The organism is Marinovum sp. PR37, assembly GCF_028807375.1.
Classification (GTDB): Bacteria; Pseudomonadota; Alphaproteobacteria; order Rhodobacterales; family Rhodobacteraceae; genus Marinovum; species Marinovum algicola.
The window spans coordinates 112,595-167,219 of record NZ_JARAML010000003.1 but is presented as its reverse complement, the minus strand read 5'-3'; the positions used below and the strand labels follow the sequence as shown (position 1 = coordinate 167,219).

At 65.7% G+C, this 54,625-nt stretch carries 56 protein-coding genes (1 of these 56 only partly in view); 29 read left to right on the top strand and 27 right to left on the bottom strand.

The genetic code is table 11. The annotated features are described in order from the left end of the window. Both PVW49_RS03925 and PVW49_RS03920 read left to right on the top strand, forming a co-directional pair. On the top strand, window positions 1-354 hold the 3' portion of the coding sequence (locus tag PVW49_RS03925; RefSeq protein ID WP_274589941.1) for a carbon-nitrogen hydrolase family protein. Its footprint begins 477 nt before the window's first position; only the last 354 of its 831 coding nucleotides appear in the window; its start codon lies off the left edge, out of view; it ends in the stop codon at window positions 352-354. After that, window positions 354-800: a MarR family winged helix-turn-helix transcriptional regulator gene (locus PVW49_RS03920; protein ID WP_048533505.1), complete on the top strand. Its 447-nt coding sequence runs from the start codon at window positions 354-356 to the stop codon at window positions 798-800. Before PVW49_RS03925 ends, PVW49_RS03920 begins: the two co-directional genes overlap by 1 nt. A gap of 87 nt (window positions 801-887) precedes the next feature. On the opposite strand, the gene ubiG is transcribed toward PVW49_RS03920, so the two are convergent. Further along, window positions 888-1,634, bottom strand: a complete 747-nt coding sequence (ubiG, locus tag PVW49_RS03915; RefSeq protein WP_274561855.1) for a bifunctional 2-polyprenyl-6-hydroxyphenol methylase/3-demethylubiquinol 3-O-methyltransferase UbiG — start codon at window positions 1,632-1,634, stop codon at window positions 888-890. 49 nt (window positions 1,635-1,683) lie between these two features. Between ubiG and pip the strand changes: the two genes are divergently transcribed. From pip to PVW49_RS03890, 5 genes are all read left to right on the top strand, one after another. After that, on the top strand, window positions 1,684-2,655 hold the full coding sequence (gene pip, locus PVW49_RS03910; RefSeq protein WP_048533503.1) for a prolyl aminopeptidase: 972 nt from the start codon (window positions 1,684-1,686) through the stop codon (window positions 2,653-2,655). 77 nt (window positions 2,656-2,732) lie between these two features. Further along, window positions 2,733-3,722 (top strand): ABC transporter permease, encoded by a 990-nt coding sequence (locus tag PVW49_RS03905; protein WP_139211315.1) that lies wholly within the window; start codon window positions 2,733-2,735, stop codon window positions 3,720-3,722. Then, window positions 3,719-4,921 (top strand): ABC transporter permease, encoded by a 1,203-nt coding sequence (locus PVW49_RS03900; protein WP_170850533.1) that lies wholly within the window; start codon window positions 3,719-3,721, stop codon window positions 4,919-4,921. The genes PVW49_RS03905 and PVW49_RS03900 overlap by 4 nt, the downstream gene beginning before the upstream one ends. Then, window positions 4,918-6,561 (top strand): ABC transporter ATP-binding protein, encoded by a 1,644-nt coding sequence (locus PVW49_RS03895; protein ID WP_274589940.1) that lies wholly within the window; start codon window positions 4,918-4,920, stop codon window positions 6,559-6,561. Before PVW49_RS03900 ends, PVW49_RS03895 begins: the two co-directional genes overlap by 4 nt. A 54-nt stretch (window positions 6,562-6,615) precedes the next feature. After that, window positions 6,616-8,169 carry an ABC transporter substrate-binding protein gene (locus PVW49_RS03890; protein ID WP_048533500.1) on the top strand — a complete coding sequence of 518 codons (1,554 nt, stop codon included), beginning with the start codon at window positions 6,616-6,618 and terminating at the stop codon, window positions 8,167-8,169. Window positions 8,170-8,332: 163 nt separating this feature from the next. On the opposite strand, the gene hslU is transcribed toward PVW49_RS03890, so the two are convergent. From hslU to regB, 11 genes are all read right to left on the bottom strand, one after another. Beyond that, window positions 8,333-9,640: an ATP-dependent protease ATPase subunit HslU gene (gene hslU, locus PVW49_RS03885; RefSeq protein ID WP_048533499.1), complete on the bottom strand. Its 1,308-nt coding sequence runs from the start codon at window positions 9,638-9,640 to the stop codon at window positions 8,333-8,335. Beyond that, on the bottom strand, window positions 9,637-9,951 hold the full coding sequence (locus PVW49_RS03880; protein ID WP_274589939.1) for a hypothetical protein: 315 nt from the start codon (window positions 9,949-9,951) through the stop codon (window positions 9,637-9,639). Before PVW49_RS03880 ends, hslU begins: the two co-directional genes overlap by 4 nt. Further along, window positions 9,948-10,502: an ATP-dependent protease subunit HslV gene (hslV, locus tag PVW49_RS03875; protein WP_048533497.1), complete on the bottom strand. Its 555-nt coding sequence runs from the start codon at window positions 10,500-10,502 to the stop codon at window positions 9,948-9,950. The genes PVW49_RS03880 and hslV overlap by 4 nt, the downstream gene beginning before the upstream one ends. A 141-nt stretch (window positions 10,503-10,643) precedes the next feature. Then, entirely contained in the window at window positions 10,644-10,967 is a 324-nt protein-coding gene (trxA, locus tag PVW49_RS03870) for a thioredoxin (protein WP_048533496.1), read from the bottom strand. Window positions 10,968-11,033: 66 nt separating this feature from the next. Then, entirely contained in the window at window positions 11,034-14,381 is a 3,348-nt protein-coding gene (addA, locus tag PVW49_RS03865; RefSeq protein ID WP_074836473.1) for a double-strand break repair helicase AddA, read from the bottom strand. Continuing rightward, window positions 14,378-17,299 (bottom strand): double-strand break repair protein AddB, encoded by a 2,922-nt coding sequence (gene addB / locus PVW49_RS03860; protein WP_274589938.1) that lies wholly within the window; start codon window positions 17,297-17,299, stop codon window positions 14,378-14,380. Before addB ends, addA begins: the two co-directional genes overlap by 4 nt. Next, window positions 17,292-17,975 carry a nucleotidyltransferase family protein gene (locus tag PVW49_RS03855; RefSeq protein ID WP_274561829.1) on the bottom strand — a complete coding sequence of 228 codons (684 nt, stop codon included), beginning with the start codon at window positions 17,973-17,975 and terminating at the stop codon, window positions 17,292-17,294. The genes addB and PVW49_RS03855 overlap by 8 nt, the downstream gene beginning before the upstream one ends. Next, entirely contained in the window at window positions 17,972-18,931 is a 960-nt protein-coding gene (locus tag PVW49_RS03850) for an aminoglycoside phosphotransferase family protein (RefSeq protein WP_274561828.1), read from the bottom strand. Before PVW49_RS03850 ends, PVW49_RS03855 begins: the two co-directional genes overlap by 4 nt. Next, window positions 18,928-19,404, bottom strand: coding sequence for a tRNA (adenosine(37)-N6)-threonylcarbamoyltransferase complex ATPase subunit type 1 TsaE (gene tsaE / locus PVW49_RS03845; RefSeq protein WP_048533491.1), 477 nt, complete (start codon window positions 19,402-19,404; stop codon window positions 18,928-18,930). Before tsaE ends, PVW49_RS03850 begins: the two co-directional genes overlap by 4 nt. Window positions 19,405-19,464: 60 nt before the next feature. Continuing rightward, window positions 19,465-21,015 carry a PAS-domain containing protein gene (locus tag PVW49_RS03840; protein WP_274561825.1) on the bottom strand — a complete coding sequence of 517 codons (1,551 nt, stop codon included), beginning with the start codon at window positions 21,013-21,015 and terminating at the stop codon, window positions 19,465-19,467. Between the two features lie 72 nt (window positions 21,016-21,087). Then, complete coding sequence (gene regB / locus PVW49_RS03835) at window positions 21,088-22,485, bottom strand: sensor histidine kinase RegB (RefSeq protein WP_048533490.1); 1,398 nt, start codon at window positions 22,483-22,485, stop codon at window positions 21,088-21,090. A 90-nt stretch (window positions 22,486-22,575) separates the two neighbouring features. Here regB and PVW49_RS03830 point away from each other — a divergent pair, with 90 nt between their 5' ends. Together PVW49_RS03830 and PVW49_RS03825 are read left to right on the top strand one after the other, a co-directional pair. Then, on the top strand, window positions 22,576-23,202 hold the full coding sequence (locus PVW49_RS03830) for an SCO family protein (protein WP_274589937.1): 627 nt from the start codon (window positions 22,576-22,578) through the stop codon (window positions 23,200-23,202). A 159-nt stretch (window positions 23,203-23,361) separates the two neighbouring features. Next, window positions 23,362-23,907: an ActR/PrrA/RegA family redox response regulator transcription factor gene (locus tag PVW49_RS03825; RefSeq protein ID WP_139211333.1), complete on the top strand. Its 546-nt coding sequence runs from the start codon at window positions 23,362-23,364 to the stop codon at window positions 23,905-23,907. Window positions 23,908-23,993: 86 nt separating this feature from the next. Here the strand turns inward: PVW49_RS03825 and PVW49_RS03820 are convergent, their stop codons facing one another. Beyond that, window positions 23,994-24,590 (bottom strand): HD domain-containing protein, encoded by a 597-nt coding sequence (locus tag PVW49_RS03820; protein ID WP_048533487.1) that lies wholly within the window; start codon window positions 24,588-24,590, stop codon window positions 23,994-23,996. 187 nt (window positions 24,591-24,777) lie between these two features. Here PVW49_RS03820 and PVW49_RS03815 point away from each other — a divergent pair, with 187 nt between their 5' ends. From PVW49_RS03815 to PVW49_RS03805, 3 genes are all read left to right on the top strand, one after another. Beyond that, window positions 24,778-25,080 (top strand): hypothetical protein, encoded by a 303-nt coding sequence (locus PVW49_RS03815; RefSeq protein WP_274589936.1) that lies wholly within the window; start codon window positions 24,778-24,780, stop codon window positions 25,078-25,080. A gap of 73 nt (window positions 25,081-25,153) precedes the next feature. Next, window positions 25,154-26,542 (top strand): adenosylhomocysteinase, encoded by a 1,389-nt coding sequence (gene ahcY, locus PVW49_RS03810; RefSeq protein ID WP_274589935.1) that lies wholly within the window; start codon window positions 25,154-25,156, stop codon window positions 26,540-26,542. Between the two features lie 200 nt (window positions 26,543-26,742). Beyond that, entirely contained in the window at window positions 26,743-27,084 is a 342-nt protein-coding gene (locus tag PVW49_RS03805) for a DUF2853 family protein (RefSeq protein WP_048533484.1), read from the top strand. A 396-nt stretch (window positions 27,085-27,480) separates the two neighbouring features. Here PVW49_RS03805 and PVW49_RS03800 read toward each other — a convergent pair whose 3' ends face one another. The 5 genes from PVW49_RS03800 to tsaD form a co-directional block, all read right to left on the bottom strand. Further along, the gene (locus PVW49_RS03800) at window positions 27,481-27,876 is read right to left on the bottom strand and encodes a DUF1761 domain-containing protein (RefSeq protein ID WP_274561809.1); all 396 of its coding nucleotides are present in this window, start codon (window positions 27,874-27,876) and stop codon (window positions 27,481-27,483) included. A gap of 107 nt (window positions 27,877-27,983) precedes the next feature. Beyond that, the gene (locus tag PVW49_RS03795) at window positions 27,984-28,397 is read right to left on the bottom strand and encodes an EVE domain-containing protein (RefSeq protein WP_274589996.1); all 414 of its coding nucleotides are present in this window, start codon (window positions 28,395-28,397) and stop codon (window positions 27,984-27,986) included. Next, window positions 28,397-28,666: a YciI family protein gene (locus PVW49_RS03790; protein WP_048533481.1), complete on the bottom strand. Its 270-nt coding sequence runs from the start codon at window positions 28,664-28,666 to the stop codon at window positions 28,397-28,399. The genes PVW49_RS03795 and PVW49_RS03790 overlap by 1 nt, the downstream gene beginning before the upstream one ends. A gap of 1 nt (window position 28,667) precedes the next feature. Then, on the bottom strand, window positions 28,668-29,633 hold the full coding sequence (locus PVW49_RS03785) for an NAD(P)H-dependent glycerol-3-phosphate dehydrogenase (RefSeq protein ID WP_274589934.1): 966 nt from the start codon (window positions 29,631-29,633) through the stop codon (window positions 28,668-28,670). After that, complete coding sequence (gene tsaD / locus PVW49_RS03780; protein ID WP_274589933.1) at window positions 29,630-30,724, bottom strand: tRNA (adenosine(37)-N6)-threonylcarbamoyltransferase complex transferase subunit TsaD; 1,095 nt, start codon at window positions 30,722-30,724, stop codon at window positions 29,630-29,632. Before tsaD ends, PVW49_RS03785 begins: the two co-directional genes overlap by 4 nt. Before the next feature lie 53 nt (window positions 30,725-30,777). Here tsaD and PVW49_RS03775 point away from each other — a divergent pair, with 53 nt between their 5' ends. The 3 genes from PVW49_RS03775 to PVW49_RS03765 are packed head-to-tail and all read left to right on the top strand — an operon-like array spanning window position 30,778 to window position 34,679. Then, on the top strand, window positions 30,778-31,518 hold the full coding sequence (locus tag PVW49_RS03775; protein ID WP_274589932.1) for a uroporphyrinogen-III synthase: 741 nt from the start codon (window positions 30,778-30,780) through the stop codon (window positions 31,516-31,518). Window positions 31,519-31,567: 49 nt separating this feature from the next. Beyond that, window positions 31,568-33,076 carry a hypothetical protein gene (locus PVW49_RS03770; RefSeq protein WP_274589931.1) on the top strand — a complete coding sequence of 503 codons (1,509 nt, stop codon included), beginning with the start codon at window positions 31,568-31,570 and terminating at the stop codon, window positions 33,074-33,076. A 10-nt stretch (window positions 33,077-33,086) separates the two neighbouring features. Then, window positions 33,087-34,679, top strand: a complete 1,593-nt coding sequence (locus tag PVW49_RS03765) for a heme biosynthesis protein HemY (RefSeq protein ID WP_274589930.1) — start codon at window positions 33,087-33,089, stop codon at window positions 34,677-34,679. Between the two features lie 19 nt (window positions 34,680-34,698). Here PVW49_RS03765 and PVW49_RS03760 read toward each other — a convergent pair whose 3' ends face one another. From PVW49_RS03760 to PVW49_RS03750, 3 genes are read right to left on the bottom strand one after another with little or no spacing between them, the layout of a single operon-like run. Further along, complete coding sequence (locus PVW49_RS03760) at window positions 34,699-35,757, bottom strand: YeeE/YedE family protein (RefSeq protein ID WP_274589929.1); 1,059 nt, start codon at window positions 35,755-35,757, stop codon at window positions 34,699-34,701. A 50-nt stretch (window positions 35,758-35,807) separates the two neighbouring features. Continuing rightward, on the bottom strand, window positions 35,808-36,197 hold the full coding sequence (locus tag PVW49_RS03755) for an ArsR/SmtB family transcription factor (protein WP_371398825.1): 390 nt from the start codon (window positions 36,195-36,197) through the stop codon (window positions 35,808-35,810). Continuing rightward, window positions 36,194-36,562, bottom strand: a complete 369-nt coding sequence (locus PVW49_RS03750) for a hypothetical protein (RefSeq protein WP_170850633.1) — start codon at window positions 36,560-36,562, stop codon at window positions 36,194-36,196. Before PVW49_RS03750 ends, PVW49_RS03755 begins: the two co-directional genes overlap by 4 nt. Window positions 36,563-36,642: 80 nt before the next feature. Here PVW49_RS03750 and PVW49_RS03745 point away from each other — a divergent pair, with 80 nt between their 5' ends. From PVW49_RS03745 to PVW49_RS03690, 12 genes are all read left to right on the top strand, one after another. Then, window positions 36,643-37,383 (top strand): cytochrome c biogenesis CcdA family protein, encoded by a 741-nt coding sequence (locus PVW49_RS03745; RefSeq protein ID WP_074840567.1) that lies wholly within the window; start codon window positions 36,643-36,645, stop codon window positions 37,381-37,383. 26 nt (window positions 37,384-37,409) lie between these two features. Next, window positions 37,410-37,988: a thioredoxin family protein gene (locus PVW49_RS03740; RefSeq protein ID WP_048534060.1), complete on the top strand. Its 579-nt coding sequence runs from the start codon at window positions 37,410-37,412 to the stop codon at window positions 37,986-37,988. Between the two features lie 118 nt (window positions 37,989-38,106). Continuing rightward, on the top strand, window positions 38,107-38,586 hold the full coding sequence (gene soxX, locus PVW49_RS03735; protein ID WP_274561791.1) for a sulfur oxidation c-type cytochrome SoxX: 480 nt from the start codon (window positions 38,107-38,109) through the stop codon (window positions 38,584-38,586). A 31-nt stretch (window positions 38,587-38,617) separates the two neighbouring features. Further along, on the top strand, window positions 38,618-39,034 hold the full coding sequence (gene soxY / locus PVW49_RS03730) for a thiosulfate oxidation carrier protein SoxY (RefSeq protein ID WP_048533472.1): 417 nt from the start codon (window positions 38,618-38,620) through the stop codon (window positions 39,032-39,034). A 15-nt stretch (window positions 39,035-39,049) separates the two neighbouring features. Beyond that, on the top strand, window positions 39,050-39,379 hold the full coding sequence (soxZ, locus tag PVW49_RS03725) for a thiosulfate oxidation carrier complex protein SoxZ (RefSeq protein ID WP_048533471.1): 330 nt from the start codon (window positions 39,050-39,052) through the stop codon (window positions 39,377-39,379). Between the two features lie 83 nt (window positions 39,380-39,462). Continuing rightward, window positions 39,463-40,308 carry a sulfur oxidation c-type cytochrome SoxA gene (gene soxA / locus PVW49_RS03720; RefSeq protein WP_274561790.1) on the top strand — a complete coding sequence of 282 codons (846 nt, stop codon included), beginning with the start codon at window positions 39,463-39,465 and terminating at the stop codon, window positions 40,306-40,308. Between the two features lie 113 nt (window positions 40,309-40,421). Beyond that, a complete protein-coding gene (gene soxB / locus PVW49_RS03715) occupies window positions 40,422-42,119 on the top strand; it encodes a thiosulfohydrolase SoxB (RefSeq protein WP_274589928.1) in 1,698 nt (565 codons plus the stop codon). A gap of 125 nt (window positions 42,120-42,244) precedes the next feature. Next, window positions 42,245-43,513 (top strand): sulfite dehydrogenase, encoded by a 1,269-nt coding sequence (gene soxC, locus PVW49_RS03710; protein WP_274589927.1) that lies wholly within the window; start codon window positions 42,245-42,247, stop codon window positions 43,511-43,513. Beyond that, a complete protein-coding gene (locus PVW49_RS03705; protein WP_371398824.1) occupies window positions 43,497-44,780 on the top strand; it encodes a c-type cytochrome in 1,284 nt (427 codons plus the stop codon). Before soxC ends, PVW49_RS03705 begins: the two co-directional genes overlap by 17 nt. Window positions 44,781-44,784: 4 nt before the next feature. Further along, window positions 44,785-45,129, top strand: coding sequence for a c-type cytochrome (locus PVW49_RS03700; RefSeq protein WP_274589926.1), 345 nt, complete (start codon window positions 44,785-44,787; stop codon window positions 45,127-45,129). 30 nt (window positions 45,130-45,159) lie between these two features. Further along, window positions 45,160-46,425, top strand: coding sequence for an NAD(P)/FAD-dependent oxidoreductase (locus PVW49_RS03695; protein ID WP_274589925.1), 1,266 nt, complete (start codon window positions 45,160-45,162; stop codon window positions 46,423-46,425). Between the two features lie 60 nt (window positions 46,426-46,485). Further along, window positions 46,486-46,917 carry a DUF302 domain-containing protein gene (locus PVW49_RS03690; RefSeq protein WP_139211524.1) on the top strand — a complete coding sequence of 144 codons (432 nt, stop codon included), beginning with the start codon at window positions 46,486-46,488 and terminating at the stop codon, window positions 46,915-46,917. 6 nt (window positions 46,918-46,923) lie between these two features. Here the strand turns inward: PVW49_RS03690 and PVW49_RS03685 are convergent, their stop codons facing one another. The 4 genes from PVW49_RS03685 to PVW49_RS03670 form a co-directional block, all read right to left on the bottom strand. After that, complete coding sequence (locus PVW49_RS03685) at window positions 46,924-47,865, bottom strand: MBL fold metallo-hydrolase (RefSeq protein WP_274589924.1); 942 nt, start codon at window positions 47,863-47,865, stop codon at window positions 46,924-46,926. Continuing rightward, on the bottom strand, window positions 47,865-48,767 hold the full coding sequence (locus tag PVW49_RS03680; RefSeq protein WP_274589923.1) for an MBL fold metallo-hydrolase: 903 nt from the start codon (window positions 48,765-48,767) through the stop codon (window positions 47,865-47,867). The genes PVW49_RS03685 and PVW49_RS03680 overlap by 1 nt, the downstream gene beginning before the upstream one ends. A 129-nt stretch (window positions 48,768-48,896) precedes the next feature. Further along, window positions 48,897-49,811 (bottom strand): oxygen-dependent tRNA uridine(34) hydroxylase TrhO, encoded by a 915-nt coding sequence (gene trhO / locus PVW49_RS03675; RefSeq protein ID WP_274589922.1) that lies wholly within the window; start codon window positions 49,809-49,811, stop codon window positions 48,897-48,899. Window positions 49,812-49,870: 59 nt separating this feature from the next. Then, the gene (locus tag PVW49_RS03670; protein ID WP_274589921.1) at window positions 49,871-51,088 is read right to left on the bottom strand and encodes an Hsp70 family protein; all 1,218 of its coding nucleotides are present in this window, start codon (window positions 51,086-51,088) and stop codon (window positions 49,871-49,873) included. A 113-nt stretch (window positions 51,089-51,201) separates the two neighbouring features. On the opposite strand from PVW49_RS03670, the gene pncA reads away from it, so the two are divergent. Further along, the gene (pncA, locus tag PVW49_RS03665) at window positions 51,202-51,795 is read left to right on the top strand and encodes a bifunctional nicotinamidase/pyrazinamidase (RefSeq protein ID WP_274565704.1); all 594 of its coding nucleotides are present in this window, start codon (window positions 51,202-51,204) and stop codon (window positions 51,793-51,795) included. Between the two features lie 16 nt (window positions 51,796-51,811). Further along, entirely contained in the window at window positions 51,812-53,104 is a 1,293-nt protein-coding gene (pncB, locus tag PVW49_RS03660; RefSeq protein ID WP_048533460.1) for a nicotinate phosphoribosyltransferase, read from the top strand. 6 nt (window positions 53,105-53,110) lie between these two features. On the opposite strand, the gene arfB is transcribed toward pncB, so the two are convergent. Together arfB and PVW49_RS03650 are read right to left on the bottom strand one after the other, a co-directional pair. Then, the gene (gene arfB / locus PVW49_RS03655) at window positions 53,111-53,530 is read right to left on the bottom strand and encodes an alternative ribosome rescue aminoacyl-tRNA hydrolase ArfB (protein WP_048533459.1); all 420 of its coding nucleotides are present in this window, start codon (window positions 53,528-53,530) and stop codon (window positions 53,111-53,113) included. 363 nt (window positions 53,531-53,893) lie between these two features. After that, window positions 53,894-54,544, bottom strand: a complete 651-nt coding sequence (locus PVW49_RS03650) for a queuosine precursor transporter (RefSeq protein WP_274589920.1) — start codon at window positions 54,542-54,544, stop codon at window positions 53,894-53,896. Window positions 54,545-54,625: the final 81 nt, after the last annotated feature.

Below are 54,625 nucleotides of genomic sequence, written 5' to 3'. Positions count from 1 at the left end.
TTCCCGCAGCTTTACCGCGCGCTGGCCCATGCCGGGGCCGAGGTGCTGCTGGTGCCATCGGCCTTTTCGCCGGTCACTGGCGCCGCCCATTGGCAACCGTTGCTGCGCGCCCGGGCGATCGAGAGCGGGGCCTGGGTGCTGGCAGCGGCGCAATGCGGCACGCATGATGCGGTGCGTGGCAAGCAGCGCACAACATATGGGCATTCCATGGCAGTGGCGCCCTGGGGTGAGATCCTGGCCGAGGCCGGCGAGGCGCCGGAGGTGCTTTGGGTTGACCTGAGCCGGGAAGCGGTGGACAAAGCCCGCGAGCGGGTGCCCTCGCTCACCCATGACCGTGACTTCACAGGACCCTGATGGCCGATCAGACTGCCAATGGCCTCGCGGTGGCGCTGTTCTCGGAGCTGTTCACCGCCGATCAGATGTTGCGCAACCGGCTCAGCCGGATGCTGCCCAAAGGCATGGAATTGTCGCATTTTTCGGTGCTCAACCACCTGGCGCGCTTCAAGCAGGAGCGGACGCCGGCGCAGCTTGCCCGGTCGTTTCACGTGACCCGGGGGGCGATGACCAACACGCTGAGCAAGCTCGAGGCGGCCGGGTTCATCCATATCCGGCCCGATTGGGACGACGCCCGGTCGAAGCTGGTGACGATCTCACCGGCCGGGGTGCAGGCGCGGGATGCGGCGCTGGATGCGATCACGCCGCTGATCACCGATCTGGTGGGCGAACTGGGGCAGGAGCGGGTCCGGGCGGCGCTGCCGATCCTGCGCGACCTGCGGCTGAAGCTGGAAGACGAAGGCTGAACGGGCGCCCTTGGGCCGGTGGCGGAGCGAGGGGCCAGCCCCTCGCGCTCCCCGCGGTATTTGAAGCAAGAGGACAGGGCGGGGGTATCAGGCCGGTTTCAGGCTGGTGGTGACATAGTTCACGCTCAGGTCGCGCGACGAGATCGACCAGCCCCAGGTGACCGGGTTGAAGACGAAGCCCTTGCGGTCGACCGGGTTCATGCCGGATTGCTTGAGCAGTTCGAACAGCTCTTCGGGGGTGATGAATTTCGACCATTCATGGGTGCCCCTGGGCAGCCAGCGCATCACCCATTCGGCGCCGAGGATGGCCATGGCAAAGCTCTTGGGGTTGCGGTTGATGGTCGAACAGATCTGCATGCCGCCGGGTTTCAGCAGGCGCTGGCAGGCGGTGAGATAGGCCGGCGGATCGGCGACATGTTCCACCACCTCCATGTTGAGCACCACGTCGAATTGTTCGCCCTGCTCCACCATCGCCTCGGCGGTGACATGCCGGTAGTCGATCTCGAGCCCCTGCTGTTCGGCGTGCAGCCGCGCCACCGGGATATTGCCGGCGGCGGCATCGGCGCCGACCACGGTGGCCCCGAGCCGCGCCATCGGTTCGCAGAGCAGCCCGCCGCCGCAGCCGATGTCGAGCAGGCGCAGCCCCTCGAAGGGGCGCGGCGCGCTCAGGTCGCGCGAGAACTCGCCGGCGATCTGGCTGGTGATATAGTCCAGCCGGCAGGGGTTGAGCATGTGCAGCGGCTTGAACTTGCCGGCGGGATCCCACCATTCGGCGGCCATCGCCTCGAATTTCGAGATTTCCGACGGATCGACTGTGGTCTGGGCGGTTTGCATGGCATGCTCCCTATGGTCTTTCGGTCCCTCGGTCTCATATAGGATGATTATGGACAAGTTCTCAGGCCAAAAGCGCGCAGTGCAATATCTCTATCCGCAGATCGATCCCTTCGATCAGCGCATGCTCGACGTCGGAGATGGCCACAAGGTCTATGTCGAGCAGTCCGGCCGGCCCGACGGCCTCCCGGTGGTGGTGCTGCATGGCGGCCCGGGCGGCGGATGCAGCCCGGCGATGCGGCGCTATTTCGACCCCCGGGTCTATCGTGTCGTGCTTTTCGATCAGCGCGGCTGTGGCCGGTCGCGGCCGCATGCCAGCGTCGAACACAACACCACCTGGCATCTGGTGGCGGATATCGAACGCATCCGCGAGGTGCTTGGCATCGGCCGGTGGACGGTCTTCGGCGGCAGCTGGGGCGCCACCCTGGCGCTGATCTATGCCGAGACCCACCCGGAGGCGGTGCGGGCGCTGGTGCTGCGCGGCGTCTTCATGATGACCCAGGCCGAGCTCCGCTGGTTCTATGGCGGCGGCGCCGGGCAGTTCTGGCCCGAAACCTGGCAGCGATTTGCCGACCTGATCCCCGAGGACGAGCAGGACGACATGATCGCCGCCTATCACAAGCGGTTGTTTTCCGGCAATCTTCCCGAGGAAACCCGTTATGCCAAGGCCTGGTCGGCCTGGGAGAACGCGCTGGCCTCGGTCTATTCCTCGGGCCATGGCGGCGAGACGCCGGGGGAGTATGCCCGCGCCTTTGCCCGGCTCGAGAATCACTATTTCATCAATGGCGGTTTCCTGGATTACGACGGCCAGATCCTCGACCAGGTGGACCGCATCGCGCAGATCCCCGGGGTCATCGTGCAGGGCCGTTATGACATGATCTGCCCGCCGCGCCGCGCCTGGGAGCTGTCGCGCCGCTGGCCCAATTCCGAGCTGCGGATGATCCGCAATGCCGGCCATGCGCTGTCGGAGCCGGGCATCTCGGCGGAACTGGTGCGGGCGATGGACCATCTGGCCGAGCGCTGATTTATCAAACCGGTTTACATTTGAGAGGGGATCGCTAGGCTTTCCCAACCACTCACCATACCGGGATGACCTGCCACGTGCCTGGCGTCTTGAAAATCGTACTTCAGCGGCTCGCTCTGGGCCTTGTCACGCTCTTTGTGGTTTCCATCGTCATTTTCGTCGCCGTCAACGCGCTTCCGGGGGATTTCGCCCAGGTGATTCTGGGTCAGGGCGCCACGCCCGAGGCGGTGGCGGCGATCCGGCGCGACCTGGCGCTGGACGAACCCCTGGTGACGCGTTACGTCGGCTGGCTGGGGGCCATCCTGACCGGCGATCTGGGCACCTCCTTCGCGCAGCTCAACTTCCAGTCCTCGCTCGGCGGTGGCGAGATGAAGACCGTGGCTTCGCAGATCGCGCCACGCTTTGCCAATACGATCTTTCTGGCCGGGGTGACGGCGGCGATCGCGGTGCCGGTGGCGGTGGCGCTGGGGGTGCTGGCGGCGCTCTATCGCGGCTCGGTGTTCGACCGGTTCACCAATATCTTCACGCTCTCTTCGGTCTCCAGCCCCGAATTCTTTCTGGCCTACATGCTGATCCTGTTCCTGGCGGTGCTCAATCCGATGCTGCCGTCGCTGTCGAACATCTATGACGGCATGGCGTTTTCCGAACGGCTCCGGGCGACCATGCTGCCGGCGCTGACGCTGACGCTGATCGTGCTGGCGCAGATGATGCGGATGACGCGGGCGGCGATCATCAACCTGCTGGCCTCGCCCTATATCGAGATGGCGCGGCTCAAGGGCATCAGCCCGATGCGGGTCATCGTGCGCCACGCGCTGCCCAATGCGCTGGCGCCGATCATCAACGTCATCGCGCTGAACCTGGCCTATCTGATCACCGGGGTGGTCGTGGTCGAGGTGGTCTTTGTCTATCCCGGCATCGGCCAGCTGTTCGTCGATGCGGTGAAAATCCGCGATATCCCGGTGGTGCAGGCCTGCTGCCTGATCTTTGCCGCCGCCTATATCCTGCTGAACCTGACGGCGGATATCCTGTCGATTCTGTCCAACCCGCGTCTGAGGCATCCGAAATGACCGCTCTGCTTTACGTTTCGGGCGCGCTGCTGGCCTGTCTGGCTCTGGGCTGGCTGGGCCGCCGGATCGCACAGACAACCACCGGCAATGCGCCACGCTATCGCGACATGCCGTTGGCGGTGGCCTTCGGGTATGCGTTTTCGGCGCTGCTTCTGGGGCTTGGCGTCTGGTTCTACTTTCAGCCCACGGCGACCGAGGCGGGCATTCCGCGCGCCAGCGTGATGTTCTTTCGCTGGGCGGTGCAGGGCTTTGTGATCTTCGCGCTGGCGGCCTTTGTCTTTCGCCTGGCGGGCCGGCATGTCGGCCCGGCGGGCAGCCGCAAGATGTTCCGCAACATGCCGCTGACCGCCGCCTTCGGCATCCTGATGATCCTGATCTATGCCGTGGTGGCGATCTTTGCCGGCCAGATCGCGCCGCATGGCCAGGCCGAGGTGTTCAACGCCGTCAACGTTCTGCCCGGCGGCAACCCGGCCACCGGCGGCAACCCGGAGTTTCCGCTGGGCACCGACCAGATCGGCCGCGATCTGCTGTCGCGACTGATCTATGGCGCGCAGAACACCGTCGGCATCGCTTTCATCACCACCTTGCTGGCCTTTTTCATCGGCGGCAGCCTCGGCTTTCTGGCGGCGACGCTGCAAGGCTGGCTCGACCAGTTGCTGAGCCGCGGCGTCGATGTGTTGATGGCGATCCCCTCGCTGATCTTTGCGCTGCTGCTGATGACCATCGCCAGCGCCTGGGCGGGATCGGAGAAATGGCTGCTGACGGTCTATATGGTGATCATCATCGCGGTGATCGATTCGACGCGGGTGTTTCGTCTGGCGCGCGCGGTGGGTCTGAACATCGTGGTCATGGATTACATCGAGGCCGCCAAGCTGCGCGGCGAGGGGCTGCGCTATCTGATCTTTGACGAGATCCTGCCCAACGCCCTCGCGCCGCTGCTGGCCGAGTTCGGCCTGCGCTTCTGCTTTGTCTTCCTGACCATCGCCTCGCTGTCGTTCCTTGGCGTCGGCATCCAGCCGCCGCTGGCGGATTGGGGCACCATGGTGCGCGATCTGGCGCAGTTCATCAATTTCGCCGCCTTTTCGCCGCTGACCGCGACGCTGCCGCTGCTGGCCGCCGGGGCGATTGCCCTGCTGACCGTGGCGGTGAATTTCGTGGTCGACTGGATGCTGCACAAGTCCTCGGGGTTGAAGGAATGAGCCGCCTGCTGACGATCAACGACCTCGTGCTCGAGGGCCGCAGCGACGAAAGCTGGAGCCGGATCGTCAATGGCGTGAGCCTGACGCTCGACAAGGGCGAGGTGCTGGGATTGATCGGCGAAAGCGGGGCCGGCAAATCCACCGTCGGTCTGGCCGCCATGGGCTTTACCCGCGACGGGGTGCGGATTGCCGGCGGCTCGGTCGAGTTCGACGGCATCGACCTGGTCAATGCCTCGGCCAATACCAAGCGCAACCTGCTGGGCAAACGCATCGCCTATGTGGCGCAATCCGCCGCCGCCAGCTTCAACCCGGCGCATCGGCTGATCGACCAGCACACCGAAGGACCGGTGGTGCATGGCGTCATGGGCCGGGGCGAGAGCGCCGAGGACGGTATCGAGCTTTACCGCCGGCTGCGCCTGCCCAACCCCGAGGAAATCGGCTTTCGCTATCCGCATCAGGTCTCGGGCGGGCAGTTGCAGCGGGCAATGACGGCGATGGCGATGTCCTGCCGGCCGGATCTCATCATCTTTGACGAGCCGACCACCGCGCTCGACGTGACCACCCAGATCGAGGTGCTGGCGGCGATCCGCAAGATCGTCGAGGATTTCGACACCGCTGCGATCTACATCACCCACGATCTGGCGGTGGTGGCGCAGATGGCCGATCGGATCAAGGTGCTGCTCAAGGGGGACGAGGTGGAAGAGGCCACGACCCGCGAGATGCTCGACCATCCGCAGGAGGATTACACCAAGAGCCTCTGGGCGGTGCGCGAGTTCCAGCATGCGGAAAAGCCGCTGGCGCCCAAGGGGGCAGTGCCGGTGATCTCGGTCAGGAATGTCACCGCCGGCTATGGCAAGATCGACGTTCTGCAAGACGTCAGCTTCGACATTCACGAGGCCCGCACCGTCGCTGTGGTGGGCGAGAGCGGATCGGGCAAATCCACGACCGCGCGCTGCATCACCGGGTTGCTGCCGCCCCGTCAGGGGCAGATCCTGCTCGATGGCGAGGCGCTGCCGCCGGACTATCGCAAACGCTCCAAGATGCAGCTTCGCCAAGTACAGATGATCTATCAGATGGCCGATACCGCGCTCAATCCGCGCAAGACCATCGCCCAGATCATCGGCCGGCCGGTGCAATTCTACCTCGGCCTGCGCGGCAAGGAGAAGCGTCGCCGGGTGAACGAGCTGCTCGAGCATATCGAGCTCGACCCGGCGCAATTCGCCGGCCGGCTGCCGAGCGAGCTGTCCGGCGGCCAGAAACAGCGCGTCGGCATTGCCCGCGCCCTTGCGGCGGAGCCCAAGTTCATTATCTGTGACGAGGTGACATCGGCGCTCGATCAGCTGGTGGCCGAGGGCATCCTGCGGTTGCTGGCGCGGCTTCAGGACGAATTGCAGCTCAGCTACATGTTCATCACCCATGACCTCGCCACCGTGCGATCGATCGCCGACGAGGTGGTGGTGATGAAGGATGGCGTGGTGGTGGAACAGGGGCCCAAGACCGAGATGTTCACCCCGCCGCATCATGCCTACACCGATCTTCTGCTGTCTTCGGTGCCCGAGATGGATCCGGACTGGCTCGACAAACTGCTGGCAGAACGTGGAGTTGATAACATCGGCGATGCCGCTGTTGATAAGATGTAGGGCGAATCGCGCACGAGGGGCGGGATTTCAAATAACAAAAACAGGGAGACGACTATGACAAGATTGACACGACGCGGGCTTCTGCGCACCGGTGCCGCTGCCGGTGTTCTGGCCGCCTCGGGCCTGCCGCTGAAGGCCCAGATGAAGCGTGGCGGACGGCTGCGCGCGGGCCTTGCCGGGGCCAATACCTCGGACAACTGGGATGCACGCACCCATACCGACGCCTTCATGCAGAACGCCTCGCAGGGGGCGGTGTTCGATGCGCTGACCGAAGTGGCCGCCGATGGCACGCTTGTGGGCGAACTGGCCGAAAGCTGGGAGGCCAGCCCCGACGCCAAGACCTGGACCTTCAACCTGCGCCAGGGCGTGACCTTCCACAACGGCAAGGCCTTTGGCGCCGACGACGTGATCGAATCGCTGCAAATGCACGTCGCCGAGGATTCGAAATCCGCCGCCAAGCCGATTGTCTCTGCGATCACCGAAATGAAGAAACTGGGCGAGCATCAGGTGCAGCTTGTGCTGGCGGCGGGCAATGCCGATCTGCCGTATCTGCTGTCGGATTATCACCTGATGATGTACCCGGCCGGCCAGATCGACGAGGCGATCTCCAAGGGTATCGGCACCGGCCTTTATCAGGTGGTCAGCTTCGATCCCGGCGTGCGGTTCGTCGGCAAGCGGGTCGACAGCCACTACAAGGGCGATGCCGCCGGCTTCTTCGACGAGATCGAGTTCATCGCGATCAACGATCCCACGGCGCGGATGAACGCGCTGCTGACCGGCCAGGTCGAGACGATCAACCGCGTCGACGTCAAGACCGAGGCGCTGCTCAATGCCAACCCGCTGGTCAGTATCCAGGAGGTGACCGGCAATCGGCATTTCACCTTCCCGATGCTCACCAATGTCGCGCCGTTCGATGACGTCAACGTGCGCCGCGCGCTCAAGCACGGCATCAACCGCCAGGAGATGGTCGACAAGATCCTGCTCGGCCACGGCAGCATCGCCTATGACACGCCGATCGGCCCCGCCAACCAGTATTACGCCGCCGATATGGAGCCGATCCCCTATGATCCCGACAAGGCCGCCTTTTATCTGAAAGAGGCCGGGATGGATCAGCTCAACATCGATCTGTCGGCCTCTTCGGCGGCCTTTGCGGGCGCGGTGGATGCCTCGCAGCTCTATCAATCCTCGGCGAAACCGGCGGGCATCAACATCAACGTCGTGCAGGAACCGGCGGATGGCTACTGGTCGAACGTCTGGCTGAAGAAACCCTTCAGCGCCGCCTTCTGGTCGGGTCGCGCCACCGAGGACTGGATGTTCTCTTCCGCTTACGAGGACGGAGTGCCGTGGAACGACAGCCAATGGGGCACCGAGGACAGCGAGCGATTCCAGGAACTACTGGTGACGGCGCGCGCCGAACTCGACAGCGACAAGCGCCGCGAGATGTACACCGAGATGCAGATGATCCTGCGCGACGACGGCGGGGTGATCATCCCGATGTTCGCCAACTGGGTGCAGGCGGTGTCGAACAAGCTGTCGGTGCCGGGCACGGTGGGCAACCTCTGGGGCATGGACAACGCAAGGATGGCCGAGCGCTGGGCAATGGCCTGAGAGGTGTGAAGCGCCCGCCCGCGGGTTTCGCGGGCGGGGTCTCGGCCCCTCCGGCCGGTCATTATCGCCGCCGCGCATCTTCGGGCCGCGGCCCAGGAGATGCGCGGCTCATCTTGAGGTCGCGCACCCGCGCTCCGGGCCTGACCGGGGCCTCACGCCCTGATCACAGCACGTAGCGGCTCACATCGGTCGAACGGGTCAGCTCGCCGAGGTTCTTCTCGACAAAGTCCGCATCCACCGTCACCGACTGCCCGGCGCGGTCGGGCGCATGGAAGCTCAGCTCTTCGAACACCCGCTCCATCACCGTGTAGAGGCGCCGCGCGCCGATGTTCTCGACGCTGTCGTTGACCTCGAAGGCGATCTTCGCGAGCTGCGCGATGCCCTCTTCGGTGAAATCCACCGCCACCTCTTCGGTGCCCATCAGCGCCGTATACTGCCGCGTCAGCGCATTGTCGGTCTCGGTCAGGATACGGACGAAATCGTCTTCGGTCAGCGCCCGCAGGTTGACCCGGATCGGCAGACGGCCCTGCAATTCCGGCAGCAGATCCGATGGCTTGGCGATGTGGAAGGCGCCGGAGGCGATAAAGAGGATGTGGTCGGTCTTGACCGCACCATGTTTGGTGCTGACGGTGGTGCCCTCGATCAGCGGCAGCAGATCGCGCTGCACGCCCTCGCGGCTGACATCGCCGCCGCGCGCGTCCTTGCGGGCGCAGACCTTGTCGATCTCGTCGAGAAAGACGATGCCGTTCTGTTCCACCGCTTCCAGCGCCGCCTTGTTGACCGTCTCGTCGTCAAGCAGTTTGTCGGCCTCTTCGGAAATCAGCACGTCATAGCTCTCGCGTACGCTCATCCGCTTGCGCACGGTCCGGCCGCCAAAGGCCTTGCCGAAGATATCGCCGAGGTTCATCATCCCCATCTGGCTGCCGGGCTGGCCGGGGATGTCCATCATGCCCATCGGGTTGGAATGGTCGGTCAGCTCCAGCTCGATCATCGTGTCGTCGAGCAGCCCGTCCTTGAGCTTCTTGCGGAACATGTCGCGGGTGCCTTCGCGGGCGTCCTCGCCGGCGATTGCGGCGATCACCCGGTCCTCGGCGGCCTGATGCGCCTTGGCCTTGACGTCTTCGCGCATCCAGTCGCGGGTCTGGATGATGGCGGCATCGACGAGATCGCGGATGATCTGCTCGACGTCGCGGCCGACGTACCCCACTTCGGTGAATTTGGTGGCTTCGACCTTGATGAAGGGCGCCTTGGCCAGCTTGGCGAGGCGGCGGGAGATCTCGGTCTTGCCGACGCCGGTGGGGCCGATCATCAGGATGTTCTTGGGATAGACTTCGTCGCGCAGGTCATCGGCCAGCTGCTTGCGCCGCCAGCGGTTGCGCAGCGCCACGGCCACGGCGCGTTTGGCATCGGCCTGACCGATGATGAACCGGTCGAGTTCCGAGACGATTTCGCGGGGAGTGAGGTCTGTCATGTTGTTGGGTCGTCGAGGATCCAGGCCTCGACCTCCTGATTGTTTTCTTCGATCAATCCGCCGCGCGCGCCAATCTCGATCAGCAAGGTGCGGCAGTCTTCTGCTTCCATTCCGGTTTCAAGGCAAAGCCGCGAAATCGTGCGCCATCCTGTCGGGGCGACCTTTCGGTCCTTCAGCATGGCTTCCAGCCGCGTCCGCCGGGGTTTGGCCCAGGTCTTGCCGTGTTTCCAGTCCCGGTATTCCTGAAGAAGGATGGGGCCGATTACACCGCCGACAAGACCGCCAAGAATTGCGGCAAGAAGCTCGGTCATGCCGAAATCGTCTCCACCGTCAGGTTGCCATTGGTATAGACGCAGATGTCGGCGGCGATTGCCATCGCCTTGCGCGCCACCTCTTCCGCCGAAAGGTCGGTCTCGATCAGCCCGCGTGCCGCCGCCAGGGCGTAGTTGCCGCCCGATCCGATGGCGGTAACGTCATGCTCGGGCTCGAGCACATCGCCGGCGCCGGTGATCACGAACATCTGGGCACCGTCCGAGACGATCAGCATCGCTTCGAGCTTTTGCAGGTATTTGTCGGTGCGCCAGTCCTTGGCCAGCTCGACACAGCCGCGCGCCAACTGGCCCGGCGTGCTCTCCAGCTTGGCCTCGAGCCGTTCGAGCAGCGTGAAGGCATCGGCGGTCGAGCCGGCAAAGCCGCAGACCACATCCGAGCCGCCGGGGCTGATGCGGCGCACCTTGCGGGCGGTGCCCTTGATCACGGTCTGGCCAAGGCTGACCTGTCCGTCGCCGGCAATCACCACCTGGCCGCCCTTCTTGACGCCAATGATCGTCGTGCCGTGCCAGCCGGGGAATTCTTCGCTCATGGGGCCTCCTGGGGGGCTTGCTTCGGGTTTCGGCCTATATGGAACCCGGGGACAGCCCATGCAAGGGGCCGGGCCGGTCGCGCCCCATGCAAAAGGGCCGCCGGATGGGCGACCCTTTCACGTGCGAACCTGGGGCTGATCTCAGCCGATGTTCTCTTCGATCCAGCCTTGCAGCGCGGCCTTGGGCGCGGCGCCGGTCTTGTTGGACACCGGCTCGCCGCCCTTGAAGATGAACAGGGCGGGAATGCCGCGAATGCCCAGCTTGGCAGCGGTGTCGGGGTTGCTGTCGACGTCGACCTTGGCGATCTTCACCTTGCCGTCGTACTGCGCCGAAAGCTCCTCGAGCGCCGGGCCGATCTGTTTACAGGGGCCGCACCACTCGGCCCAGAAATCCACCACGACGGGGATGTCGGAATTGCGGACTTCGGCGTCGAATGTCTCGTCGGTTACGGCAACGGTGGCCATGGGCTTTCTCCTGATGAGTCGTATGGGTCGCTTGGAGGGCGAAAGTAAGTACGCCCCCCGGTGGCGTCAAGGCGATGTAGTGCGCGCCAGCGCGGCCGTCACAAGATCGTGTGGCAGGGTCATCAGCGCGGCCGACCGGGTCCAGAGAATGGCGGTTTCGATTTCGTGCTTTGGATAGAGATGCTTAAGCATTTCGGCATAAGCGCCCATCTGCCGCAGCAGCGCCTCCGGCGTGGCGTCGGGGCGGTCGGGCACGGTGGCGTTGGTCTTGAAATCCACCGCCAGAACGCGGGTCTCGTCCAGGATCAGCCGGTCGATCACCCCATGCATCCGGCCGAGCCCGGGCACATCGGCGCTCACCGCCACCTCGGACAGGGTGCCGGGGGCAAAGAGCGCGGCCAGACCGGGGTTCGCCAGAACCGCGCAGGCCTCGTCATGCGCCAGGGCGCGCAGCGCGTCCCCGGGCCGCCGGTCGCGGGCGGCCTCGGGCAGGTCGGACAGCCGTTCGAGCGCCAGATGCACCAGCGTGCCGTGGCGCTTTGCCGCCTCTTCGTCCTGGCCCAGCATGCCCGCCAGCGCATGGGCGCCGCCGAGATCGGAGGGCGCGCGGGTTTCTGCTGGCGCAGGCAGCGCCGCGGCCGGGCAGGTGGCCCAGGCCGGCAGGACAACGGCGGCAGGGTCTTCCGGCGGCTCGGGCACTGCGGCGACGCGCGGCCAGTCGCCACTTTCATACCGCAGCCCTGCGCCAAAGGCGAAGGTCTGCGGTGCGGCATTGGCGGCGCTCATCGCCGTTTCGACGCCGGCGTACCAGCTCTCGCCATCCTTGCCGAGATCGCCCGCCGCCGCCACGATCAGCCAGGTTTCCGCCCGGGTCATCGCCACATACAACAGCCGGTCGCGTTCCTGCCTTTGCCGCTCCTTGGCCGCTTCCAGCGCGTTCGACATGGCGCGGGGGCAGTCGGTGGCGGCGCTTTTCCACACCGCCGTTTCGCCCATCGGCAGCAGGGCGTCGCGCAGCTGCACGGTCCGCTTGGCGGTGTCCGGCAGGATCACGATTGGCGCTTCCAGCCCCTTGGAGCCATGCACCGTCATCACCCGGATGCGGTCGCCGGCGGCGTCCATCTGGCGCTTGATCTCGAGATCGTCGGTCTCCATCCAGATCAGGAAGCCGGTGAGGCTGGGGATCTCGGTCTTCTCGTAGGCCAGCGCCTGGCTGAGCAGAGCGTTGATGCCATCCTCGGCCTCGGTGCCGAGCCGCGCCAGCAGCTTCTGCCGGCCGTCATGCCGCGTCAGGATGCGCTCGATCAGATCATACGGCCGCATGAAATCGGCGGCGTTCTGAAGATCGGTGAGCATTGCCCAGAGTTCGGGGAAGTCCGCCTGCCGCGCCGCCAGCTCGCGCCAGAGGTATTTCTGTTCGCGGCCCTGGGCCAGCTGGTAAAGCTGCCCCTCGTCCCAGCCGCCCAACGGCGATTTCAGCACCGTGGCGAGGCTCAGATCGTCCTCCGGCAGTGCCAGCCAGTTCAGGAGCGCCGCCAGATCGCGCACGGCCAGCTCGGCCCCGACCTTGAGCCGGTCGGCCCCGGCAATCGGCAGCGCCTCTTCCTTGCAGGCGCGGATGATCTCGGCAAAGAGATCCGAGCGGCGTTGAACCAGGATCAGGAAATCGCCCGGGGTCACGGTGCGCCCGGCCCAGCCATGCGGCTCCTTTTTCCACGGGATCGGGGTGTTTTCGGCAAGCATCCGTTTGATCTCGCCGGCAATCCTTCGGGCGAGGGTGACATTGTGGTGGGTGTCGGCGGGCAGGTCGACGGGATCGTCCCAGTCGCCCTGTTCGGCATCGCTGGATTTTTCGACCAGCGGCCAGAGATCGACCCGCCCGCCCATGTCGGATTTGAACGCGCGGTGGGTTTCCTCGCGCGAAAAGCCCGAGCGGGCGCGGGCTTCGAACAGGGTATCGACCAGCCGCAGGATCGCCTCGGCCGAGCGGAAGGAAAATTGCAGCGTGGTGTCCTGCAACGGTTGATCGGCGGCGCGCAGGCGGGTGGCGAATTCGGCCTTCATCCGGTCGAACTCGGCTGGATCGGCGCCCTGGAAGGAATAGATCGATTGCTTCTTGTCGCCGACCACAAATATCGTGCGCGGCGTCTCGGCCCGGGCGCCTTCGCCGCTGGTGAACTCGCGTGCCAGCTCTTCGATCACCCGCCATTGCACCGGGCTGGTGTCCTGAGCCTCGTCGACGAGGATGTGATCGATGCCGCCATCAAGCCGGTAGAGCACCCATTGCGCCACCTTGCGATCGGTCAGAAGCGCCAGCGTCTTGTGGATCAGGTCGTCGAAGTCGAGCCAGCCGCGGGCCAGCTTGGCGGCTTCGTAGCGCGGCAGGAATTCGGCGGCAAAGGCTTGCAGGGCCTGGGTTTTCCCGACCGCCGCCAGGGCGCAACGGGCATCGCGCGCCGCCTCGACCCGGCGCATCAGGTCTTCGAGCCGGTCCATGACGTCGGCCAGCGCGCCCTCGCGCGGCCCCTTGGTGGGAAAGCCGCCGATCTTGGCGCTGTAGGGCCCGGCCTTGGCGCTGGCACCATTGAGTAGCACGCCCTCCAGCACCGCCAGCGCGCCCAGGTCGGGCGCGGTGATCGTCCGCAGTTTCGCCGCCGCCTTCTGATCGTTGGCGCCGCTGCCGGCCAGAACATCCGCGATCTGATGCAGCATCTCGAGCTCGCCGCCCAGAAAGACCTGATCCAGCAGCCAGTCCTCGCCAGCCGTCTCCGGCAGGCCGAAAAGCGCATGCAACTCGGTCCGCGGCAGGCGCCGGAACAGCAATTGCCGGTGGCGCACCACCTCGGTGGTGATCTCGGCGAAATCGGCGGCGGTGAGATGCGCGGCCAGCGCCTCGACCGTTCCGGCGGCCGCGCCGTCGGCCATCTCGTCGACGATCTCGGCCTGGAGCAGCGCGGCGGCGCGGTCCTCCATCTCCTTGAATTGCGGCGAAACCCCGGCCTCGAGCGGAAACCGTCGCAGGATGGCGGCGCAGAACGAGTGGATGGTCTGGATCTTGAGCCCGCCCGGCGTTTCGATGGCGCGGGCAAACAGCGTGCGGGCGCGGCGCAGCGCATCCTCGGAAATATGCCCCTCGATCCCCAGATCGTGCAGCGCGTGATGCAGCGCCGCGTCGTCCTTCATCGCCCAGTCACCCAGGCGCTGGAACAGCCGGTTCTGCATCTCGCTGGCGGCGGCCTTGGTGTAGGTCAGGCAGAGGATGTGTTCGGGCAGCACGCCCTGCAACAACAGCCGCGCCACCCGGTCGGTGAGCACCCGGGTCTTGCCCGAGCCGGCATTGGCGGCCAGCCAGGTGGAACGGTCGGGGTGCGCCGCCTCGATCTGGCGCTGGGTGGCCTCGTCGCGTTGGGTCATGGCACGGGCCTCGCATCGGGCAGGTCGGTCAGCTCCCATTCGCCAAAGCGCGCAAGCTGGTCGTAATCGCCGACGTCACCGGCCTTTTGCATGGCGCGGCGCGCGGTAAAGCCCTGGATCTCGTCCATGTAGCGCGCGATCAGCGTCTCGAACTGTGCCCAGACGGCGGCGGGCGGCGCCTCGGCCAGCGGCGCCTCGCGGTTTTCCGGGCTGGAGCCGAGGCCGAGATAGACCGCGCGCGCGACCTGTGCCGGCGCCAGCCCCTCGAAGCCGCCGGCCTCGGCCACCGCCGCCTCGAGCAGCAGTTGCTTGTCGAAATGTTTCTGTTCGGCCGGGCCGGGGGGCTTGCCGGTCTTGTAATCATAGAGCAGCAGCCGCCCGTCCTCGCGCGCCCGATCGATGCGGTCGGCCTCGCAGGTCAGACGGAAGCCCAGGCGCGGAATGTCGCGGCCGCCCTTGACTTCGAAGCGGATCGGCAGCGCCTCGGCCTGCCTTTCGGTCTCGTCCGCGATGAAGCCATCGGCCACCCGCGCCATTCGCGCCTGCCACATCGCCCGCGCCGAAGGCCAGGGCACCTGCGCGCCCAGAATCTGGGCGGTGGTCGCCAAAAGCTCGGCCCGGCTGAGCCTGTCCGGGTGTTTCACGCTGGCGTCGACGAAATCTTCCAGCACCTTGTGCGCGATGATACCGCGCAACAGCGCGTCGGGCGCCTTGGCCAGACTGTCGAGCGGGCGCAGGCGCAGCACATGTTTAGCATAGATCGCATAGGGATCGCGGATCAGCCGCTTGATCTCGGTCACCGAGAGCTGTTTCGGTCGCGCCTCGGCGGGCGGCTTCGGCGAGGGGCGCGTCGCCGGGGCGGCGGGGGTGACCTTTTCGACGGCATGGGCCAGCGCCAGCCACGACTGGCCGCGCGCCTGCATGCCGGCATGGGCCTCGCGCCCGGTATTGCCCAGCCCGCGCAGCAGGTTGGTCAGCCGGTTGAGCCAGCGCGAGGGCACGGTTTCGGCATCGTCAGAGCGTACCGCGCGGGTTAGCCAGACCTCGCGTGCGCCGACCGCCTGTTGGAAATCATGCGCTGAAAGGCCGATCCGCCGCTCGGGCAGCAAGAGCCCCGCCTTGTCGCGCAGCACCCGGTTGAGCCAGGGGTCGGGCGTTGGCGGCTCCGGCCAGGAGCCTTCGTTCAGCCCGCCGAGGATCAGCAGATCCGCGCCCATGACGCGGGCCTCGAGCGTGCCCCAGATACGGATATGCGGATGGCCGAGGTCGCGGTCGCGCTGTTCCTCGCGCCCGAGCACCGCGCCGAAGAGATCGACGTAATCGCGCGCCGAGAGCGTGCCGCCATGCGGCGCGGCCTCTTCCAGCTTGCGCACCAGTGCCAGGGTCTCGATGCCGGCGACCTGCACCCAGAGATTGCCGGCGCCGTCGCGCGTGTTCCCCGCCGCCAGCGCTTCGGCCAGCGTACGGTGTCGCGCCAGCCACTCGGTGAGCGGCAGCGGCCCCCGCCCGTCCTGCCCGCAGAGCCGCACCAGCCAGGCGCCCCAGTCCGGCGCCTTGCGGTCCTCGGCAAAGCGCGTGAGCATCGCCGCATCGGGGAAGGGCGGGCCATGGCGGCGCAGGTGCAGCTCAAGATCGCGGGTCAGCCGCAGGTGATCGTTGCGGCCCTCGCCGGAATGGCAGAGCGGGTGTTTCAAGAGCGTCAGCAGCGCCGGCGCATCCAGCGGCGCGGCGAATAGCGCCGCCACATGCCGCAGGAACCGGCCCGGCGCGGTCAGTTGCAGCGGGATGCCGGCGCTGTCGTCGGGGATGATGCCCCAGCGGTCGAGCGTGGCGGAGACCTGCCGGGTAAGCTGACGGTCGGGGGTGATCAGCGCGGCGCTCTGGCCGGTTTCGGCGGCCTGACGCAGACGCAGCGCGATGGTCAGCGCCTCCTCCCGCCGGCTTTGCGCCTCGATCAGGGTGACATCCGCGCAGGCACGGTCCAGCTCGCTGAGCTTCGGGCCTTCGGCAAGCCAGGCGTCGGTAACCGGGGCCGGGCGAAGTGCCAGGGAAATCAGCCGGTTGCGTGGCGGGCAAGGGGCGGCGACCCGGTGCCAGTGGTGCACATCCTCGGGGCCACGCTCCAGCGCGCGCATCAGCTTGGCAAAGCGGTATTGCGGGTGGTCTTCGGAGACCAGCGCCTGGTCCAGCGCCGCCCAATTGGCCGGTTTCATGTCGAAATCGAAGCCCGGCAACACCAGCGCGCCCTGCGGCAGATGCGCCACCGCCCGCATCAGCGCCGAGGCCGCCCCGCGCGAGCCGGTCGAGCCAGCGAGGATCACCGGATGCTCCGGCGGATCGCTCTGCCAATGCTGCGCCAGCGCCTCGGAGATCATCCGCAGCCGCGCGGTGCCATCCGGCGCGTCGGTCTCGGGATCGAAGAATTGCTGCACGATCGCCAGGAAATCGCGGGCGCGCTGCCAGTGGCCGGATTGGTCGGTGACGTCGAGCGCTTCGATATCGGCGGGGGTCACGCCTTCGCCCTGCATCTCGTCCATCAGCCCGGCCAGCGAGTCCGCCAGATCAAAGAGCGCGGCGCGCGGGGCCATGTCGGGCTGAGCCTCGAGCAGGCCGGAGACCAGCTGCACCAGCTCCAGCCGGCGTTGCAGCGGCGCGACCGGTTCGGGGATCTCGGCAGTCCAGGGCGGCTCGACCTCGGAAAGCACGCGAATTCGGGGCAGGATGCGGGGCGGGCCGGCATCAAAGATCGCGCGGATGCGGCGGCGCATGCGTTCGGTGTTGACGATCAGCTCGACCCGCGCCAGCGCCTCTGGCGGCTGACCCTGGCACCGCGCCAGAAGCCCATCCACCAGCGCTTGGGGAAAATCCACTCCGGGGGGCAGGCCAAAGACGCGGGGGGCGGCGAGGCGCTCAAACATAGGCCAGCATGTCCTCTGCGATTTCAATGGCATCGGGGTGGCCGACGTCGCACCAGTCGCCCTGGTAGGCAAGGCCGTACATCCGCCCCGCCGCGAGCATCGGCCGCCAGAGATCCCACATCGAGAATACCCGCGCCTCGATCTGCGCCAGCCCCTCGGTCTTGATGATCTGGACCCCGGAATAGACCGCACCGGGGCCGCGGCTGAGCCGGCCGTCGTCGCCGATCAGGAAATCGCCCTTGCCCTTGTGGCCATGCACCTGTGCCCGGGGCACGCAGAGCAGGAGCGCGTCCATCCGTTCTGCATTCCACGCAGCGCAAAGCGCATGCAGCGGATTGGGGCCACGCCAGACCGCATCGGTGTTGAGGGTAAAGACCGGCCCCGCGCCGAGCAGCGGCAACGCCTGTTTCAGCCCGCCGCCGGTTTCCAGTACCTGCGGCGCCTCATGTGAAATCGCCACCCCCGAGCCGTTCAGATGAGCCGCCAGCATGTCGCCGCGATAATGCGCATTGGCGACCACCCGGGGCAGGCCCAGCGGTGTCACCAGCTCGAGCGCATGGTCAATCAGCGTGCGCCCCGCCACCTTGACCAGCGGTTTTGGCCGGTCGTCGGTCAGCGGTCGCATCCGCGTGCCCAGACCGGCGGCAAAGAGCAGGGCGGCGTCGGGCTGGCTCATGCCGGCACCACGGGGCTGGGCAGCGGGGCGAGGGCCTCGCGGATCGGCGCCAGGGCGGGATGCGCCAGGTCGGCCTGAAGATGGCGCCAGACGCGGGGTTGCAGGGCCAGGTATTGCGGTTTGTGGCGGGCCGCCGCGAGGCGGGAAAAGATGCCCAGTATCCGCAGGTTGCGCTGGGCGCCCAGCAGAGCATAGGCGGCGCGGAACGTGGCGCTGTCGGCTCCGGTACGGGCGATGAAAAAGGCGATGATCTCCTCCTCGGTTCCGGGCGAGACGTCGCGGCGGACGTCTTGCAGCATAGATACCAGATCATAGGCCGGATGGGTGGCGAATGCGTCCTGAAAATCCAGCAGCCCGACCTGGCGGTCGCCTTTCCGGTCGGACAGAAAGACCATGTTCTCGGCGTGGAAATCGCGCAGGGCGAGCACCGCCGGCTGCGCGGCCACCGGGCGCAGCGCCTCGGCAAAGGCCGCCTGCACCGCCGGCAGCTGGCCGGACTGTCCGGGCGCATAGAAGTCGAAGGCCGGGGCGATCATGGCCGCCAGGGCTTCGGCCGTCATCGGGGTCAGGCCGCCCGGCAGCGGTTTGCCGTGCAGCCGGGCCAGAAGCGCGGCCGCGGACCGGTAGAGCGGCAGCTCGCGTGCGGGGTCGTCGGCCATGACCCGGGTGAACAGCGCGTCGCCGAAATCCTCGAGCAGCAGGAAGCCGGCCTCTTGATCCTCGGCCCAGAGCGCGGGGGCGGAAAAGCCGTAGTGATAGAGATGCTCGCGGATCGCGAGAAAGGGCTGCACCGGTCCGCAGGTGGCGGGATCGGCGTCCATCAGGATGAGGCTGCCGGTGTCGCCGGATATCCGTTCGTAGCGCCGGGCCGAGGCGTCGCCGGCCAGCGCGCGGCGCGTCCAGCCCGCCCGCCCGGCTCGCGCGAGGAAGTGCAACAGCGCCTCTTCACGGCTCATGCGGCGAGCGCTCCGGGCAGGTCATCCCAGCGTGGCGCGCTCCAGCTCAGGGTCAGGATGCGGGAATTTTCGGCCTGGCCGGGCTCGAATTTCAGGTGCAGCGCATTGGCCGGGATTAGCGAGCCCAGCCGGTCGGGCCACTCCACCAGGCAGATCGCCGCCTCGAAGGCCTCGGTCAGACCCAGTTCCTCGACCTCTGAGACATCGCCCAGCCGGTAGAGATCGCTGTGCCAGATCTCGCAGCCCTGGGTCTCGTAGGTCTGAACCAGGGTAAAGGTCGGCGAGGGCACGTCTTCGGGCAGCGGCAGGCGGCTCTGGATCAGGCAGCGCGAGAAATGCGTCTTGCCGGCGCCGATGCCGCCTTCGAGCAGGAGCACGTCGCCCGCCATCAGCCGCGCCCCCAGCCGGGCGGCAAAGCGGCAGGTGGCCTCCGGCGAGGTCAGGCACAGGGTCAGCATCTGCGTGGCGTTCATGGCCGGACATTACCGTGCACATCGCCCCGTGCAACCCATGAAACCTCAGATTGTGGCCGATCATCGGCCGACCGGCAACCGGTCGCTCGTTTCCGGCGCGTCGGGCGACAGGCTGGGACGGGTAAAGGAGACCAGCGTCGCCCCGCCGGACAGCGGTTCGGCGCAGAAGACCAGCCGGCCCTGTTGCTGGTGCAGCACCTCGGCCCTGCGCGGCACCCTTTCGCCGAAGGAGGTGACAAAGCCCTGCAACCCCTCCCACGCCGGGCAGGGCGCGCATTCCGATTGCCAGATGCGCAGCACGTCGGGCACCGTGGTTTCGGCAAAGCTGCTGTCGGGATCAAAACGCCACATCTGGCGAAAGGCTTCGTTGGAAAAGGTCAGGATGCCAAGCTGAGAGAACACCGCCAGCGCCTTTTCCTGACGGTCGAGCACCGCGTGGCTGGTTTCCAGCTCGGCCCGGAACCGCCGGGTGAGCGAGATCTCGGCGCTGATATCCTCGAACAGAAAGGCGATGGCGCCGTCGGGATGCGGTTTGCCGGTGATCCGGTAGGTCAGCCCCGAGGGCAGGTTCCAGGTCTTGGAATAGCGGCCGTCGCGGGCGGCGGCGATCAGCGCGCCGATCTTGTCGCGCCAGCTGGCATAATTCTTCGGCTCCGGCATGATCTGGTGTTCGCGCAGATAGTCAAAGAACGCCGCCAGGCTGGGCTTGGCGGTAAGAAAGTCCACCGGCATCGACGTCAGATCGAGCAGCGCCGGATTGAACAGCGCCAGCCGCTGGTTGCGGTCGAAAATCGCCAGCCCGGTCGAAAGATGGGCAAAGGTTTTGCTCAGGGTCTGGACGAAATTGCGCTGCGCCTGCTCGGCATGCACCACGGCGTCGATATTGCTGGCATAAGACAGCAACCCGCCGGGCGTCTTGCGGCTGGTGACCGCAAACCAGTTGGTGGCCGCGCCTTCGCCCGGTTGCAGCGGCACGCGCAGCGGGGCCTCGGGCGGGCCATCCTCGGGAAGGGCAAACAGCGGCTCGTCGCCGGGTTGCGTGGCGCCGGCCTGCGCGGCGAGGCGGCTGTAGGCGTGGTTGTGCCAGCTCACCCGGCCAGCGTCATCGACCAGCCAGATCGGCGTCGGCGCCTCGGCCACCGCATTGCGCAGAAAGCGCAATTCGTTGGCCCGATCAAAGGAAATCTGCCGGTCGAACTCCTCGGGCGCATTGTCGAGCAGGGAGACGTGCACCCGGTCGCCGACCCGGGAAAACACCAGCCGCCCGCCATCGTCCTGTGCCAGCGCGGCATAGGTGCGGCGGCGCTCGGCCATGGCGGCAAAGACATCGCCGGGCCGGTCGGGCAGATCGCCAAAGCGGGCGCGAAACACCGCGCGCAGATCCTGCCAATGGTCGCCGGCGTCCGATCCGGCCTGCTGGGCCAGCACCGAGGCCGGTCCGGTGGCATCCACAAGCTCGGTGTCGCAAAACACGAAGCAGGTCCGGTCGTCGGCCGGGGTGTTCAGGGAAACAGGACCGGCGCGGCGCAGGGCCACCGCGGTCAGCAGTGTCCCGAGCAGGCTGCCGAAGAGCAGCACGGTGATTTCGGGGATGGTCAGGTCGACAGGCATCGAATCTCTCCCTCGCCTCACCATCGGACGCCAAGGTTAACAATGTCTTAAGCGGTCTTGCTGCCCCGCCGGTCAGATCTCGATCGGCCGGTTCTCTCCCAACGGCTCCGATCCTGCGCCCAACTGGGCGTCAAGCTTGCTGCGGGGCCAGATCACCTCGACCACGGCGCCGCATTTTTCGCCCGCCGCGCCGCGCGGCTCATAGGGATCGGAGGCATTGGCAAAGCTCAGTTCGGCGCCGGAGCGTTCCAGCAGGGTCTTGGCGATGAACAGCCCCAGACCCATGCCTTCGTACCCCGGCCGGCGCTTCCTGTCGGCCTCGCCGCGCCGCCGCCGGACAAAAGGATCGCCGATCCGGCCCAGCAGTTGCGGCGGATAGCCGGCGCCGTCATCGACGATGCGCACCGAGATCAGGTCATCGGTCCACATGGTGTCGATCCAGACCGTCCCGCGCGAGAAATCGACGGCGTTCTGCACGAGATTGCGCAACCCGTGGATGATCTCGGGTTTGCGGCTGACAGTGGGCACGGTGAATTCGCCGCCGGGGCCCGGCGCATGTTCATAGTGAATCGTCTTGCCGCGTTCCTCATGCGGCTCGGCGGCCTCGCGGATCAGTTCCGACAGCGGCGCGCGACGAAGCTGCATGTCCTCCTTGCCGGCGCGGCCCATCGACCGCAGGATATCGCGGCAGCGGTCGGCCTGGGCGCGGATCAGCAGCGCGTCTTCCTTCAGGTCGGGACGGTCGTCCAGCTCTTCGGCGATCTCGGCGCTGGCCAGCTTGATCGTCGCCAGCGGCGTGCCCAGCTCATGTGCGGCGGCGGCCACCACGCCGGCCAGATCGGTCAGCTTCTGTTCGCGCGCCAGCGCCATCTGGGTGGCGGTCACGGCGTCGGACATGGTGTGCAGCTCGCTGGTGACCCGGCGGGAATAGACCGAGAGAAAGATCAGCGCGATCACCATGGCTAGCCATTTGCCAAAGACGAAGATGTTGGGCGTGCGCAGCAGAAAGCCCTCTTCGGTGCGCAGCGGCAGGTGATAGACGGCCAGCAACGAGACCATGAGGATGGCGGTGGCGGCGATGAAGATCGTCGGCCGGGTGTTCAGAACCGCCGCCGAGATCAGCACCGGACCGAGCATCAGGATGGCAAAGGGATTGTGCAGCCCGCCGGTGAGAAACAACAGGAACGCCAGCTGCAACAGGTCAAACAGGCCCATCAACATGTTCTCGGTCGAGCTCAGGCGCTTGTTTTCCGGAAAGATCGCGATCGCCACGAGGTTGCCCACCACCGACAGGCCGATGGCGAAATAACACAGCCCGATCTCGAGCGAGAGGTTGAACCAGCGCTGGGCGACGATCAGGGCGGTGAGCTGACCGAAGATGGCGGCCCAGCGCAGCATGATCATGGTGCGCAGGCGGACCCAGTTGCCTCTGCGGTGCTCGGTCAGAAAGTCCGATCCCAAATCCGTCATCTGCTACGTTTTGCCCCTTGATCCCCAACCCGAGATTGATACGTCTCCCGCGAGTTTCGATCAATCATCATCATGTTACAGGAGAAGCCGATGGGCCGCATCGCCGCCTTGTTTGCCGGAGTAGCCGTGATCGCATTTGGCGGCGTCGTGGGGTACAAGTATTTTCAGGGCGACGCGTCGGGCGATCCGTTCGCCCAGTGCCGCAGCACGGCCGTGGCCGGCGGCACCGATGCCATCGGCGGGCCCTTCACCCTGATCGACAGCGCCGGCGCGTCGGTGACCGATGCCGATGTGATCACCGAACCCTCGATCCTCTATTTCGGCTATACCTTCTGCCCCGATGTCTGCCCGCTGGATTTCGCCCGCAATGCGCAGGCGGTCGATCTGCTGGCCGCGCAGGGCCACAGCGCCACGCCGGTCTTCATCACCGTCGATCCCGAGCGCGACACCCCCGAGGTTGTGGGCGATTTCGCCTATAACAACCATGAAAAGGCCATCGGCCTGACCGGGACGCAAGAACAGGTGCAGGTGGCCAGCCGGGCCTATCGCACCTATTACAAGGCACAGGACAAGAGCGACGAATATTACCTTGTCGATCATTCGACCTTTTCCTACCTGGTGCTGCCCGAGCATGGCTTTGTCGAATACTTCCGCCGCGACATCTCGCCGGAAGACATGGCGGCGCGCACGGCCTGTTTCATCGAGGCGGCCGGGTGAGCGGGAAACCGGCTGTGACCACGGTGCAGAACTTTCGTGCATTAACTTGCCAGCTGCTACCTTTTGCGCCGGTTTGCAGGTTTGACACGACCGGGGACACTCTCAATAATCGCGTGAAACGGTGAGCAACCGATCGGGAGGAGCGACGATTTGGCCGAAATGACGGGGCACGAACTGGGCGAAGACAAATCGCTTTTGCTGGTCGACGATGACGAACCCTTTCTGCGGCGGCTGGCCAAGGCGATGGAAAAGCGGGGGTTCGATGTCGAGACCGCCGGATCGGTCGCCGCCGGCCGCGCCATTGCCACTGCCCGGCCGCCCGCCTTTGCCGTTGTCGACCTGCGGCTCGACGATGGCAACGGGCTCGATGTCGTCGAGGTGCTGCGCGAACGTCGGCCCGACAGCCGGGTCGTGGTGCTGACCGGCTATGGTGCGATTGCCACCGCCGTGGCGGCGGTCAAGATCGGCGCCACCGATTATCTCTCGAAACCCGCGGATGCCACCGATATCACCAATGCGCTGCTGGCCAAGGGGGACGACCTGCCGCCGCCGCCGGAAAACCCGATGTCGGCCGACCGGGTGCGCTGGGAGCATATCCAGCGGGTCTACGAGCTTTGCGACCGCAACGTGTCCGAGACCGCGCGGCGGCTCAACATGCATCGCCGGACCTTGCAGCGGATCCTGGCGAAACGCTCGCCAAAATAGCCGCAGGCGCGCCCGAGACCGGCGCCGGAGTGAGGGGGCAGCCCCTCACACTTCCCGCGGTGTTTTCGAACGGAAGAAGCCGGGGATCAGCAGAGTTGCAGCAGCGCCGCGTGCCGGGCGGTGAAATCGTCACGCACCTCGCGCGGGGGGCGCAGGGTGATCGACAGGCCCTCGATCAGGGTCTTGTCGGGGCGGCCAAAGAAACCGTTGGCCTCTTTTTCGGTGAACCCGGCGATCTGGGTGGCTTCCATCCAGGCGCTGACGCGGTCGGCGCGCTTGATCTGTTTCTTGACGCTGACCGGCAGGGCAGCGGGCAGGCCGAAACGGATGTGGATGGCGGCGGTGAGCCGGCTGTCGAGCTCGCCGTAGCTGGCGCCGACGGCGGCCTTGACCGGCGAGATCATGTCCCCGATCACATATTCCGGCGCATCATGCAGCAGCGCGGCAAGCTGCCAGCGGATCGGCGCGCGCGGGTTCATCCGGCGGAACAGCGCCTCGACCAACAGTGAATGTTCGGCCACGGTATAGGCGAAATCGCCCATGGTCTGGCCGTTCCAGCGGGCGACAAAAGCCAAGCCATGGGCGATATCCTCGATTTCGATGTCCATCGGCGTCGGATCGAGCAGGTCGAGCCGGCGGCCAGAGAGCATTCTTTGCCATGCGCGCGGGGGTTTGGGGGGCATCTGGTGTCTCCGTTCGGGCATCGGTCCTAGCCCGGTTGCGGCTGCGCTGCAAATCCAAACCCACGGCCGAGCACGAGATCGTCACCCGGTGTTAATGGAACCAAAGGGCCGGAGTGCGCATTTGTATACCAGAGAACCCCGGGCCTGCGTGCCGGCTTGCATGAGGCCCCGACCAAGGAGAAGCCCCATGTTCAAACGTCTTTTTACCGCCTCGCTGGTTTTTGGCGCCGTCGCCCTCGGCCCGCCTGCCCTGGCGCAATCGACCTGTATGCCGCGCGACAATCTGGTCGATTCGCTGAACAGCAAATTCTCGGAAACGCTCGCCGGTGGCGGCTTGCAGACCGAGCAGCGTCTGATCGAAGTCTGGCGCTCGGCCGATTCCGGCACTTTTACCATCATAATGACCCGCCCCGATGGCATCTCTTGCGTGCTGGCCGCCGGTCAGAACTGGCACGACAGCGCAGCCGTCCCGGCCGGCGTTTCTGGCTGACACCCCTCACCTTGCCCAGAGAGGGCACCGGTGCTATTTGCCGTCCGACGCTATTACCGCAAGGACCGCAGATATGACCAGTGACTTCAAGGTACGAGATATTTCGCTCGCCGACTACGGCCGCAAAGAGCTGGATATCGCCGAGACCGAAATGCCCGGGCTAATGGCCCTGCGCGAAGAATATGGCGCGGCCAAGCCGCTGAAAGGCGCCCGCATCGTCGGCTCGCTGCACATGACGATCCAGACCGCCGTGCTGATCGAGACGCTGGTGGACCTGGGCGCCGATGTGCGCTGGGCCTCTTGCAACATCTTCTCGACCCAGGACCATGCCGCCGCGGCCATCGCCAAGGCCGGCGTGCCGGTCTTTGCCGTCAAGGGCCAGTCGCTCGAAGAGCACTGGGATTACCTCGACAAGTCCTTCGCCTTCCCCGAAGGCGCCAATATGATCCTCGACGATGGTGGTGACGCCACGCTCTATGTGCTCTTGGGCGCGCGGGCCGAGGCGGGCGAGGATATCCTCGCGGTGCCGGGCTCGGAAGAGGAAGAGGTGATCAAGGCGCAGATCCAAAAGCGCATGAAGGAAAGCCCCGGCTGGTTCACCAAGACCCGCGACGCGATCAAGGGCGTTTCGGAAGAGACCACCACTGGCGTGCACCGGCTGTATGATCTGCACAAGAAGGGCCAGCTGCCCTTCCCGGCGATCAACGTCAACGACAGCGTGACCAAGTCGAAGTTCGACAACAAGTACGGCTGCAAGGAAAGCCTCGTCGACGGAATCCGCCGCGCCACCGACACCATGATGGCCGGCAAGGTTGCCGTGGTCTGCGGCTATGGCGACGTGGGCAAAGGCTCGGCCGCGAGCTTGCGCGGTGCAGGGGCGCGCGTCAAGGTGACCGAGGTCGATCCGATCTGCGCGTTGCAGGCGGCGATGGATGGCTTTGAAGTGACGCTTCTGGAAGATGAGATTGCCACGGCGGATATCTTCATCACCACAACCGGCAACAAGGACGTGATCCGCATCGAGCACATGCGCGAGATGAAGAACATGGCCATCGTCGGCAACATCGGCCACTTCGACAATGAAATCCAGGTGGCGAGCCTGAAGAACCACAAGTGGACCAACATCAAGGAACAGGTCGACATGATCGAGATGCCCTCGGGCAACAAGATCATCCTGCTCTCGGAAGGGCGTCTCCTGAACCTCGGCAATGCCACCGGTCACCCGTCGTTTGTGATGTCGGCGTCCTTTACCAACCAGGTGCTGGCGCAGATCGAGCTCTGGACCAAGGGCGAGCAATACGACAACCAGGTCTACATCCTGCCCAAGCATCTGGACGAGAAGGTGGCCAAGCTGCACCTCGCCAAGATCGGCGCCAAGCTGACCGAGCTGGCGCCCGAGCAGGCGGCCTATATCGGCGTGACGCCGGAAGGCCCGTTCAAGCCGGAGCACTACCGCTATTGAGCCACAGCGCGCTCCCTCGGACCCCGGGGGAGCGCGCCCTTCTGCCGCCATCGGGCGGCCCGCTGCGGCATCTGTGCCACGCGCTCCCCGAAGGGGGAAATCCCCACCCATATTAACCGTTGCCAGACCGCTTTGAGTGTCTGATGCTGCGCGGGGCCAAGCCAGAGCCCGGATGTACGGGACAAAAAGGGGAGACACTCATGGGAAAACGCGACGATCTTATTGCGCAATATGCGGATGATCTTCGGACGAAATGCGGGACCGAGCCGGATATGGATCTGTTGCGCAAAGTGACCATCGGATGCGGCCCGGCGATCTACAACGCCGATGCATCGACGGTCGCGGGCACGCAGCCCGAGGAGTTGCAGACCGTCAAAGACAATTTCCTGGTCAAGAAGCTGGGCCTTGGCGACGGGCCGGAGCTGATGGATGCAATCACTTCGGTGATCGAGACCTATGGCCGCTCCGAGCGCAACAAATACCGCGCGGTGGTCTATTATCTCCTGACTAAGCACTTTGGCAAGGAATCGGTCTACGGTTGAGCCAAACCGATTTGACGAATATTCGGAGAGGCGTTTCGCAAGGAAGCGCCTTTTTCATTTCCGGTTGTCGAAAAAAACCGGCAATGCCGGGGCTTGGTGGCGAAAGGGCAAGGCCGCGCCGGATGCCCTTGTTTTGTTGACCCGTCTGGCGGATGGACGGAGAACATTTACTCCATTTTTACCAAGCGGGATGAAGCTATCCGCGATTTAGGGAAAACCCTAACTTCTTAAGATTTGGATCGGGGGCGGCGTTAAGCTATTAAAGTTTCATCCCGACCAGAAAGGTTGGAGCCGAAATTCAGATCACGAAGGATGTGTGGGAGCGTCCGGGGTGAGAGGAGAGGGCTCTGACTTGATCGAAGTCAGGGCCCTTTTGCCGTCTGCCGCCCGGTCGTTTCAAAGCAGCACCAGCACCAGCCCCATCAGCGCGCAGGCCGAAGTTGCATAGCCGCCGTCGATCAGCGACAATTTGAACGGCCGGCCGCCATAGAGATTGTTGATGACGATCCAGGGGCTGATAAAGAACAAGCCGATGCCCAGGCCGGACAAAAAGCCCTTGCCCAGGGTATCGACGCCGGAGAGCGCGAAGGTGTGGCGCATCATTCCGGCGACCAGCAGCAGCATGACAAAGGTGATCGCGAAGATCGCCGGCGATTGCCCGCCCTCGGGCTTGCCATCCGCCCCGCGCTTGATGCCGGCGGCGGCCATCCAAGGCTCGGCCATCACCATGTACCAGACCGCGCCAAGGCCGAAACCGACGGCGGCGGCGATGAGGACGCTGAGAAAATCCATGTGAGTCGCTCCCTGCAAGCACGCCCGAGAATTCAGGCGAAATTAACCTTACCGCAGGATCACCGGTTTCCTTACAATTTCAATTGTTTTGTTGCCCTTAACCGCGATCAGAGCCCGCCGAGGCCACAGATATGCCGCCATTCCGCTTCGCCGACAGGCTGCACCGACAGGCGGGAGTTCTTGACCAGCACCATGTCCGACAGCGCCGGATCGGATTTGATCGTGTCGAGTGTCACCGGCTGCGGCAGCGGCTCCACCGCGCGGATATCGACGCAGTCCCAGCGGTCGTCGTCTGTCGTGCTGTCGGGATGCGCCGCAGCGCAGACCTCGACGATGCCGACGATCTCGCGGGCCTTTTGCGAGTGGTAGAAAAAGCCGCGGTCGCCCACGGCCATCTCGCGCATGAAATTGCGGGCCTGGTAGTTGCGCACGCCGTCCCATTCCTCGCCCGCCGCGCCCTTGGCGAGTTGATCCGCCCAGGACCATGTGGAGGGCTCGGATTTGAACAGCCAATAGCGCATCAGCCGACGACTTTCTTCCATTCGATCAGCTCGACCTTGTCGAACAGCGCGGCCTTGGCATACGGGTCATTCGCCGCCCAGCTCTCTGCCGCTTCCATGTTCTCGACATCGAGGATCACCAGCGAGCCGATCATGCCGTCGTTTTCGATCAGCGGCCCGGCCTGAAACACCACCCCGGTCTCTTCGATATAGGCGAGATGGGCGTCGCGGTTGTCCTTGCGGGTTTGCAGGGCACCGGCTTTGTCGCGGGCGATCAGGGCTATCAGCATGTCACTCTTCCTTCAGGGGTCGGGCGAGAAGCTGGTCCATCGCTGCGCCGACGTCAAGCTCGCCGGCGATGATTGCGGTGACGGCACGGGTGATCGGCATTTCGACCCCGTGGCGCTCGGCAACCCCGAGCATGGCGCGGGCGGTGGCGGCGCCTTCGACGGTGGTGCCGGCGGCAAACTCCTCGTTGCGGCCCAATGCCTGGCCGAAGCGGTAGTTGCGCGACTGGGTCGAGGTGCAGGTCAGCGTCAGGTCGCCAAAGCCCGAGAGGCCTGCCAGGGTTTCCGACCGGGCGCCAAGCGCCTGGGCGATGCGGGTCATCTCGGCAAAACCGCGGGTCATCAGCGCGGCACGGGCCGACTCGCCCAGCCCGGCGCCGATCACCACGCCGCTGGCGATGGCGATCACGTTCTTCAGCCCGCCGCCCAGTTCGGCGCCGGTGACATCGGTGGTGCGATAGAGCCGCAGGTTGCGGGTCGAGAGCTGTTCCTGCAATCTCCGGCCGCATTCCTTGTCGCCGCAGGCCAGCGTCAGCGCGGTGGGCAACCCCCGGGCAATATCGGCGGCAAAGCTCGGTCCGGTCAGGATCGCCGCCTGTGCCTGCGGCAGGATGCGGCTGATCAGGCTGACCGGGCCTTCGCCGGTGCGCAGGGAAAACCCCTTGCAGCAGGCCACCAGAGTCTTTTGCGCCAGCGTCCCGGCATTGTCGGTGAGCAACGTCTCGAGCTGTTGCATCGGCACCGAGAGCAGCAGGGTGTCGGGCGCGGTGGCCTCGGCAAAATCGCCGGTGGCCGTCAGGCGCTCGGGAAAGCCCGCGCCGGGCAGGCGCCGAGCGTTTTCGCGCGCGGATTGCATCTCGGCCATGGCGGCGGCATCGCGCCCCCAGAGCACCACGTCCCGGCCGGCGGCGGCCAGCGAGATGGCCAGCGAGGTGCCGAAAGCGCCGGCTCCGATCACGCCGATACTCATGCCTTGGCTCCTTTCTTGCCGCTGCCCAGCATCGGCGCGGCGCTTTTGTCCAGCGGCCAGCGGGGGCGGGCCGCGAGGGTCATGTCGTCAACCTTACCCAGCGTCATGCGTTCCAGCCCGGCATAGGCGATCATCGCCGCATTGTCGGTGCAAAGCGCCAGCGGCGGCGCGGTAAAGCCCGCGCCCGCCTCGGCGCAGACCGCTTGCAGCGCCGCGCGGATCGGCTGGTTCGCGGCGACGCCACCGGCGACGGCCAGCATCGGCTGCGCCGGCGACTCGGCGAGATAGGCCGCAAGCGCGCGGCGGGTCTTTTCCGCCAGCACATCCACCACGGCGGCCTGAAACCCGGCACACATGTCGGCCCGGTCCTGTCGGGTCAGCCCGCCCTTGTCGGCGATCACCCCGTCGCGGGTGCGCAGCAAGGCGGTCTTCAGCCCCGAAAACGACATGTCGCAACCCGGCCGGTCGAGCAGCGGGCGCGGAAAGGCAAAGCGCCGGGCCGCGCCCTGTTCCGCCTCGGCCTCGACCGAGGGGCCCCCGGGCTGGGCCAGCCCGAGAAGCCGCGCGGTCTTGTCGAAGGCTTCGCCGGGGGCGTCGTCGATGGTGCCGCCGAGGCGGGTGAACTCCTCGGGGCCGCGGGCGATCAGGAACTGGCAATGGCCGCCGGACACCAGCAGCATCAGGTAGGGGAAGGCCGCGCCGTCGGTCAGCCGCGGGGTCAGCGCATGGCCGGCCAGGTGGTTCACGCCGATCAGCGGCAGGCCGGTGCCCGCCGCAAGGCCCTTGGCGCACATCACGCCCGAGACGACGCCGCCGATCAACCCCGGCCCGGCGGTCACCGCGATGCCGTCGAGCGCGTCAAAGCCCAGCCCGGCCCGGGCCAGCGCCTCCTTGACGCAGACATCGAGCCGCTCGGCATGGGCTCGGGCGGCGATTTCCGGCACCACGCCGCCAAACTCCTTGTGCAGCCCGGTCTGGCCCTCGACCACCGAGGCCAAGACCTGGGCCGCGCCGGGGGCGCCGCGCACCACGGCGGCGGCGGTGTCGTCGCAGCTGCTTTCAAGGCCGAGAAGGGTGAGCGATTGGGTCATCTGACGCGCCGGTTCGTTGCGGAGGGAACAGGGCGCAGGTAACACTTGCCATGATGGCAAACAATCCCGCCCAACACCCGCCCGCGCTGCTGCTGACCCGGCCCCGCGTCGATGCCGAGAGCTTTCTGGCTGATCTGCGCCGGAGCGTCACGCCCGGCACCGTGGTGATTTCGCCGGTGCTGCGGATCGTGGCCACGGGGGCGGTGCCAGATCTGGCCGGGGTGACGGCGGTGATTTTTACCTCGGCCAATGGCGTACGCGCGGGCAAGCTGCCGCCCGGGCTGCGCGCTTTCTGCGTCGGGTGCAAGACCACGCAGGTGGCGCAGGCGGCCGGGTATGTCGCCGAAATGGTGGGCGAAACCGCCGATCAGCTTGTCGCGCATCTGGCCGGGTTGCGGCCCGAGGGTGGCATGCTGCACCTGCGCGGCCGGCATGCGCGCGGCGATGTGGCGGCGCGGCTCACCGCGATGGGAATGAACGCGCGCGAAACGATCGTTTATGATCAGCAGGCCTGTGACTTTACTCGCGAGGCGCGTGCGCTACTTGACGCAGAGAAGCCGGTGATCCTGCCGCTGTTTTCCCCGCGAAGCGCCGAGATCGTCGTGCGGCAGGCCCGGGCGCGGGCGCCGCTCTGGGTCGTGGCGCTCAGCCCGGCGGTGGCCGGCTGTGCAGCGCCCCTGAAACCAGAGCGGCTGGTGATCGCCGCGCGGCCCGATCGTGCGGCGATATGCGCAGCCGTGGCCGGGGTCATTGGTGGGGGAAGTCCGCTTGAGGGGCCCTCGAGGGTGCCATAAGGTAATGATATTGCGCCGCAGCAGTAAGATTCGGAAAGGGTGATCCTTGGTGTCAAATTCGAAAGAGCCGAAACCGGAAGAAACCGAAGACAAGACGGCTGCCGACGACCGGACAGATGCGCCGGAGGTCTCGGATACCACCGATGAGGCTGCGGGCCCCGAGACCCCCCCGGACGGTGCGGCCGACACGATTACCACCGGCGACGATACCTATCCCGTCGATGAGGGCGACATGATTTCCGGCGGCGATGACTCCTTTCCCGCCGATGAGGCCGATACGCTGGCCGCCGATGAGGCCGACACGCTGACGTCGGGCGAGGATACGCCAGCCGCCGGCGACAGCGCGGAGCCGCCCGAAGGCGGTGTCGAAGACGCCGATCCGCTGGCCGCCCCAGATCCGGTGCAGGCCGAGATGGCCGCCGACGAGGCCGGAGCGGATGCCGGCAATGAGCCCGAGCCCGAGGTCTTTGACGATGCCGAGCCGCCGCAGGCGGCGGCGCCGGTTGCGCCGCCGGTTACTGAAAAGGTGATCGAGCGTCGGGGGGGCTTTGTGCCGATGGTGCTGGGCGGCATCGTTGCCGCCGGGCTGGGCTATGGTGCCGCCTATTTCCTGGGGCAGGATGACAGCTTCGAAACCGAGACCCGCGCCGCGCTCGAGGCGCAGACCGCGCGGCTGGACGACGTGTCGGAGCAGATCACCGGCATGGCCGCCGATGTAACCGTGCGGATCGACACGCTTGCCGCTGACCTCGCCACCACGCAAGAGGCGTTGGGCGTCACCGAAAGCGAGCTGGGGGCGCAGAACGAACGGCTGACCGGCGTCGAGGCGCTGCGCGAGGAGATCGCGGCGATTGACGAACGCCTGACGACGCTGGCGAAACGGCCGATTGCCGACACCGTCTCGCGCGAGGCGATTGCGGCCTATGAAGCCGAGCTGGAGCGGCTGCGCGGCTCGATGGAAGAGCAGCGCCTGGCGATCGAAGAGACGATTGCCGCCGAAAAGGCCGAGATCGAGCAGATCGCGGCCGAAGCCACCCAGATGGAGGAACGCGCGCTGGAAGAGGCGCGGATTTCCGCCGCGCGCACGGCGCTGACTCAGGTGCTGACCGCGCTCGAGGCCGGCGATCCCTTTGCCGAGCCGCTGGCGACGCTGGCCGAGAACGTGGACGCGCCGATGACGGCGCTTGAGGCGGCGGCCTCCGACGGGGTGGTGACCCAGGCGGCGCTGCGCGAACGCTTCCCAGATGACGCGCGCGCCGCGCTGCGCGCCGCGCGCGCGGCCGGAACGGATGACGCCGACGGCGGCATCGGCGGCGTGCTGGAAAAGATGTTCGAGGTGCGTTCGGTCGAGCCGCGTGACGGCGTCGACACCGACGCCATTCTGTCACGCGCCGAAGCGGCGGTGCGCAGCGGCAACTTGCGTGTCGCACTTGATGAAATAACGGCTCTGCCGGATGCGGCGAAAGAGCCATTGGCCCAATGGGTGGCGGATGCCGAAACCCGGATGTCGGCGCTGGACGAAGCCAACGCCATCGCGGCACGCCTGAACCAGGGATAAGGACGAATTCATGCTTTGGTCACTACTGAAAATCCTCGTCTTTGTCGCCGTGGTTCTGGGGCTTGCCTGGGGCGCCGGCTGGCTTCTGGAATATGATGGCGCGGGGCTGCGCGTCACCTTCAACGGTCAGGAATTCACCTTTACCGCCTTGCAGGCCGTGCTTGCCCTGATGGCGCTGCTGGTGGCGCTCTGGGTGTTGCTCAAGGTGGTGTCCTTCCTCGTGGCGCTGCTGCGCTTCGTCAATGGCGATGAAACCGCGATCTCGCGCTATTTCGACCGCAACCGCGAGCGCAAGGGCTTTCAGGCGCTGAGCGACGGGCTGATGGCGCTGGCCTCGGGCGAGGGCAAGCTGGCGATGGCCAAGGCCGCCAAGGCCGACCGCTATCTCAACAAGCCCGAGCTGACCAACCTGCTGACCGCTCAGGCCGCCGAGATGGCCGGCGACCGCGGCAAGGCCGAGGCGGTCTACAAGAAGCTGGTGGCCAACGAGAAAACCCGTTTCGTCGGCGTGCGCGGCGTGATGAAGCAGCGGCTGGCCGATGGCGACACCGATACCGCGCTGAAGCTGGCCGAGCGGGCCTTTGCGATCAAGCCCAAGCATGAAGAGACGCAGGATATCCTGCTCAAGCTTCAGGCCGATCACGGCGATTGGGCCGGGGCGCGCAAGACGCTGAACGCCAAGTTGAAATCCGGCAACCTGCCGCGCGACGTGCACCGCCGGCGCGAGGCCGTTCTGGCGCTGTCGGAGGCGCGCGAGGTGGCCGCCGATGGCCGGACCATCGAACAGCGCGAAACCGCGATCGAGGCCAACCGGCTCTCGCCCGAGCTGATCCCGGCGGCGGTGATGGCGGCGCGCAGCTATATCGAGCAGGGCAAGCCGAAATACGCCACGCGGGTGATCAAGAAGGCCTGGGAGGCGCAGCCGCATCCCGATCTGGCCGCCACCTTTGCCGCCATCGAGCCCGACGAGACGCCGGCAGCCCGGATCAAGCGCTTTCAGCATCTGACCCGGCTGGCGCCGGAGCATCGCGAGACCAAGCTGCTCTTGGCCGAGCTGCATATCGCGGACGAGGATTTCCCCGGTGCCCGCCGGGCGCTGGGCGATCTGGCCGAGACCGGTCCCGACACCCGCACGCTGACCATCATGGCCGCCATCGAACGCGGCGAAGGCGCCTCGGATGCGGTGGTCAAGGGCTGGCTGGCCCGGGCGCTGAATGCGCCGCGCGGGCCGCATTGGGTCTGCGACAATTGCTCGAACATCCAGAGCGAATGGTCGGCGACCTGCACCAATTGCGGCGCGCTCGACACGCTGAGCTGGAAGACGCCGCCGGCCGAGGCTGCCTCGTCCAGCGCCGACAGCGCCATGCTGCCGCTGATCGTCGGTGCGATCGAGGATCATTCCGGCCGGGACATGGCGACGCAGGACAGCGTGATTGCCGGGGAGGCAATGCACAACGGTCCGGGCACGGGCGACGTCTCGGCCGAAGGCGCCGAGGACGATCAGACCATGGCCGAGAAGCTGGCCGAGGATGACACGCCGCCGGCGGCGGGAAAGATGGCGGATGACGCCGAGATCGTCGGCGAGGATACCCCCCGGGCCTGACGGCCCGGGCGTGCCCCGGTCATTCGGCCGGGGCAAACCCCAGCATCAGCTGACGCAGCCCGATGTAGCCGCCGGCGAGGATCGCGGCCAGCGTCACCGGCGCGCTCCAGGCCAGCAGGGACATGGCCGAGAGGCCCTGTCCGACGCTGCACCCGGTGGCCACCACCGCCCCCAGCCCCATCAGCGCCGCACCGCCGATCTGGCGGCGCAATTCGCGCGGGTCGTCGCAGGCCTCCCAGCGGAACTGGCCTTTGATCATCGACCCGAGGAAGGCCCCGGCCAGCACCCCAAGCACCGAGCCGGTGCCGAAATTCAGCGCCACCCCCGACGACAGCATGGCATAGAGAAGGGTGTCGCCGAGCGGTTTGGAAAAGGTATGTGACGAGACTGCGATATCGTCCCAGCCATGGCGCGCCACCCAGGAGGTGCCGGCCCAGGCGCCGACGATCGCCAGCCCGACCACCGCGCCCCAGATCAGCGTTTCGCGAGAGCGGCGCACCCGCACCGGCGCGGCGACAAAGGCGAGGATCGCCAGCCCGATGGCCAGCCCCGGCAGCGCCACCGGCAGGCCGGTCAGCCGGGCCAGCGCATGGGCCAGGCCGGGCAGCGCCTGCGGATCGGTCTCGACCACCGGAAAGACCGTGATGCGCAGCGTGGCCAGCGGCCCCGACAGCACCACATAGGCCGAGATGCCGGTGACCAGCACGATCACGAAGGACCGCAGGTCGCCGCCGCCGAGGCGGGCAAGCGCGCCAAAGCCGCAATTGCCGCTGATGGCCATGCCATAGCCAAAGACCAGTCCGCCCAGCACCGAAGCGACAGGCGACCAGGCGGTGGCAAGGTAGATCGGGGCGGCGGGGTCGAGCCAGCCCAGCGCGATCAGCACGAAGCTGCCGGTCACGGCGGTGCCGATGGCGATACCCCACATCCGCAGGCGCAGGTCGCTGCTGGAATAGAAATAATCCTCGATCGCACCGAGGGTGCAGAACCGCCCGAGCCGCGCCGCGAGGCCCAGCATCAGGCCGCTCAGCAGGCCGACAAGCGCCACGGCGGTGGCGTCGCCCATGGTGTCCAGCATCGGTCCTCCCTCCCCGAGATCCCTGCCGCCGGGGCCTGCCTGGCGCGGGCCTAGCGGTCTTCCGTGTCCGGCCGGCAGAACATGTCGTAGACGATTTCCATGATCTGGCGCGGCCGGTCGTCGGCCAGCGAATAATAGATCGCCTTGCCATCGCGCCGTGGCTTGACCATGCCTTCGAGCCGCAGCCGCGAAAGCTGTTGCGACACCGCCGCCTGGCGCGCCGAGAGCAGATCCTCCAGCTCGGTCACCGATTTTTCGCCGGTGGCCAGATGACAGAGGATCATTAGCCGCCCCTCGTGGCCCAGCGCCTTGAGGAAATTGGCGGCGTTGGTGGCGTTTTCCATCATCCGCTCGATGTCTTCCTCGCAGGTGTTCTCGTCGAACGCCGGAAGCGGCGATGCCTTTGCCGCGCCAAGGGTGGTGTTCATCGCGTCGGTCATCCTGCTGCCTCTTGCGTCCTGGCGGTATCGATCAGCCTGCCGAGCAGGCCCCAGAAGAAATCCTCGCCCGGATAACCTTCGATGCGCCCGCTCTCGACGCCGTCGACCATCAGCACGAAGGTCGGCGTGAAATGCAGGTCGCGGGCGAACTGCATGTCGTCCGGCGGGCGGTCGCGGATGTCGATCCGCCGCAGGGGCGCCTGGGCGCCCTCGTCGGTCTTGGGATAGACCGGTCCGACTTCCTTGTTCCACTTGGCGCACCAGACGCATCCGGGTTCCTCGACCATCACAAGCGCCATTTCGGCACGTGCAGCCGTGGCCAGCAGCATCAGCGCCGACAGCAGAAGCGGGACAATCTTCAGCATGCGAATTGATTTCATTTGATCCGAACCTGATATACTACCTAATCTGAATATGTGAATTTTACAAGCGGGACGGGCCTACGATGTTCGATGTCACTTTCGCAGGCGCTCTCCTGGCCGGATTGCTGTCATTCCTGTCACCCTGCGTCCTGCCGATCGTGCCGTTCTATCTCAGCTACCTCGCCGGGGTCGGGATGAACCAGGTGACCGCCAGCGCCGAGATCTCGGGCGCGGTGCGGCTGCGCGCGGTGCTGGCGGCAAGCTGTTTCGCGCTCGGCGTGATCACGGTCTTTGTGGCGCTCGGGGCCTCGGCCACGGTCTTTGGCCAGATGCTGCGCGACTATTTCGACATCCTGCGCTGGCTGGCGGCGGCGGTGATCCTCATCATGGGGCTGCATTTCCTGGGCGTGATCCGCATCGGGTTGCTCTATCGCCAGTTCCGCGCCGACACCGGCGCGACCTCGAACATGAGCCTGGCCGGCGCCTATGTGATCGGGCTCGCCTTTGCCTTTGGCTGGACGCCCTGCGTCGGCCCGGTGCTGGCGGCGATCTTGTTCACTGCGGCGGGGCAGGAGACCGCCGGAACCGGTGCGGCGCTGCTGTTTGTCTATGGCCTCGGGATGACCTTGCCGTTTATTCTGGCGGCGATGTTCATCGGGCCGTTCATGCGCTGGATGGCGCGGTTTCGCCGCCACCTGCCCAAGATCGAAAAGGCGATGGGCGCGCTGTTGATCGTCTTTGGCGTGCTGATTGCCACCGATACGATGAACTACATCGGTCAATGGATGCTCGAGACCTTTCCGGTCTTCATGCAGATCGGTTGACCACGACCTTCAAGGGGGAGGATGACATGACACGTTGGATCACAAGCCTCGCGGCGCTGCTGCTGGCGCTGCCGCTCTGGGCGGCAGAACTGGGCGACGACGGGCTGTACAAGACGGACTGGATGCGCGACACGTTCAAGGACCTGCGCGAGGATCTGGAAGAGGCCAATGCCGAAGGCAAGCGGCTGGCGCTGATCTTCGAGCAGCGCGGCTGCGTCTATTGCGACAAGATGCACAAGGAAGTGTTTCCGCGCCCCGAGATCGCCCGCATGATCAAGGACAATTACTTCGTGGTGCAGCTCAACCTGCATGGCGACATCGAGGTGACCGATTTCGACGGCGAGACGCTGAGCGAAAAGGACATGGCGCGCAAATGGGGGATTCTCTTTACCCCGACGGTGATGTTCCTGCCGGAAGAGGTGGCGCAGGATGCAACCGCGCCGCAGGTGGCGGTGGCGGTGATGCCCGGGGCCTTTGGCGCTGGCACCACGCTCGACATGTTCACTTGGGTTGCGGAAAAGAGGTATCTGCTTGATAACGGCGAGGATTTTCAGCGATACCACGCGCGGATGATCCAGGAACGCGACGATGGCAGCACCGATTGATTCAAATCAACTAATTCAAACTCATGAATTTGTTGTTGCGTCCGGCTGCCGCAGTGGACTACGGTACGCAAAGCAACCTGATACAAAAAATTACAAGGTAGCGACTTAGGGAGGGAATATGAGGCTCACGACACTAGCACTGGCGGTTGCCTCGCTGGGCGCGCAGGCCGCGCTCGCGGCAGAAGTGGCCCCGCAGGATGTGACCTACGACGATTACGGCGCCATTGCGACTTCGCTGTCGGGCGCACCGGGCGACCCGGAAAGCGGCGCGATGATCATGAAGACCAAATCCAAGGGCAATTGCATCTCGTGCCACGAGGTGACCGAGCTCAAGGATGCGCCGTTCCATGGCGAGGTCGGTCCGATCCTCGATGGCGTCGGTTCGCGCTGGGAAGAGGCCGAGCTGCGCGGCATCGTCGCCAATGCCAAGATGACTTATGACGGCACGGTGATGCCGGCATTCTACAAGACCAGCGGTTTCATCCGTCCCGGCAACGGCTTTACCGGCAAGGCGGGCGAAGAGCCGCTGCCGCCGCTGCTGACGGCGCAGGAGATCGAAGACGTGGTGGCGTTCTTGATGACGTTGAAAGACGAGTGACCGCCCGTCAGACGAGACAAGGAGACAAATGATGGATTTCACGCGACGCGAAACGCTGGCTCTCGGTGCCGGTGCCGCGCTTCTGACCGTCCTGCCGTTCCGCGCCTTTGCGTCGGTGGACGATCTTATCAATGATTTCACCGGCGGAGCCGAAACCGGTGAGGGCGGGCTCGAGCTGACCGCGCCCGAGATCGCCGAGAACGGCAACACAGTCCCGATCGAGGTTTCGGCCCCCGGCGCCACCGCCATCGCGGTCTTTGCCGCCGGCAACCCGGCGCCGCCGGTCGCGACGTTCAACTTCGGCCCGCTGGCCGCCGCGCAGGAGGCCGCCACGCGGATTCGCCTTGCCGGAACCCAGGACGTGATTGCCGTCGCACAGATGGCCGACGGCAGCTTTGTCCGCGCCTCGAAGACCGTCAAGGTCACCATCGGCGGCTGCGGCGGCTAACAAGGAGACAGAACAATGGCAAAAGGTGTGAAACCCCGCGTCAAGGTGCCCAAGAAGGCCCAGGCCGGCGAAGCGATCACGATCAAGACCCTGATCAGCCACACGATGGAATCCGGCCAGCGCAAGGACAAGGACGGCAACACCATCCCGCGCTCGATCATCAATCGGTTCACTTGTGATTTCAACGGCGAGAACGTGATCGATGTCACGCTGGAACCGGCGATCTCGACCAACCCGTACTTTCAGTTTCAGGCCACGGTGCCTGAATCGGGTGAATTCAAGTTCACCTGGTATGACGATGACGGCTCGGTCTATGAGGAAGCCAAGGAAATCGCGGTCGGCTGAGGCCCCTGCCTGCTCCGGATGGACCGGGGCGGGCGCGCCATCTGACCCCGAAAACGGGGCAGGACAGCTTAGGGAGGGAAGATATGAAATTTACCGCACTCACTGCCGCAGCATTGTTGGCCGCGGCACCGGCCTTTGCCGGCGGTCCTGACGATGACGCGCTGGTCATCAACGGCGACGTCGAGATGGTCTCCAAGGCCGACGCCCCCGCCCATCTGGACGGTGCGCTGGGCGACAAGGTGATCTCGGGCTGGCACTACCGCACCAACGAGACCCAGGCGCTGGAGCTCGACGATTTCGACAACCCCGGCATGATCTTTGTCGATCAGGCGCTGGATCAGTTCGAGGTGGTCGAAGGCGCCGCCGGCAAGAGCTGTGCCTCCTGTCACGAGGACATCGAGAGTTTTGCCGGGCTCACCGCAGAAATGCCCAAGGTCAACGAGGCCGGCGAACTGGTGGTGATGGAAGATCTGGTCAACACCTGCCGCACCGAGCGCATGGAAGCCGAACCGTGGAAATGGTCGGGCGCCGAGATGCAGGGCATGATCGCCGCCATCGCGCATCAGTCGCGCGGCATGCCGATGAACGTGGCCATCGACGGCCCGGCCCAGGATTACTGGGAGCAGGGCAAGGAGATGTATTACACCCGCTATGGCCAGCTCGAGCTGTCCTGTGCCTCCTGCCATGAGGACAACAACGGCAACTACATCCGCGCCGATCACCTCAGCCAGGGCCAGATCAACGGCTTTCCGACCTATCGTCTGAAGCAGGCCAAGCTGATCTCCAAGCACAACCGCTTCCGCGGCTGCATCCGCGACACCCGCGCCGAGACCTTTGCCGAGGGCTCCGACGAGTTCCGCGCGCTGGAGCTCTATGTCGCCTCGCGCGGCAACGGCCTCTCGGTCGAGACACCGGCGGTTCGCCAATAATCCACGCCCCGCGCCGGTTTCTCTGGCGCGGGGTTTTCTGTTCTTGACTTATTCACATATGCGCATGTGAAGCCGTGTGTGAGAAAAGCCCTGTGTGATACAAGGAGCCTCCGATGATCTCCCGCCGCGATTTCCTTCAGGTCTCGATGGCCGCCTCGGCCATGCTTGGCGCCTCCGGTTTCGGCACCTGGTCGCGCCTGGCCGCGCAGCAGGCGCTGACCCAGGACCAGCTTCTGGAGTTCGACACCTTCGGCAATGTCTCGCTGATCCATGTCACCGACATCCACGCCCAGATGAAGCCGATCTATTTTCGCGAGCCGTCGATCAATATCGGCGTCGGCGACAACAAGGGCGCGGTGCCGCATGTGACCGGCGCCGATTTCCGCCGGCTCTACGGCATCGACGACGGCTCGCCCGCGCATTATGCGCTGTCGTCGGGCGATTTTTCGGCCTTGGCGCAGGCCTATGGCCGGGTTGGCGGGCTCGACCGGGTGGCCACGGTGATCAATGCGATCCGCGCCGCGCGTCCCGATGCGCTGCTGCTGGATGGCGGTGACACCTGGCACGGCAGCTTCACCTGCTATCACACCGAAGGCCAGGACATGGTCAACGTGATGAATGCGCTGAAACCGGATGCGATGACCTTCCATTGGGAGTTCACCCTCGGCTCCGACCGGGTGGCCGAGATCGTCGAGGGCCTGCCCTTTGCCGCGCTGGGCCAGAACATCTTTGACGCCGAATGGGACGAACCGGCCGAGCTCTTCCCGCCCTACAAGTTTTTCGAGCGTGGCGGCGTCAAGATCGCCGTCATCGGCCAGGCCTTCCCCTATATGCCGATCGCCAACCCCGGCTGGATGTTCCCGGAATACGCCTTTGGGATCCGCGACGAGAACATGCAGGACATGGTCGACGAGGTGCGCGCGCAGGGCGCCGAGCTGGTGGTTTGCCTGTCGCACAACGGGTTCGACGTCGACAAGAAGATGGCCGGCATCGTCACCGGCATCGACGTGATCCTCTCGGGCCACACCCATGACGCGCTGCCCGAGCCGGTGCTGGTGGGCGACACGATCATCGTGGCGAGCGGGTCCAACGGCAAGTTCGTCTCGCGCATCGATCTCGATGTACAGAACGGGCGGATGATGGGCTTTCGGCACAAGCTGATCCCGATCTTTTCCGACGTGATCACCCCCGACAAGGAGGTTGCCGCCGTCATCGACGCAGAGCGCGCGCCCTATGAGGCGGAGCTGCAAGAGGTGATCGGCGAGAGCGAGAGCCTGCTTTACCGCCGCGGCAATTTCAACGGGTCGTGGGACGACCTGATTTGCGATGCGCTGCTGTCGGAACGCGACGCCGAGATTGCGCTGTCTCCGGGCGTGCGCTGGGGGCCGTCGCTGATCCCCGGCCAGAAGATCACCCGCGAGGATATCTGGAACGTCACCTCGATGACCTATCCCAACGCCTACCGCACCGAAATGACGGGCGAATTCCTGAAAATCGTGCTCGAGGACGTGGCCGACAACATCTTCAACCCCGATCCCTATTACCAACAGGGCGGCGATATGGTGCGCGTTGGCGGCATGGGCTACCGGATCGACATTTCGAAACCGCAGGGCGAGCGCATCTCCGAGATGACGCTGCTTTCGACCGGCGAGGCCATCGACCCGGCGCGCAACTACGTTGTCGCCGGCTGGGCCTCTGTGAACGAAGGCACCGAAGGCCCGCCGATCTGGGATGTGGTCGAGGCCCATATCTCCAAGCTGGGAACTGTCCGGCTTGATCCGAATACCAGCGTCGCCGTGACCGGCGTCTGAAGGCACAGAAGACCTGCCTGACCGCCCGACCCCGGGCGCACAGAACATGCCGTACTGCCCTCGGGCAGTGCGCTTTCCAATCGCGCCGTCCAAGCGGCAAACCGCAACCAAGGGAGAAGGGCCATATGTCTGACATCCTGAAATCATCCCGCCGTGCCTTCCTGCGCGGCAGCGTGGCCGCCGCCGCCGGTGCCGTCACCGCCGGGGCCGCCCGCGCCGCCACCCCCGATCCGCTGATCACCGAAGTACAGGACTGGGCGTCCGGGCTCGGCCAGGGCGTCGACGAGGTGCCTTATGGCCTGCCCATCGAATTCGAGAGCGACGTGATCCGCCGCAATGTCGAATGGCTCACCGCCGATACGATCAGCTCGATCAATTTCACCCCGATCCACGCGCTCGACGGCACGATCACGCCGCAGGGCTGCGCCTTCGAACGGCATCACTCGGGCGCCATCGAGCTGAAAAAGGAGGATTACCGCCTGATGATCAACGGGCTGGTCGATCGGCCGCTGGTCTTCACCTATGCCGATCTCGAGCGCTTTCCGCGCGAGAACCACGTCTATTTCTGCGAATGCGCCGCCAACACCGGCATGGAATGGGCCGGCGCGCAGCTCAATGGCGCGCAGTTCACCCATGGCATGATTCACAACATGGAATACACCGGCGTGCCGCTGCGCAGCCTGCTGAACGAGGCCGGGCTGTCGGGCGAGACGGCGGGCAAATGGGTCTATGTCGAAGGCGCCGATGCCTCGTCGAACGGCCGCTCGATCCCGCTGGAGAAGGCGCTGGATGACGTTCTGGTGGCGTTCAAGGCCAATGGCGAAGCGCTGCGCAAGGAGCATGGCTACCCGGTGCGCCTGGTGGTGCCGGGCTGGGAAGGCAACATGTGGATCAAGTGGCTGCGCCGGATCGAGGTGCTCGATCAGCCGGTCGAAAGCCGCGAAGAAACCTCGAAATACACCGACACGCTGGCCGACGGGACCAGCCGCAAATGGACATGGGTGATGGACGCCAAGTCGGTCATCACCTCGCCCTCGCCGCAAATGCCCATCACTCACGGACCCGGGCCGCTGGTTATCACCGGCATGGCCTGGACGGGGCACGGGCGGATCACCCGCGTCGACGTCTCCCGGGACGGCGGCAAGAGCTGGGAGACCGCACGGCTTTCGCAGGAGGGCGGAAACAAGGCGCTGGTGCGCTTCTATCTCGATACCGACTGGGACGGTGGCGAGATGCTGTTGCAGGCCCGCGCGATGGACGAGACCGGCTATGTCCAGCCGACCAAGTCCCAGCTGCGCGACGTGCGCGGCGAAAATTCGATCTATCACAACAACTGCATTCAGACCTGGCATGTGAAATCCAACGGGGAGGCCGAAAATGTCGAAGTTTCCTAAAGCCGCTCTGTTTGTCGGCGCGGGCGCGGGCATTGCCGCGACCGCCGGTCTTGCCATCACCCTGGCCGACCGCTTTGTCACCCCGATGCCCGCCACGGCGCCCACGATCGCCTTTCAAATCCCCGGTGGCGGCGCCCCGGCGGCCGAGGTGATCCCGGCCGCGACCGAAGTGGCCGAGCAAGCCGGGCTGGCAGAGCCGGCGGACGTGCCGCAGGCCGGGGCCGCCGCCAGCGCGCCAGAGGCCCCGGTGATCAAGATGGCAGCGGCCCAGGGCCTGACAGACAGCCGCCTCGGCCTCGGCCGCCCGGCATTGGAGGCGGAAATCGCCGCCTGGGACGTCGATATCCTGCCCGATGGCACCGGCTTGCCCGAAGGTTCCGGCGATGTCTGGACCGGCGAAGAGGTCTTTGCCGAGCAATGCGCCGCCTGTCATGGCGATTTTGCCGAGGGCGTCGGCAACTGGCCGACGCTGGCCGGCGGCTGGGACACGCTGGACCGGAAAGACCCGGTCAAGACCGTGGGCAGCTATTGGCCCTATCTCTCGACGGTCTGGGATTATGTCCACCGCTCCATGCCCTTTGGCGCGGCGCAGACATTGAGCGATGACGAGGTCTATGCGATCACCGCCTATATCCTCTATTCCAACGATATCGTTGGCGAGGATTTCACCCTCAGCCACGAGAACTTCCTCGAAGTCGAAATGCCCAACGCCGCGGGCTTCATCGTCGATGACCGGGCCGAGGCGGAATATGCGCAATGGCGGGCCGAGCCGTGCATGGAGAACTGCAAGGACAGTGTCGAAATCACCATGCGCGCCACCGTTCTGGATGTGACGCCGGATCAGGCCGGGGCGGCCGAAGACCCGCCTGCGGTCGAAAAGGCCACGGTCGAAGAGACCGAAGCCGTCGAAGAGGCCGAAGCCGTGGTGCCGGCCGCGCTTGATGCCGAACTGGTGGCGGCCGGTGAACGGGTGTTCCGGAAGTGCAAGTCCTGCCATCAGGTCGGCGAAGGGGCCAAGAACCGCACCGGCCCCGCGCTGAACGGCATTGTCGGCCATCCGGCCGGCGCGATCGACGGTTTCTCGTATTCGAAAGCGTTGAAGCAGGCCGGCGAAGATGGTCTGATATGGACAGAGGAAGACCTCAAAGCCTTTCTGGCCAAACCGCGCGACTATCTGCAAGGCACCAAGATGTCCTTCTCAGGCCTGCGCAAGGAGGCGGATCAGGCTGCGGTGGTCGAATACCTGAAATCCTTCGCCGAGGAGTGAAGCCATGCCCGTCGCCCCCCGCCCGCTGACCGTCGCCCTGGCGCTCTGTCTCGGGTGGGCGGCGGCGGTGACGGCCGAAGAGGAGACGGAGATCGGCGAAATCCTCGCCATCGAGGGCGACCCGGCGTATGGTGAATACCTGTCATCGGAATGCACCACCTGCCATCAGGCCTCTGGCAGCGACGCCATTCCCGCGATCGTCGGATGGCCGCAAGAGGCCTTCGTCGTCGCCCTGCACGGCTATAAATCGGGCCAGAGATCCCATCCCGCCATGCAGATGATCGCCGGGCGCCTGTCCGGCGAGGAGATTGCGGCGCTGGCCGCATATTTCGGGACGCTCGCACCATAGGGCGGCCCTGCTTTATGGGAGGAGACGGACATGACATTCAACAGACGGGCCTTTATCGGCACCGCCGCGGCGGCCGCGACGCTTCGCGCGCCGATGGTGCGGGCGGGGAGCCATGGCAAGCCTCGGGTTGTCGTCGTGGGCGGCGGCGCCGGCGGCGCCACGGCGGCACGTTACATCGCCAAGGACAGCGCCGGCGAGATCGACGTCACGCTGATCGAGCCATCGCGAAGCTATTACACCTGCTTTTTCTCCAATCTCTACATCGGCGGCTTTCGGACGATCGAGAGCATCGCGCATTCCTATGGCACCCTGGCCAGCGACTATGGGATCAACGTGGTGCACGACTGGGCCACCGGGGTGGACCGCGCCGCCAAATCCGTCGCGCTCGCCGGCGGCGGCCGGGTGCCGTATGACCGGCTGATCCTGTCGCCGGGCATCGATTTCGTCGCGGGCTCGGTGGCCGGCTGGGACCTCACGTCGCAAAATGCCATGCCGCATGCCTACAAGGGCGGCTCTCAGACAGAGCTGCTGAAGGCGCAGATCCTTGCGATGCCCGAAGGCGGAACCTTCGTGATGGTCGCGCCGCCCAACCCCTACCGCTGCCCGCCGGGGCCCTATGAGCGGGTGTCGATGGTGGCGCATGTGCTCAAGCAGAGCAATCCGACCGCCAAGATCATCATCGCCGATTCCAAGGCCAATTTCTCCAAGCAGGGGCTGTTCGAGGCCGGCTGGGAGGCGCATTACCCGGGCATGATCACCCGCATCGGCCCGGATTTCGGCGGCGAGAATGTCACCGTGAACCCGGCCGAGATGACGGTGGACATCGATGGCGAAGTGATCGAGGCGGCGGCCTGCAACGTGATCCCGGCGCAGAAGGCCGGCCATATCGCCGATCTGGCGGGGGTGACCGAGGGCAACTGGGCGCCGGTGAATGCCGTCGACATGTCGTCCAAGGTCGATCCCGAGATCCACGTTCTGGGCGATTCGGCGGCGCAGGGCGACATGCCGAAATCGGGCTTTTCCGCCAATTCGCAGGCCAAGGTCTGTGCCAATGCGGTGCGCGGCGCGCTGACCGGAAGCCGCGTCTTTCCGGCGCGGTTCTCCAATACCTGCTGGTCGCTGATCGATGCGGACGATGGCGTCAAGGTCGGCGCCACCTATGAGGCGACCGAAGAAAAGATCGCCCGGATCGACGGCTTTGTCAGCCAGACCGGTGAAGACGCGGCGACGCGCAAGGCGACCTACGAGGAAAGTCTCGGCTGGTATGACGCGATCACCAGTGACATGTTCGGCTGAAACCGGACCGGGGCGGGCTCTGCCCCGGGGCGGGGCCCGACTTTGAGGAGAGCACTACAGATGATCCGCCTGATTCCGCTGGCTTTTGCCGCCAGCCTGGCCGGCGCCGCCATGGCCGAAGCGCCAGTGATCACCCATGTCTATGACGGCAGCTACGAGGATGCGCTGTTCAGCGTCGAAAACGCCATCGTCAATCAGGGGCTGGTGGTGGATTACCGCAGCCACATCGGCGAGATGCTGGCGCGCACCCGTCAGGACGTGGGCGGCGCGCCGCTGTTTGATGCGGCGGATGCCTTTCTGTTCTGTTCGGCGCAGGTCTCGCGGCAGGTGATGGAGGCCGATCCCGCCAATATCGCCTATTGTCCCTACAGCGTCTTTGTCACCGACCGCGCCGGCAAGGTCGAGATCGGCTATCGCAGCTATCCCGCCGGCCCGATGGACGCGGTCGAGACGCTCCTGGGCGAGATCGTCGCAGAAGCGCTGGCGTTCTGAGCCGGCTCACTCCCATTCCATCTGCTCGTAGACCCGGCCGGCGTTCTTGGTCGCCAGTTCTTCGAAGGTGTCGAGATGGGCAAAGGGCGACTGGTCGACGTAATAAGCCTCGGCCAGCCCGCCGCCGGCGTCGATATGGGCGCCGATCTGCCCGCGCAGGAATTCCAGGTAGTCGCGCGTGTAGCGCCGCACCTGAGCCATGTTGGTGGGATGGCCGTGGCCGGGGATCACATAGGTCGCGCCCAGCGGTTCAAACGCCCTGTCCCAGGTGTCCAGCCAATCGGCGGTGATCGTATGTTCGAAGATCGGCAGCAGGCGTTCGTGAAAGGCCATGTCGCCCGAGATCACCAGCGATTGCTCGGGCAGCCAGATCACTATGTCGCCGGGGCTGTGGGCCGGGCCGAGATAGCGCGCTTCGATGCGGAAATCGCCTTTTTCGAGGATGTATGTCTTGGCGAAGGTCTCGGTCGGCAGGGTGATCTCCGTCCCCTCGCCGCGGTCGCGATTGTAGCGCATCATGCCGCTCAGGATCTGGCCGCCGGAGTGCTCCAGCTCCCGCGCCGCATCTTCGTGGGCGATGATCGGCACGCCCTGCGCCGCCCAGTAGGAATTGCCCAGCGCCGCATGCCCCTGGCCGTTCTCGTTGAAGACCGCGATGACCGGCTGGTCGGTCACTTTCCTGATCTCGTCATGCAGCGCTCGGGCCAGCTGGTGCGCCGCGCCGCTGTTGATGACGACCACCCCCGCGCCGGTGACGATAAAGCTCAGATTGTTGTTGTGGCCGGCGTTTTCATAGGTCGGTGGGGCGGTGGCGCCGATGGCGGACCAGACCCCGGGAATGAACTCGACCGGTTTGGAATAGAGCAGCGAGCCGGGGTACTGATCGGCGATCTCCTCGCTGGCAAGGGCGGGCGCGGCGAGCAGGGCCAAGGCCAGGGCGATCCGCATCACGTCGCCTCCGGCAGGAAGACATAGCCGTCGCCATGGGCCTCGGCCCGGCCGAGCCCGCCGGGCAGGTGAAAGCCGATCAGCCGCATCTGCTCGGTGGAAAGCCTGTCGAGCAGGCGCAGGCGGGTGGCGGCGGCGGTGTCAACGTCCTGGTCCGAGCCGGAGGGCCAGCTCGGTCGTTCGAAGGCGACATGGTGATTGCCGATGGCATCTCCGACGACCATCATCGCGTCAGTGCCGCTGCGCAGCTCGAAGGACATATGGCCCGGGGTGTGGCCGAAGCTGGCATGGGCCAGAACGCCGGGCAGGATTTCGGCGCCATCGGTGAAAGTGGTGATCCGGTCGCTCAGGGCCTCGAGCCGCCGTTTCGCGCCGACGGCAAAGGCCTGCCGTGCCGGGCCGATGGTGTCGACGGTGGTGTCGTCCAGCCAGTAATCCAGCTCGGTCGCGCCGATCAGATGGGTGGCCTCGGCAAACAGCGGATCGCCGAAATCGTCGAGCAGCCCCCAGATGTGGTCTGGGTGGCCATGGGTGACCACGACATGGGTGATGTCGTCCGGCGACAGGCCGAGGGCATCAAAGGCAGCTTGCAGCTTGCCGGCCGAGGGCTGGAAATCCGGACCGGCGCCAGCGTCGAAGAGCACGGTTCTCTGGCCATCGCGCAGCAGCGTCAGGTTGCAGCCCGGCGTCAGGCTGTCGCGATCGAGATCGTATTTGCGCAGGATCGGCGTCAGCGCCTGTTGCGGCATCGGGCCGAAGATGAAATCGCCGGGCAGCGCCAGGTTGCCATCGCTGAGCGTGTCGATCCGCATTGCGCCAAGGGTGGTGCCCGACCAGACCGGGCCGGCCAGGGCCAGACCGGCGCCGAGACCGGCCAGCATCTCTCTGCGGGTGAGTGCCATGACGACGTCCTCCCAAACATAATGTCATATGCGAATATGACCGTTCGTTTGGTGGATGGCAAGGACGGGGGCGCTGCCCCATCGCCGCGCGCAGCTATTCCCCCGCGGTATCTTCCAACAGAAAAAGGATCAGACGCCGTGATCGCCGCCAAGGTGTTTCTCGCCCCGTTTGCGGGACAGTTCGATCTGTTTCTGGCGCTCGCGAAAGCGGGCCTTGTCGGCGTCGGAGGTCTCGCGCACGCAATGGTGGCAGGCCACGCCATGTTCGTACTCCGGGCGGGCGCGGTCTTCGGGAAGGATCGGGCGGCGGCAGGCATGGCAGAGCAGATGCGGGCCTTCCCTGAGACCGTGACCCACCGAGACCCGGCCGTCGAAGACGAAACACTCGCCTTGCCAGCTGCTCTGCGCTTCGGGCACCTCTTCGAGATATTTCAGGATGCCGCCCCTGAGGTGGAACACATCCTCGACCCCCTGGCCGAGCAGGTAATTGGTGGATTTCTCGCAGCGGATGCCGCCGGTGCAGAACATTGCCACCTTCTTGTTGTGAAAGCGGTGCTTGTTGTCTTGCCACCACTTGGGAAAGTCACGGAAACTGGCGGTTCCGGGATCGATGGCGCCGTCAAAGGTGCCGATGGCGACCTCGTAATCGTTGCGCGTGTCGATCACCGCCACATCCGGGCTCTGGATCAACTCGTTCCAGTCGGCGGGATCGACGTAATGGCCGGTGCGGGCGCGCGGATCGACGTCGGGCTGGCCCATGGTGACGATCTCGCGCTTGAGCCGCACCTTCATCCGGGCAAAGGGCGGGGCGCTGGCGCGGCTTTCCTTATGCGCGAGATCAGCGCAGCCGGGCAGGGCGCGGATATGCGCCAGCACCGCGTCGATGCCGGCGCGCGGGCCGGCGATGGTCCCGTTGATCCCCTCCTGCGCCAGCAAGAGCGTGCCGGTGATGCCCTGATCTTGACAGAGCATCCGGAGCGGGCCCTGTACGGCGGCGGGATCCTCGAAGCGGGTGAAGTGATAGAGCGCGGCAACGGTGTACATGGGCTGCATGTACGCAGACCGGGCGGCGCAGGCAAGATCGCCGGCGCCCGGTCCTGCGATTACCGCGCCGCGATGGCCAGGCCGTGCACCACGGCGGTAAAGACCTCGGCGGTTTCCTGCCGCGCCTCCGGCAGCCGTCTTGCCAGCGCCTGCCGGACGCCGGACAGCAGGCTGGAGCCGCCGACAAAGACCACCATGTCGACCTGGTCGGGCCGGCAACCGGCGTCCTTGAGCGTCGCCAGCGCCATGTCGCCAATGCGCGCGGCAGCGGAGGAGAGTTCGTGCTGCAACTGCACCCCCCAGAGATCGATCCGTAGCCCGCGTTGCACCACGTCGAGCGCGATTTCGCCGCGCTCGGAGTCATTGGCGGCGATTTTTCCTGCCTCGACCGCATAGGCGATGTCATGGCCCAGATGCATTTCGAGCACCTCGGCCAGTCGCTCGAAGAGCACGGGGTCGCGGGCCAGCCGGATCCAGCGTTTCACCTCGCGCAGCAGTGCCGCATCATAGACAAAGGCGATCTTTTCCCAGCTGGCCAGATCGTGGAACAATGCGCGCGGGGCGGCATGGGTCTTGGCGCCCAGCTCGGCGCCGATTTCGGCCCCGTGGCCCAGCAGCGGCATGACATGGGCGAGGCTCAGGCTGCGGTCGAAATCGGTGCCGCCGAGCCGCAGCCCGCGGCTGGCGATCACCCGGGTCTGGCCGCGCGCGCGTTCGCAGAGGGTGAAATCCGAGGTGCCGCCGCCGATATCGACGATCAGCATGCGGCCCTCGCCGGCCACCGCCAGCGCCGCCGCTTCCGGTTCGGGCAGGAAATCGACCGCGCGAAAGCCGGCCAGCGCATAGGCTTCGCGCAGGTCGATCTCGGCCTGGGCGTCCTTGTCTTCGGATTCGGAGTGAAACCTGACCGGCCGGCCGGAGATCGCGGCCTCGAAGCTCTGACCGGTGATCCGTTCCGAGCGGCACCGAATCTCGGCCAGGAACCGGCCGATCACCTCGATCAGCGTCATCCGCTCGTTGAGAAACCGCCGTTTTTCGCGTGCCAGCGGCGTGCCGAGGATGCTTTTCAACCCACGCATGAAGCGGCCGTCCTGCCCCTCCATCATCGCCCGCGCCGCGGCCTCGCCATAGACAAAGCGCTTGTCGGTGAAATCGACAAAGACCGCCGTCGGCAGGGTCTGCGCGCCCGCTTCGAGCGGCAGGGCGGCGGGGCGACCATCCCGCAGGATGCCGGCGCCGGTGTTGGAGGTTCCGAAATCTATGCCAAGCCGTGCCATCCGCACCTCTGATCCATCGCGAAGCGGCGGCTATAGCGGCAAGGATGGGCCATGGCAATTCCGCAATGCCGATTCTAAGCTGCGGCGAAACCGGGACTACAGGAGGCCGCCTGATGCGCGCTCTTATCGTGATCGACGTGCAAAACGATTTCTGCCCCGGCGGGGCGCTGGCGGTCGGGGGCGGCGACGAGATCGTGGCGCCGATCAATGCCCTGATGGCGGACTTCGAGGCGGTGGTGCTGACCCAGGACTGGCATCCGGCGGGGCATTCCTCCTTTGCCAGCCAGCACCCGGGCAAGGCGCCCTTCGCGATGACCGATATGGACTATGGGCCGCAGGTGCTCTGGCCGGATCATTGCGTTCAGGGCTCGGAGGGGGCGCAGTTTCACCCGAAACTCGAAACGACGCGCGCCGATCTGATCATTCGCAAGGGGTTCCGGCCGGCGATCGACAGCTATTCGGCGTTTTTCGAGAACGATCACGCGACGCCCACCGGGCTCGAAGGCTATCTGCGCACGCGCGGGATCAGCGAGCTGGTGATGGTGGGGCTGGCGCTGGATTTCTGCGTCGGCTTTTCGGCGGTGGATGCGGCCAATCTCGGCTTTGGCGTCACGGTGTTGGGCGATCACTGCCGCGCCATCGATCTGGATGGGTCGCTGGCGGCGGCGACAACCAACATGCAGAACGCCGGCGTCACGCTGCGCTGAGGGAAGGACGGTCGAGATGGTCGATATCGCCACCCGCGTGTGGAATCACAAATGGAAGATCGACCCGATCGTCCGCTCGCTGATCGACACCGATTTCTACAAGCTGCTGATGTGCCAGTCGGTGTTTCGCAACAAGCGCGACACGCAGGTCAGCTTTTCGCTGATCAACCGGACGAAATCGGTGCGCCTGGCCGAGCTGATCGACGAGGGCGAATTGCGCGAACAGCTCGATCACATCCGCTCGCTGTCCTTGTCGCGCGGCGAGAGCACCTGGCTGCGCGGCAACATGTTCTATGGCAAGCGGTCGATGTTCCGTTCGGATTTCATGGAATGGTTCGAAAACCTGCGTCTGCCGCCCTATCACCTGGAAAAGCGCGACGGCCAGTACGAGCTGACCTTCGAGGGCGCCTGGCCCGAGGTCATGCTCTGGGAGATCCCGGCGCTTGCGGTGCTGATGGAGCTGCGCGGGCGGGCGGTGCTCAATGACATGGGGCGGTTCGAATTGCAGGTGCTTTATGCACGGGCGATGACCAAGCTCTGGGAAAAGGTCGAAGGCCTGCGCGCCATCGACAATCTGCGGATCGCCGATTTCGGCACAAGACGGCGGCATTCCTTTCTGTGGCAGGATTGGTGTGTGCAGGCGATGACCGAAGGGCTGGGGCAGAGCTTTGTCGGCACCTCGAACTGCCTGATCGCCAAGAACCGCGATCTCGAGGCGATCGGCACCAATGCCCATGAGCTGCCGATGGTCTATGCCGCGCTGGCCGAGGATGACGCGGCCCTGGCGCGGGCGCCTTACGACGTGCTGGCCGACTGGCACGAAGAGCACGACGGCAACCTGCGCATCATCCTGCCCGACACCTATGGCACCCAAGGTTTCCTCGACAAGGCGCCGGATTGGCTGGCCGGCTGGACCGGCATCCGCATCGACAGCGGCGATCCGGCCAAGGCCGCCGAGGCGGCGATCGCCTGGTGGACCGCCCGCGGCGAGGATCCGCGCAACAAGCTGGTGATCTTTTCCGACGGGCTCGACGTAGAGAATATCGCGGCACTGCACGCGCAATTTTCGGGGCGGGTGCGGGTGTCCTTTGGCTGGGGCACCAACCTGACCAATGATTTCCGCGGGTTGGTGCCGGACGGCGGGCTCGACGCCTTTTCGCTGGTCTGCAAGGCGGTCTCGGCCGAGGGGCGGCCGACGGTCAAGCTCTCGGACAACCCAGAAAAGGCGATGGGGCCGGAGACGGAGATCCAGCGCTACAAGCGGGTGTTCGGCGTGGGCGAGCAGGAGCGGATCGAGGTGGTGGTGTAGGCCGGGCTATTCCTCGACCTTCCCCCTGAGCGCCTTGACCTCGCCGCGCTTCTTCTTCGCATCCACGCGTTTGCGTTTCTGGTTCTGCGACACCCGCGTCGGGATGCGCCGTTTCGGGCGTTCCAGCGCCTTGCGCACCATCTCGGCCAGTCGTTCGCGGGCGATCTCGCGGTTGCGGGCCTGGGAGCGGGTTTCGTCGACCTGGATGATCAGCGCGCCGTCGCGGGTCCATTTGCGGCCGGCGATGCGTTGCAGCCGGCGTTTGACCGGATCGGGCAGGGCGGGCGAGCGGGCGGCCTCGAAGCGGAGTTCCACCGCCGTCGAGACCTTGTTCACATTCTGCCCGCCGGGGCCCGAGGCGCGGATGAATTGCTCCGTCAGCTCCCAGTCGGCGATTTCGATCTGATCGTTGATGTGCAGGGTCATGCGGATGAATATGGCAGGCTGAGGGCGAACGGCAAGGTCGCAAACGGCGCGGGGCCTCGCGAGCCGAGCACGCCCCGGACCTGGTCCGGGACCTCCCCGGGGGTCGCGCACCGGTCCCGCCAGTCATTTGAATCGAAAAGGGCCATGCCCGGCGGCATGGCCCTTCGAGAATGTCAGGAGGTGGGGCCGGTTAGGTCCTACCAATTCGGGGTGAAACTCCCCCAAGGGCTGCCTCAGAGGGCCTCTCCCCGAACTGTTCCGACACCTTTCTCCAATACCTCTCTAGACACTGAAGCACCTCCTTTCTGTTTGTTGTCCGTACTCGAATCATGGCACGGACAGGCCAAATCGCAAAAGGTTTTTTCAGGCCAGAGCGCGATTTTGCCCAAGCCGTGCGACGATTGCCCGAAACGGGATCAATGCGATCAGCGCCAGCGAGAGCTTTACCAGCCAGTCGGCAAAGGCCAGCGTCACCCAGAGCGGCGCCAGCGGGCCGGTGTTCAGGAAGGGCACAGCCTCCCAGGCCCAGTTGATCGCGGCATCGGCCTCGGCGCCGAACAGGGTGACAGAGGCGGAAAAGGCGATGGTAAAGAACAGCGCGGTGTCCAGCGCCGAGCCGACCAGCGTCGAGACCAGCGGCGCACGCCACCAGCGGCCTGCGCGAAAGCGGTTGAAGACCGCGATATCGGTGAGCTGCGCCACGAGGAAGGCAAGGCCCGAGGCCACGGCGATGCGCAGCGGCACGGCGGCATAAGTGTAGCCGTCGCCCTGCAACATGATCTGGCTGCCCACAAGCGAACAGATCACGCCGGTGACGAAGCCCGCCAGCACGACCTTGCGCGCGGCGCGGACGCCATAGACCCGGTTCATCACATCGGTGACGAGAAAGGCCAGCGGATAGGTGAGGGCGCCCCAGGTGATGAGCCCGTCGAGAATGAGGAATTGAACGAGAATGTTCGAAGCCACGACGATCGCGGCCATGGCAAGAATGCCGGGAAGATGGGTGCGGTTCATGTCTGATGCCCGTTTTTGCAAGGTTGCGGCGACTTGGCTCCCGAAACGGGAACGGGCGGGGCATATAGAGGTGTCGCGCCT

What these genes read in the sequence shown, in the direction of transcription:
- PVW49_RS03920 (WP_048533505.1), top strand. Translation starts at nt 354, where the DNA reads ATGGCCGATCAGACTGCCAATGGCCTCGCGGTGGCGCTGTTCTCGGAG.
- ubiG (WP_274561855.1), bottom strand. Translation starts at nt 1,634, where the DNA reads ATGCAAACCGCCCAGACCACAGTCGATCCGTCGGAAATCTCGAAATTC.
- pip (WP_048533503.1), top strand. Translation starts at nt 1,684, where the DNA reads ATGGACAAGTTCTCAGGCCAAAAGCGCGCAGTGCAATATCTCTATCCG.
- PVW49_RS03900 (WP_170850533.1), top strand. Translation starts at nt 3,719, where the DNA reads ATGACCGCTCTGCTTTACGTTTCGGGCGCGCTGCTGGCCTGTCTGGCT.
- PVW49_RS03895 (WP_274589940.1), top strand. Translation starts at nt 4,918, where the DNA reads ATGAGCCGCCTGCTGACGATCAACGACCTCGTGCTCGAGGGCCGCAGC.
- PVW49_RS03890 (WP_048533500.1), top strand. Translation starts at nt 6,616, where the DNA reads ATGACAAGATTGACACGACGCGGGCTTCTGCGCACCGGTGCCGCTGCC.
- hslU (WP_048533499.1), bottom strand. Translation starts at nt 9,640, where the DNA reads ATGACAGACCTCACTCCCCGCGAAATCGTCTCGGAACTCGACCGGTTC.
- PVW49_RS03880 (WP_274589939.1), bottom strand. Translation starts at nt 9,951, where the DNA reads ATGACCGAGCTTCTTGCCGCAATTCTTGGCGGTCTTGTCGGCGGTGTA.
- hslV (WP_048533497.1), bottom strand. Translation starts at nt 10,502, where the DNA reads ATGAGCGAAGAATTCCCCGGCTGGCACGGCACGACGATCATTGGCGTC.
- trxA (WP_048533496.1), bottom strand. Translation starts at nt 10,967, where the DNA reads ATGGCCACCGTTGCCGTAACCGACGAGACATTCGACGCCGAAGTCCGC.
- addA (WP_074836473.1), bottom strand. Translation starts at nt 14,381, where the DNA reads ATGACCCAACGCGACGAGGCCACCCAGCGCCAGATCGAGGCGGCGCAC.
- addB (WP_274589938.1), bottom strand. Translation starts at nt 17,299, where the DNA reads ATGTTTGAGCGCCTCGCCGCCCCCCGCGTCTTTGGCCTGCCCCCCGGA.
- PVW49_RS03855 (WP_274561829.1), bottom strand. Translation starts at nt 17,975, where the DNA reads ATGAGCCAGCCCGACGCCGCCCTGCTCTTTGCCGCCGGTCTGGGCACG.
- PVW49_RS03850 (WP_274561828.1), bottom strand. Translation starts at nt 18,931, where the DNA reads ATGAGCCGTGAAGAGGCGCTGTTGCACTTCCTCGCGCGAGCCGGGCGG.
- tsaE (WP_048533491.1), bottom strand. Translation starts at nt 19,404, where the DNA reads ATGAACGCCACGCAGATGCTGACCCTGTGCCTGACCTCGCCGGAGGCC.
- PVW49_RS03840 (WP_274561825.1), bottom strand. Translation starts at nt 21,015, where the DNA reads ATGCCTGTCGACCTGACCATCCCCGAAATCACCGTGCTGCTCTTCGGC.
- regB (WP_048533490.1), bottom strand. Translation starts at nt 22,485, where the DNA reads ATGACGGATTTGGGATCGGACTTTCTGACCGAGCACCGCAGAGGCAAC.
- PVW49_RS03830 (WP_274589937.1), top strand. Translation starts at nt 22,576, where the DNA reads ATGGGCCGCATCGCCGCCTTGTTTGCCGGAGTAGCCGTGATCGCATTT.
- PVW49_RS03825 (WP_139211333.1), top strand. Translation starts at nt 23,362, where the DNA reads ATGACGGGGCACGAACTGGGCGAAGACAAATCGCTTTTGCTGGTCGAC.
- PVW49_RS03820 (WP_048533487.1), bottom strand. Translation starts at nt 24,590, where the DNA reads ATGCCCCCCAAACCCCCGCGCGCATGGCAAAGAATGCTCTCTGGCCGC.
- PVW49_RS03815 (WP_274589936.1), top strand. Translation starts at nt 24,778, where the DNA reads ATGTTCAAACGTCTTTTTACCGCCTCGCTGGTTTTTGGCGCCGTCGCC.
- ahcY (WP_274589935.1), top strand. Translation starts at nt 25,154, where the DNA reads ATGACCAGTGACTTCAAGGTACGAGATATTTCGCTCGCCGACTACGGC.
- PVW49_RS03805 (WP_048533484.1), top strand. Translation starts at nt 26,743, where the DNA reads ATGGGAAAACGCGACGATCTTATTGCGCAATATGCGGATGATCTTCGG.
- PVW49_RS03800 (WP_274561809.1), bottom strand. Translation starts at nt 27,876, where the DNA reads ATGGATTTTCTCAGCGTCCTCATCGCCGCCGCCGTCGGTTTCGGCCTT.
- PVW49_RS03795 (WP_274589996.1), bottom strand. Translation starts at nt 28,397, where the DNA reads ATGCGCTATTGGCTGTTCAAATCCGAGCCCTCCACATGGTCCTGGGCG.
- PVW49_RS03790 (WP_048533481.1), bottom strand. Translation starts at nt 28,666, where the DNA reads ATGCTGATAGCCCTGATCGCCCGCGACAAAGCCGGTGCCCTGCAAACC.
- PVW49_RS03785 (WP_274589934.1), bottom strand. Translation starts at nt 29,633, where the DNA reads ATGAGTATCGGCGTGATCGGAGCCGGCGCTTTCGGCACCTCGCTGGCC.
- tsaD (WP_274589933.1), bottom strand. Translation starts at nt 30,724, where the DNA reads ATGACCCAATCGCTCACCCTTCTCGGCCTTGAAAGCAGCTGCGACGAC.
- PVW49_RS03775 (WP_274589932.1), top strand. Translation starts at nt 30,778, where the DNA reads ATGGCAAACAATCCCGCCCAACACCCGCCCGCGCTGCTGCTGACCCGG.
- PVW49_RS03765 (WP_274589930.1), top strand. Translation starts at nt 33,087, where the DNA reads ATGCTTTGGTCACTACTGAAAATCCTCGTCTTTGTCGCCGTGGTTCTG.
- PVW49_RS03760 (WP_274589929.1), bottom strand. Translation starts at nt 35,757, where the DNA reads ATGCTGGACACCATGGGCGACGCCACCGCCGTGGCGCTTGTCGGCCTG.
- PVW49_RS03755 (WP_371398825.1), bottom strand. Translation starts at nt 36,197, where the DNA reads ATGACCGACGCGATGAACACCACCCTTGGCGCGGCAAAGGCATCGCCG.
- PVW49_RS03750 (WP_170850633.1), bottom strand. Translation starts at nt 36,562, where the DNA reads ATGCTGAAGATTGTCCCGCTTCTGCTGTCGGCGCTGATGCTGCTGGCC.
- PVW49_RS03745 (WP_074840567.1), top strand. Translation starts at nt 36,643, where the DNA reads ATGTTCGATGTCACTTTCGCAGGCGCTCTCCTGGCCGGATTGCTGTCA.
- PVW49_RS03740 (WP_048534060.1), top strand. Translation starts at nt 37,410, where the DNA reads ATGACACGTTGGATCACAAGCCTCGCGGCGCTGCTGCTGGCGCTGCCG.
- soxX (WP_274561791.1), top strand. Translation starts at nt 38,107, where the DNA reads ATGAGGCTCACGACACTAGCACTGGCGGTTGCCTCGCTGGGCGCGCAG.
- soxY (WP_048533472.1), top strand. Translation starts at nt 38,618, where the DNA reads ATGGATTTCACGCGACGCGAAACGCTGGCTCTCGGTGCCGGTGCCGCG.
- soxZ (WP_048533471.1), top strand. Translation starts at nt 39,050, where the DNA reads ATGGCAAAAGGTGTGAAACCCCGCGTCAAGGTGCCCAAGAAGGCCCAG.
- soxA (WP_274561790.1), top strand. Translation starts at nt 39,463, where the DNA reads ATGAAATTTACCGCACTCACTGCCGCAGCATTGTTGGCCGCGGCACCG.
- soxB (WP_274589928.1), top strand. Translation starts at nt 40,422, where the DNA reads ATGATCTCCCGCCGCGATTTCCTTCAGGTCTCGATGGCCGCCTCGGCC.
- soxC (WP_274589927.1), top strand. Translation starts at nt 42,245, where the DNA reads ATGTCTGACATCCTGAAATCATCCCGCCGTGCCTTCCTGCGCGGCAGC.
- PVW49_RS03705 (WP_371398824.1), top strand. Translation starts at nt 43,497, where the DNA reads ATGTCGAAGTTTCCTAAAGCCGCTCTGTTTGTCGGCGCGGGCGCGGGC.
- PVW49_RS03700 (WP_274589926.1), top strand. Translation starts at nt 44,785, where the DNA reads ATGCCCGTCGCCCCCCGCCCGCTGACCGTCGCCCTGGCGCTCTGTCTC.
- PVW49_RS03695 (WP_274589925.1), top strand. Translation starts at nt 45,160, where the DNA reads ATGACATTCAACAGACGGGCCTTTATCGGCACCGCCGCGGCGGCCGCG.
- PVW49_RS03690 (WP_139211524.1), top strand. Translation starts at nt 46,486, where the DNA reads ATGATCCGCCTGATTCCGCTGGCTTTTGCCGCCAGCCTGGCCGGCGCC.
- PVW49_RS03685 (WP_274589924.1), bottom strand. Translation starts at nt 47,865, where the DNA reads ATGCGGATCGCCCTGGCCTTGGCCCTGCTCGCCGCGCCCGCCCTTGCC.
- PVW49_RS03680 (WP_274589923.1), bottom strand. Translation starts at nt 48,767, where the DNA reads ATGGCACTCACCCGCAGAGAGATGCTGGCCGGTCTCGGCGCCGGTCTG.
- trhO (WP_274589922.1), bottom strand. Translation starts at nt 49,811, where the DNA reads ATGTACACCGTTGCCGCGCTCTATCACTTCACCCGCTTCGAGGATCCC.
- PVW49_RS03670 (WP_274589921.1), bottom strand. Translation starts at nt 51,088, where the DNA reads ATGGCACGGCTTGGCATAGATTTCGGAACCTCCAACACCGGCGCCGGC.
- pncA (WP_274565704.1), top strand. Translation starts at nt 51,202, where the DNA reads ATGCGCGCTCTTATCGTGATCGACGTGCAAAACGATTTCTGCCCCGGC.
- pncB (WP_048533460.1), top strand. Translation starts at nt 51,812, where the DNA reads ATGGTCGATATCGCCACCCGCGTGTGGAATCACAAATGGAAGATCGAC.
- arfB (WP_048533459.1), bottom strand. Translation starts at nt 53,530, where the DNA reads ATGACCCTGCACATCAACGATCAGATCGAAATCGCCGACTGGGAGCTG.
- PVW49_RS03650 (WP_274589920.1), bottom strand. Translation starts at nt 54,544, where the DNA reads ATGAACCGCACCCATCTTCCCGGCATTCTTGCCATGGCCGCGATCGTC.